The organism is Gordonia paraffinivorans (assembly GCF_900683595.1).
Lineage (GTDB): Bacteria > Actinomycetota > Actinomycetes > Mycobacteriales > Mycobacteriaceae > Gordonia > Gordonia paraffinivorans.
This window is the reverse complement of sequence record NZ_CAACYD010000005.1, coordinates 920721-978391: the sequence shown is the minus strand read 5'-3', so window position 1 is coordinate 978391 and position 57671 is coordinate 920721. Positions and strand designations below refer to the sequence as shown.

Sequence of the window (57671 nt, the reverse complement as noted above, 5' to 3'; positions counted from 1 at the left end):
CTGCCCGACGATCTTCAGGGCACGCTCGGCGGGCAGCGGCCCGGTGTCGGCGAGCAGGGTGCGCAGGTCCCGACCGTCGACCAGTCGCATGTCGATGAACAGCCGGCCGCCGATCTCGCCCCAGTCGTGGATCGGGATGACATGGGGGTCGTTCAGTTGCGCGGCGACCCTCGATTCGCGCAGGAACCGGTCACGGGCGGCGGGATCGCCGGCGATCGCCGGGCTGAGGAGCTTCAGGGCGACGACCCGGCCCTTGCACGTGTCGGTGGCGCGGTAGACCTCGCCCATCCCGCCGCGGCCGATGAGCTCGTCGATCGAGTAGGGGCCGAGGCGCGTGCCGCTGAGGTCGAAATCTGACACGCCCCTCAATCTAGGTCTTCCTCCGGTGATCGGCGGCGCAACCACGCGACGGCGGTCCCGGGTTCATCCGAACGTGTCACGACCCCGCGCCGATGTGTCGCGCGAGCGGTCCCGGCGGGTACGGGTCCCCGCGAGAATGGGTTATCTGACCAATGGTGGCCTGCGTCACACCCGACCTAGTGTCGGCCCATGACCGATTCATTCGCATACCTGACAGCAGTCGAACTCGCACAACGGATCTCGTCGAGGGAGGTGTCTCCGACCGAGGTCGCCGAAGCCGCGGTGGCCCGCGTCGACGCGGTGAACCCGTCGGTCAACGCGATCATCGACTTCGATCGCGAGCAGGTGCTCGCCGACGCGGCCGCGCTCACCGACCAGGTGGCCAAGGGCGAGCCGCTCGGTCCCTTGCACGGGGTGCCGTTCACCATCAAGGACCTCACCGCGGTCAAGGGCAGGCCCCTGACCTTCGGCATGGTGCCGCTCAAGGACAACATCGCCGAGGCCGACGCGGTCGTGGTGTCGCGGCTGAAGGCCGCCGGTGGCCTGTTCCTCGGCAAGACGAACACCCCGGAGAGCGGCTACTACGGCAACACCGACAACCACCTGTTCGGCCCGACGCACAACCCATGGAAGCCCGGGCACAGCGCAGGCGGCTCGAGCGGTGGTGCCGCGGCCGCAGTGGCCGCCGGTCTCGGTCCGCTCGCCGAGGGCAGCGACGGCGCGGGTTCGGTGCGCATTCCCGCCTCGCTCTGCGGTGTGGTCGGGCTGAAGCCGTCGACCGGCCGTATCCCGCAGACGATCCTCGGCGGCCGCTACTACCACTGGGCCTACCACGGGCCGATCACCCGCACCGTCGAGGACAACGCGCTGATGCTGTCGGTGATGGCCGGTCCGGACTCCGCCGATCCGCTGAGCCTGCCCGCCGCCGACACCGACTGGGTGGCCGAGACGCGCAAGGACGTGAAGGGCTGGAAGATCGCGTGGTCGCCGGACCTGGGGTTCGCCGTGGTCGATCCCGAGGTGCTCGCGATCTGCAAACAGGCCGTCGAGGTGTTCGAGGAGCTCGGCGCGACGGTGGAGGAGGCGACACCGGCCTGGGGGAACCCCGAGGAGGCGATGTGGAACGGGATCTGGGTCCCGGGCTTCGCCGCCGAGTACGACATGCTCGAGTGGGATCAGTGGAAGGGACAGGTCGACGACGAGCTCGTCGCGCTGTTGCGGGAGGCCGAGCGCCTGACCGGCGTCGACGTCGGACGTGCCGACGCGTTCCGCGGACAGATGTGGGACACCTTCAACCAGTTCATGGGGGAGTACGACCTGCTCATCACCCCGACCCTGGCGGAGGCGACCTTCCCGCTCGGCCAGTTCGCGCCGGAACGGCTGCAGGGTGAATCGCTGCGCTCGCAGTTGCTCGGCTGGCTGCTGACCTACCCCTTCAACATGATGACGACCCCGGCCATCTCCGTGCCGGCCGGCTTCACCTCGGACGGGCGTCCGGTCGGTCTGCAGATCGCAGGTCGCCTGCACGACGACGCGGCGGTGCTGCGCGCCGCGGCGAACCTCGAGCGCGTGCGTCCGTGGGCGCACGAGGTGCCCTCCCTCTGACGGCCACGGGCGGGGTCGGATGTCCCTGATCATCAGGAGGTTTTCCGAGACTTCCGGCCCCGCCCGCCACTAGGATCTGTCCATGGCGACGATGCTTCTGGAAGGGCTGCTCCCGGCCGTGACCGAGGGTGGTCCGGGCGACCGGATCGACGGCCTGACCCGTTTCGTGACCGGTCGTCTCGACGCCGCCGCCGCTGCCGTGACACGGGTCGATCCCGAGACGCAGCGCCACGTGGTGCTCTCGAGTTCCGGCTACGACGACCGGACGCTGGACTACCTGCTCACCGACTTCGTGCGTCGCGATCCCGGCATGGCGGTCGTGCAGTCTCATCCCGAGCGGGTGCTGACCTGGCGCGACGTCGAGTCGTACCGCTCGTCATACACGGTGAGATCCGTTCTGGCTCCTGCCGGTTTCGACGAGGGCTCCTCGGTCGCCCTGGTCGCGGGCACCGGCGAGGTGGTCGGGGCCATCCACGTGAGCGTGCGGCAGAGCGTCTTCCCGGACTGGCTGCGTGCGCTGCTCGCCGAGGTCCGCGGACTGACCGGCGGCCTCGTCGACCAGATCATGGAACAGCAGCGGATCGCGTTGACGCCGCGCGAACTCGACGTCCTCGCGCTGGTGGCCGACGGGATGTCCAACGCCGACATCGCCCAGCGCCTGTTCATCTCGCGGAGCACGGTCAACCGGCACGTCGAGCACATCCTCGACAAGCTCGGCACCTCCAGCCGGGTGAGCGCCGCCGTGCGGGCGACGCAACTCGGTCTCATCTGACCGGGCCGCAGCCGACCCGGCCGGATCCGCGACGTGCCGATCGACGGACGTTCGGAGCGCTAATGTTGTCCCGGTCCGGATCTCGCCGGGCGATGAGATCGCGAGGAGCACGCACATGCCGACAACGATCCTGCCGAAGGCCGAACTCACCGAGGCGCTCGTGGCCGAGTGGGCGACGATCGCCGAGGTCGCGGCCGGACTGGGCGACGAGCAGTGGTCGGCGCCCTCGGTGCTGCCGGGGTGGACCAACGCCGACGTCGTCGCGCACATCATCGGCACCGAGTCGATGCTCGACGGCCGCGACGTGGCGGCGTCGCCGACCATCAGCGCGCTCGAGCACGTGCGCAACCCGATCGGCGAGCTGAACGAGAAGTGGGTCGAGCACTTCCGCCCGAAGTCGAGGTCCGAGGTGCTGGCCGCACTCGACGAGATCGTCAGGGTGCGCACCGCGGCGCTGAACGCGATGTCGCAGAACGACTTCGAGGCCGAGGCGCTCACCCCCGCGGGCCCCGACACATACGGCCGCTTCATGCGCATTCGCGTCTTCGACTGCTGGATGCACGAGATCGACCTGCGCGATGCCACCGACGGCACGCTGCCGACCGATCCCGTCCCGGCCGCGTGGGCGCTCGACGAGATCACCGCGTCGCTGCCGTTCGTCGTCGGCAAGCGCGCCGGCGCGCCGAAGGGCAGCAAGGTCGTCTTCGACATCACCGGGCTGTCGCCGCGCGTGGTGCGGATCGCCGTCGCCGACCGCGCCGGTCTCGTCGAGGAGTTCGACGGCGGTGACGCGTCGGCCGACGTCCGGTTGCGCATCGACGCGGTCAACCTCGCGCGCTGCGCCGGCGGGCGCCGCGACGCCGATCCGTCGGCAGTGGAGGTCGACGGGGATTCGGCACTCGCACAGGCGATCCTGACGCGGATGAACTACGTCATCTAGTCGCTGATCCGGACCTTCTGGATCAGCAGGTTCTGGTTGGGCGGGCCCGATTGCGCGCCCGGGCGCGACGGGGTGAACCCGTCGGCGAGGATCGTGTCGAGCACCGCGAGTCCGGCGGTGTCCATGGTGCCGACGATCGAGTAGCTGAGCGGCAGGATGGTGTCTTTGGCGAGCATGAAGAACGTGGTCGAGCCGGTGGCGCCGCCGTCGTCGGGCAAATCGAGGATGGCGACGGTGCCGCGCGGGTAGACGACCGTGGGGACGCCCTTCTCGGTGCCGGTCGTGCGCAGGTTCGTCGGCAGCTCGTCGGGACTCGTCCAGCCGGGGTTGGTGCCTTCCTGGCCTGCCGACGAGCCGCAGATCAGGTATTTGTCCGACGCGCGGTGGCACTTGCTGCCGTCGTAGAAACCGGACTCGATGAGCGAGACCATCGCGCCGACGTTGCACGGGGCGTCGGCGCGGTCGAGGGTCATGCCGATCGTGCCCTGCGCGGCGATCGGGACCTCCACGTCGACGGTGCCGGTGTTCGGCTGCGCGGACGCGGGAGGCGGCACCTCCACCCCGCCGACCGCGGACCGGGACGGGTACGTGCACTCCACCGTGCCGGCGGGCATCGCCGTCGACGACGGCGCGGGCGGCCGCGGATCGTCGCCGGAGCCCGACAGCGCCACCACGACGCCCGTCACCGCGAGTGCGATCACCACCACGCCGGCGAGCACGGCGAACACGATGTTGCGATGCGTCTTCGTCCCCGCCGGGGTGGGGGCGGAGCCCCACTGTCCCCCCGGACCGGCGTGGGGTCCGGACAGGTGCGGGGGCACCGACGCATAGGGGTCCGCCTGTGCCGGCGCGGGGTACCGGGGTCCGCCGTGCGAGTGGGCGTGCGGTCCCGAGGTGTTCGGCACGGAGGGGTTGCCCTGCGCCGGATCGTGGCGGGGACCCGAGCCGTGGTGCGGCCCGGAGCCGTACGACGGCCCGGAGCCGTACGACGGCCCGGAGCCGTACGACGGCCCGGCCTGGGGACCGGACTGCGATCCGCGGGCGGGCGCGCCGGGCGGTGGCGTGACCGACGGCGGCGGGGTGTACGCCGGGGTGGTCGGGGGCAGGGGCCGGGGGCTGGCCACCCGGGTCTCCGGTGACGCAGGCCGCGGCGCCGGGCCCGCGGCCAGAGCGTCCTTGGCGGCCCGGATGAACTCGCGGGCGGAGTCGTACCGCTGTGCCGGGTCTTTCGCCAGTGCCCGTGCGAAGACCGGGTCGAGCGGGCCGCCGGTCTGTGGCGGCGCCTTGGTGAGGTGCGCCGTCATCAGCCCCTGATCGGTCCTGGCCGGGAACGGGGTCTGTCCGTGGATGCACTCGAACAGCACGCAGGCCAGCGCGTAGTCGTCCGACGACGGCCCGGCCGGCTGGTCGCCGAACCGTTCCGGCGCCATGTAGGCGAGCGTGCCGAGCGCGGTGCCGGTCTGGGTCAGGCGACTGTCGGTGGCGCCCTGCGCGATCCCGAAGTCGACGAGGTAGGCGAAGTCGTCGGCGTCGACCAGGACGTTGTCGGGTTTGATGTCGCGGTGCACCAGGCCGTCGCGGTGCGCGGCGTCGAGCGCGGAGGCCACCTGTCCGAGGATGTCGAGGGCACGCTCGGGGGCGAGCGTCCCGGACTCGAGAACCCTGCGCAGGTCGCGGCCGTCGACGAGTCTCATGTCGATGAACAGGACCCCGTCGATCTCGCCCCAGTCGTGGATCGGGATGACGTGGGGATCGGACAGTCGCGCCGCGGTCTTCGACTCGCGTTCGAAGCGCTCGCGGAAGTCCTTGTCGTGCACCAGGTGCGGAGGAAGCAGCTTCAGCGCGACGCGACGCTCCCGGACGGTGTCGTAGGCCTCGTACACCTCGCCCATGCCGCCGCGGCCCAGCAGTCTGTCGATGCGGTACGGGCCCAGCGTGGTGCCCGCTCTCGACGATGGCTCCGTCACGTGATCCTCGTTCCCTGGCAGCAGTCGACTCTGCAGCCCCCGGCGGCCGTCGTGACCACCCTAACGAGTGGAGTGCGGGGTTCGTGCACCGAGCACGCGGCACGCTCGTGCCCGGAGCGGGAGGACCCTAACGTGCGGCGGAGTCGGAGTCGGTGAGTTCGGGACCGCGCGCGAAGTCGCGGGCCTTGGCGCCGGCGAGGACCTGGGCGGGCAGCGGGTCGCTGAGTAGCGTCCGGACCAGGTGCGACGACGGTTCGAGCGGGGCGTCGCTGCCGACGATCACGATGTTGCCGGTGCGGCGCCCCTTGAACATCGCGGCGTCGGCGATGAGCATCAGGTTCTCGAAGACCGACGCCACGGTGGCCGCCTCGGCACGGGCTCCGGCGAGGTCGCGGCCGTCGCCGCAGTTGGCCAGGTACAGGCCTCCCGGCACCAGGACCTCCTTGACCGCGGCCGTGAACTCGCGGGTCGTGAGATGGGCCGGGGTGCGGTCGCCGCTGAACGCGTCGCGCACCACCACCTCCCGGGTGCCGGGTTGCAGCGAGGTGACCACCTCGCGGGCGTCGCCCACCCGGATGCGCAGCCTGGGGGCGCGGGGGAGGTCGAACCACTCCCGGACGAGCCGGGCGAGCTCGGCGTCGATCTCCACCGCGACCTGCCGCGCGTCGGGATACTCGTGGTCGAGGTAGCGGGCGAGCGCGCACGCCGCGCCGCCGAGATGAAGGACGCGGAGCCGGTCGGACCGGTCGTGGCGTTCGGCGATCACCGCGGCCATCTGTCGCAGGTACTCGAAGTCCAGGACCGTCGGGTCGTCGGGGTCGATGTGCGAGCTGTGCGCGCCGTTCACGGTCAGCAACCAGCCGCCGGCGAAGGGGTCGCGCGCGAGTTCGGCGACACCGGTGTCGATGTCGTACCGCCCGGGGGATGGTTCCGCGGATGACCTGGCCACGGGGGTCAAGTGTGGCACGGCCTCCGCACGGCCACGACGCGCGGTCGATACCATCGCGCGGTGCCCCGAGACAGGAAGCGACCACGAGACGCCGGGCGGCGCCGGACCGGGCGCGCGGTGGTTACCGCCATCGGCCTGGCGGCCGGGTATCTCCTCGACGAGGCGTTCGGCGACCCGTCCCGCGGGCATCCGGTGGCCGGCTTCGGCCGGTTCGCGGGTTTCCTCGAGGATCGGATGTACGCGGACTCCCGCGAGGCCGGTGCGCGTCTCGTCGCCGTCGCAGTGGGATCGGTCGTCGTCGGGTCGGCGACCCTGACCCCGCCTGGGTCGGTCGGCCGGGCCGCGGCCACCGCCGCGGCGACGTGGGTCGCGTTGGGCGGGACCTCGCTGTGCCGGGTCGGGGACGAGGTCGCCGACGCACTCGACGCAGGCGACGTCGACGCGGCCCGCGCTCTGGTCCCGAGCCTCTGCGGGCGGGACCCGAACTCACTCGACGAGGACGGGATCGCGCGCGCGGCCCTCGAATCCATCGCCGAGAACACCTCCGACGCCACCGTCGGCCCGCTCTTCTGGGGCGCCGTCGCAGGCGTTCCCGGGGTCCTCGCCTATCGCGCGGTCAACACGCTCGACGCCATGATCGGCTACCGCAACGAGCGCTATCGCGACTTCGGCTGGGCGGCGGCGCGACTCGACGATCTCGCCAACCACCTGCCCGCGCGACTCGCGGGCGCGGTGATCGTCGCGGCGTCGGGCCGGCCGCGCCGGACGCTCGACGCGTGGCGTCGGGACGCCTCGGCGCACCCGAGCCCCAACGCGGGCGTCGTCGAGGCCTCCTTCGCCGGGGCGCTCGGCGTGCAGCTCGGGGGGCGGACCGTCTACCCGCACGGCGTCGAGATGCGTCCGGCGCTGGGGCGGGGGCCCGCGCCGCGCCCGGCCGATCTGCGTGCCGCGGTCGAGTTGTCGCGGCGGGTGCAGCGGACAACGGCGGCGGTGTGCGTCGCCGGGTGCCTGGCACGGGCCGTTCTCAGCCGCCGTAGCGCCGGCTGAGCTTGTCGCTCGCCGACTCCTCGCTCGTCGGACCCTGCCCGATCTGGCCCACCTGACGGGTGACCGACGCTCCGGCGGCCGCGCGCAGTTCCTCACGCATGCGGCGCTTGCGTTCGGCCCGGGACTCCGGGGCGCCCTTCGTCGGCGTGGGGGTCCGAACGACGGCGGCGGCCGCGTGGGCCTCGTCGGGCGACTCGGCGCCCGCGGTCTGCTCGGCGGTACCGCCGCTGCGGGGTTCCGAGGACTCCGGTGCGGACGCCTCCGCGGCCCGGCGTCGCGCCTTGATCTCCGCCCAGAGGAAGTAGCCCACGCCCAGCGGCGCCATGATGCCGAATGCGAGCCACTGCAGCCCGTAGGAGAGGTAGGGGCCGCTGTCGAGGTGGGGCAGTTCGATCTCGCCGAGCGCGCCCGGCTGGTCCTTCGACAACTGCAGGTAGAACTCGTCGAGCTTCGTGCCGGTGGCACCGCCGACCAGGCCCGGGTTGATCGACGGGACGGTGAGCACGCCGTCCTGATCGCCTGCGCCGCGGTCATTGCTGACGCTCTCGGCCGCGCGGATGCGTCCGGCGATCGTCACCTCGCCGGCGGGCGGCGGAGGGATGTCGGGCACCGCGCCCTCGGTGGGACGCACGAAGCCCCGGTTCACCAGGACCACGCGATCGGAACCACTCACCGCGAACGGGGTGAGCACCTCGATGGCCGGGCGCTCCTTGACGTTGCGCAGCCGGACCAGGGCCTGCCGGTCCTCCAGGTAGCGACCGGTCACCGAGACCTCACGCCACTCGGTCTCCGGGTCGAAGGCAGACCCCGGGGCGACGTCGTCGATCGGCGCCGTCTCCAGCGAGGTGGCCGTGCGGATCAGGTCGTTGCGGCGCTCGGTGTCGGTGTTCTTGCCGAGCTGCCACGGCGCGAGGAGCGTGAAGCAGGCCACTGCGAACGCCACGACCACGATCCCGAGGGCGATCCACCCAGGTCGGAGGATTGTTCGCAGTACGTGCACGATGCCCAGGTTACCGATCGCGGGTACGGTGGCTGAAATGCGAGACTTCGTCTGCCTGAACTGTGGCCAGCGCCTCTCTTTCGAGAACAGCCTGTGTCTGAACTGCGACAGCGCGCTGGGATTCTGGCTGGAGTCACGCTCCATCCACGTCCTCGACGACCAGGGGCGCGCCGAGGTCGACGGCGTGCTGCTGGAGCGGTGCACCAACAACAAGGTGGCCCAGTGCAATTGGCTGGTGAAGTGGACCGGCCACCCGGAACTGTGCGAATCGTGCCGGCTCACCCGGACCCGTCCCGCCGACGACGACACCGAGGCACTGGCCGCGTTCGGGCAGGCCGAATCGGCCAAGCGGCGACTGGTGCTCGAACTCGACGAACTCGGCCTGCCCATCGAGAGCCGGGAGGACAACCCGCAGACCGGTCTCGCCTTCGACCTGCTCTCGAGCGCGGAGGAGAACGTCATCACCGGGCACGCCAACGGCGTGATCACCCTCGACCTCGCCGAGGGTGACGACGTGCATCGGGAGCAGCTGCGCGTCGACCTCGACGAGCCGTACCGCACGGTCCTAGGGCACTTCCGCCACGAGATCGGTCACTACTACCAGCTCGTCCTCATCACCGACGAGCGGCGGCCGGCCTTCGAGGAGCTCTTCGGCAACCCCGACGACGACTACCAGGCCGCGCTCGACCGGCACTACAACGAGGGCGCGCCCGCGGGCTGGCGTCAGAACTACGTCTCGTCCTACGCCACGATGCACCCGGCCGAGGACTTCGCCGAGACGTTCGCCCACTACCTGCACATCCGCGACACCCTCGACACCGCGGCGGCGTTCGCCATGGCCCCGTCCGGCACGACCTACGACAGCGTCCCGCCGGGGGACGTGGGCTTCGACCGCATCATCGGCGAGTGGCTGCCGCTGACGTGGGCGCTGAACCAGATCAACCGGTCGATGGGGCACCAGGACCTCTACCCGTTCGTGCTGCCGCAGCCGGTTCTCGACAAGATCCGGTTTGTGCACAACCTGGTCGCACCCATCGACTGACCAGGACCGGTCGAGCCCGCGGCACCCATCGTCCGGGCCGGCGGGTGCCGAGGTCGTGGGAGGCCGGGGCCGTCGGAGGCCGGGGCCGTCGGAGGCCGGGTTCAGTCGATGCCGAGCTGCTCGCGGACCCAGGCCAGCAGGCCGGGAACGGCGCTCTCGATCTGCTCGCGCGTGGCGACGAAGTCGTCCACTCCGCCGTAGTAGGGGTCGAGCAGATCCAGCTCGTCCTCGGAGACCGTCGGATCGAAGGACCGCAAGAGGCGCGTGCGGTCGCCGAGTCGCTTGCGGACGAGTTCGCGGACGTGCCCGGAGTCCGCCGCGACGAACAGGTCGGCGTCGAAATGCTCGGGTCCGAGCACCGCGGCCACGTGCGCGTCGGAGTATCCGCCCGCCACCAGTTCTGTTCGCGCCCGGTTGTCGGCGGGTTCGCCGACGTGATACGCGGCGACGCCGCAACTCGTCACGCGCACCTTTCCGCCGAGCCCGGCGTCGTCGAGTGCCGCCCGGAAGATGTTCTGCGCCATCGGCGACCGGCAGATGTTGCCGGTGCACACGAAACACACGTGTAGTTCTTCAGCCACTGCTACCTCAGATCGCCATGCCGACGCGTCGGGTGTGGTCCCGGTCGTGCCTCACACGCCCAGGATGTCGCGCAATTCGGCGGTGGACGCCACCGACCAGGCGGCGTCGCGTTCCTCCCCGTGCAGAGCGTAGCCCCATCCGACCAGGATCGCCGGGATGCCGAAGGCCCCCGCACCGTGCACGTCGTGGCTCCGGTCGCCGATCATCACGACCGGCGAGGTGACGTGACCGGTGTCCGGATCGACCGGGATGCCCAGTTCAGAAACTGCGTGGGCGATCACGTCGGACTTGTGCCGCCGGGTGTTGTCGTCGCTGGCCCCGGCGATGTACTCGAAGTGGCCGGCGAGTCCGAAATGGTCCAGGATGCGGCGCGCCGTGGTCTGGTTCTTCGACGTCGCGACCGCCATGGTCCGGCCGGCGGCCGAGAGATCGGCCAGGACGGCGTCCATCCCGTCGAACACCGAGTTCTCCAGCCAGCCCACCTCGGTGTAGCGCGCGCGGTAGGCGCGCATCGCCTCCTCGGCGACCTCCGGGGCGAGGCCCAGGGCGTCGAGCGTGTCGATCATCGGCGGTCCGACGACGCCCGCGACGACCTCCGGGTCCGGTTCGGGGGCGCCGACCGCGGCGAGCGCATGCCGGAAGCTGTTGGCGATACCGGCGAAGCTGTCGGTGATGGTGCCGTCGAGGTCGAGCAGCAGAACGGTGTCGGGATGGCGGGGATCCGGCGGCGTCAGCACCCGTCCATGGTGCACGTAAGGTCGATGGTCATGACAGTTGGGTGTGGCGCGGAGCCGGCGTTCGGGGCGTCCGACCTGCGGGCCCCGGACCGGCACGGCGATCGGGACGCGATACCCGGTCTGATCGACTTCGCGGTGAACGTCCGCGGCACGCCGCCCGCCTTCGTCCTCGACGCGGTGCGGGCCGGGATCGGGGATCTGTCGCGCTATCCGTCGGTCGCCGACGAACAGCGCGCGATCGAGGCGATCGCGGCCTCCCACGGCCGTCCCGCCGAACACGTGCTGCTGCTGTCCGGTGCCGCGGACGGATTCGAGATGCTGCCCCGCCTCGGGGTCCGGCATGCGGCCCTGATCCAGCCGTCGTTCACCGAACCGGAGATCTCGCTGCGTGCCGCGGGAGTGCCGATCACGCAGGTGACGCTGGCCGCGCCGTGGTCGCTCGGCGCCGGGACGGGCGACGGCGTGCCGGACGACGCCGACCTCGTCGTCCTGGGCAACCCCACCAACCCGACGTCGGTGCTGCATCCGCGCGCGGCGATCGAGGCGCTGCGCCGGCCCGGCCGCCTCATCGTCGTCGACGAGGCGTTCGCCGACCTGACACTCGGCGCCGACGGCCGTCCGGAGCCGGAGTCGCTCGCCTCGTGCGACTGGCCGGACCTGATCGTGATCCGAAGCGTGACAAAGACGTTCGGCCTGGCCGGATTGCGGGCCGGGTATCTGCTCGCCGCACCCGACGTGCTGGGGCGACTGTCGGCGGGACGACGACCCTGGGCGCTGTCGACGCCGGCGCTGGCCGCGCTGACCGCGTGCCTGGGGGAGCAGGGGCACGCATACTGCGCGGCGCAGGCGCAGACGGTGGCCGCCGAGCGGGCGCTGATGCTCGACGAGCTCGCCCGCGTCGGACTGCGCGTGGCGGCGACACCCGCCGCGCCGTTCGTCCTCGTCGAGGTCCCGCGGGCGACGGAGGTCAAGCGGAGGCTCGTCGAACACGGCTTCGCGGTGCGCGGTTGCGCGAACTTCGTGGGACTCGGCGACGGTCACCTACGGTTGGCTGTGCGTCCCGCAGAACAGGTTCGCGCGCTGACCGCAGCGATCGGACAGGTAACGGAGGAGATGGGGAATGGGTCACTCGCTTGAGCTCGTGACCGTCGGCCTGGTGGCCGACGTCGTCGAACGCGCGTATCCGCCGGCGCTCGCCGAGTCCTGGGACGCCGTCGGCCTCGTCTGCGGCGACCGCCAGGAGCGGGTGGAGCGCGTGCTCACCTGCGTCGACGTCACCGATGCGGTGGTCGACGCGGCGATCGCCGGCCGGGCCGACATGATCGTCGCCCATCACCCGCTGCTGATGCGCGGCGTCACCACGGTGGCCGCCGACACCGCCAAGGGACGCATCGTGCACCGATTGATCCGCAACGGCATCGCGCTGCTCTCCGCCCACACCAACGCCGACCGCGCCCGCCCCGGCGTCTCCGACGCGCTCGCCGACCTCCTCGGCGTGATCGACACCGTGCCCATCGAGCCGAAATCGCTTGCGCCGATCGACAAGTGGGTCGTCATGGTGCCGGAGGGCAATGTCGAGCAGGTCAGCGAGGCGATGTTCGCCGCCGGTGCGGGCGAGGTCGGGGACTACCGCGACTGCATGTGGTCGGTGGTGGGCACCGGGCAGTTCGAGCCGCAGGAGAACGCGTCGCCGGCGATCGGCGACATCGGGATGCGCACCCACGTCGACGAGGCGCGGATCGAGATGGTCGCCGACCGGTCCATCCGCGCGAAGGTCCTGCAGGCGCTGCGCCACGCGCACCCCTACGAGGAGCCGGCGTTCGACGTCCTCGAACTCGCCGATCTCGACAGCGACCTCGGGCTGGGCCGCGTCGGCACACTCGCCGAGCCGATGTCGCTGCGCGACTTCACCGCGAAGGCCGCGCGGGTGCTGCGCACCCCGTGGGGTGTGCGCGCCGCCGGCGATCCCGACGCGCTCGTCCGCACGGTCGCGGTGTGCGGCGGTGCCGGCGACTCGCTCCTCGGGCGTGTGCGGGGCCTCGGCGTCGACGTCTACCTGACCGGCGATCTGCGCCACCATCCCGTCGACGAGAGCCTGCGCGTGGGCGGTCCCGCCCTCGTCGACGCCGGACACTGGGCGACCGAGTTCCCGTGGTGCGCGCAGGTCGCGCAACTGCTCGCCGACGAGCTCGGCGTGGAGGTCCAGGTCTTCGGCGAACCGACCGATCCGTTCGTCGTCCACAGCCTCGGGTGATGCGGGAGCGCAGCCGAGAAGACAACAAACCCGCCCGCCGGGACGCGGTGACCACCCGCGTACGGTTAGGGGACTTCAGAGACAGGAGGCCGCAATGAAAGTCGACGCCGGTGTGCAGCGACTGCTGCTCGATCTCGCGGACTCCGATGCCGAGATCAACCGACTCGAGCATCGCCGCAAGAACCTTCCCGAGGACGCCGAGATCGCCGAGATCGGCAAGTCGATCGACGCCGCCCGCGACGACCTGGTGCGCGCGGAGATCTCCGCCGAGGACCTCGGGCGCGAGTACCGCCGCATCGAGTCGGAGGTCAAGGGCATGACCGATCGCGAGGCCAAGGACGCCAAGCTCCTCGCCTCGGGCGGTCTGGCCCCCAAGGCCCTGACGGAGCTGCAGCACGAGCTCAACAGCCTCGGACGCCGCAAGGCGCTCCTCGAGGACGAGATGCTGTCGCTCATGGAGCAGCAGGAGGCCGTGGAGGCCGAGCGCAACCGCGCGTCGGCGACCATCGCGCACCTCGAGGAGAAGCTCGCCGCGCTGAACGAGAGCCGCGAGAAGTCCCTCGCGACCATCGACGAGGATCTGGCGCACGTCCGGGAACGTCGCGAGGGCCAGGCCGCCGAGATCGCCCCGGACCTGCTGGCGATTTACGAGAAGCAGCGCGCCAACGGCCGAATCGGGGCCGGACTCCTGCGCGCCCGTCGCTGTGGCGCGTGCCGGATGGAGCTCGACCGCGGCACCATCGCGCAGATCAGCGCGGCGTTGTCCGACGAGGTCATCCGGTGCGAGGAGTGCGGCGCGATCCTGGTGCGCACCGCCGAATCCGGGATCTGAGCCTTGACCGCGAACAGCGCGGAGAAGGGCAACGCCGACGCGGCGACCCCGAGCGGTAAGGCACCCAGCTGGCAGGGGCAGCGCAGCGCGCCGACGAGGTTCATCCTGCTCCGTCACGGCCAGACCCCGCTCTCGGTGGAGCGGCGCTACTCCGGGCGCGGCAACCCGGAGCTGACCGAGGAAGGTCTGCGCCAGGCGCGTGCGGCGGCGCAGCGGGTGGCCCGCGAGGACGGCATCTCCGCGATCGTCACCTCGCCGCTGAGCCGGGCGCGCGCGACGGCCGAGGAGGTTGCGGCGCTGACCGGCGTCGACGTCGTCGAACACGCCGGGCTCATCGAGAACGACTTCGGCGAGTGGGAGGGCCTGACCTTCACCGAGGCCGCCGAGAGGCATCCCGACGTCCATCGCCGGTGGCTGTCCGACATCACGGTGCCGGCGCCCGGCGGGGAGAGCTTCGCGCAGGTCGCCGAGCGTGTGGCGGAGACGAAAGCGGATCTGCTGCAACGCTATCCGGGGCAGACGGTCGTGCTCGTCTCGCACGTGACCCCGATCAAGCTGATGCTGCGCGAGGCGCTGGGCGTCGGACCGGAACTGCTGTTCCGGCTCCACCTCGATCTCGCCTCGGTCTCCATCGCCGAGTTCTTCCCCGACGGCGGGTCCGTGGTGAGACTCGTCAACGACGCGCAGCACTGGCGCTGAGCCGCGCACGAGCCGCCGGCCGTCTGCCGTATCCTGAGGACGCGAACGAGTCGGCCGGGCGGCCGCGGTGGGCGGAACGGGCGGCACATGCCGTCACGCCGCGCATCGAGGAAAGTCCGGACTCCACAGAGCAGGGTGGTTGCTAACGGCAACCCGGGGTGACCCGCGGGACAGTGCCACAGAGAACAGACCGCCGGCCGCGAGGCCGGTAAGGGTGAAACGGTGCGGTAAGAGCGCACCAGCGGCGCGGGTGACCGCGTCGGCTAGGTAAACCCCACCCGGAGCAAGGCCGAAGCACGCACCTCGCGGTGCGTGTGCGCGGGCGTCACGAGGGCTGCTCGCCCCAGCCCGCGGGTGGGCCGCTCGAGGTACCCGGCGACGGTGTGCCCAGATGGATGGTCGCCGCCCGCGACGACCGAGTGGTCGCGCGGGTACAGGATCCGGCTTACGTGCCGGCTCGTTCGCCTCCGAGCAGTGTTCTGCGGTCGTCAGGCGCCACCCGCGCCGGACCGACCCCTGCCTGTGCGGGCGCGCTAGTGTCGGACCCGTGGCCCGTATCCTCTACGCACCCGACATCGACTTCGCCGGCATCCGCGACCAGCTCGGGGTGAACGAGGAGTACGGCGCCGACGCGCTGCACGAGGCCCGCACCGCCGTCGACCGCTTCGCCGACGCCCGCGAGGACCACACCGGCGTCCCCTTCGTCACCATCGACCCGCCGACGTCCCGCGACCTCGATCAGGCGGTGCACATCGCGCGCGACGGGGACGGGTTCGTCATCGACTACGCCATCGCCGACGTCGCCGCGCTCGTCATCCCCGACGGTGCGCTCGACCAGGAGAGCCGGCGCCGCGGATCCACGGTCTACTTCCCGGACGGTTCCGTGCCGCTGCACCCGCGCGAACTGTCCGAGGACGCGGGTTCGCTTCTGCCCGAGCAGGTCCGGCCGTGTGTGCTGTGGACGATCCGGGTGGGCGCCGACGGCGCGGTGAGCGATGTTCGGGTGCGACGGTCACGCATCCGGTCGGTCGCACGTCTCGACTACGCCGGGGTCAGCGCCGACGCCGAGGCAGGACGGCTGCACCCGTCGATCGAGGCGCTGCCCGCCTTCGGCGAACTGCGCCGGCAGGTCGCGCTCGACCGCGGGGCCGTCGAACTCGACCTGCCCGATCAGCAGGTGTCGCACGCCCACGGCGGGTGGCACCTGGAGCTGGAGCCGCACACCCCGGCGGAGGTGTGGAACTCGCAACTGTCGCTGCTGACCGGGATCTGCGCGGGCACGATCATGGCGGAGGCGGGAATCGGCCTGCTGCGTACGCTGCCCCCGGCCGAACCGGAGCGCGTCGAGGAGCTGCGCGCCGCGGCGGTCGCGCTCGGTGTCGACTGGCCGGACGGGCTTTCCGTCGGCCATTTCCTGGCGGGTCTGCCGAGCGATCGGCCGAGCACTCTCGCGCTCCAGTCGGCCGCCGGCGGCCTCATGCGCGGCGCCAACTACCTCGCGCTCGACGGCACCGACGAGGCTCGCGCCATCCCGCACGACAAGAAGCAGCACGCCGCCATCGCGGGCCTCTACGCGCACGTGACCGCGCCGCTACGCCGCCTCGGGGATCGCTTCGCCACCGAGGTGTGCCTGGCGGTCACGTCGGGACAGGAGGTCCCCGAGTGGGTCCGGCGGGCCCTGCCGACGCTGCCGAAGATCCTGCGGTCGGCCGACTCGCTGAGCGCGACCGCCGAACGCGCGAGTATCGACCTCGCCGAGGCCGTCATCCTCGGCGATCGGGTTGGGCAGCGGTTCGACGCCGTGGTCATGTCGGCCGCGACCGAACGCAAGCCGGCCCAGATCTTCATCGCCGACCCGCCGGTGATCGCGGGGTGTGAGGGCGAGCTGAGGGCCGGCGACCGGTTGCAGGTGGAACTGGCGACCGCCGACGAGGTCACGCGCACGGTGGCGTTCCGGCCGGTGTGACGGGCTTCGACTCGTCGGCCGGCACCGCATCGTTCCCAATGAGGGAGTCTCCTTCCGCTCTGGTCGATCTCATCGGCGGGAAGGACACACCATCGCGGGAATCGCGATGGCGCCTCAGAGCTTCTTCGCGGCTTTTCGGTATTCGGCGACGGCGCGCTGGGCGTCGGCCTCGAGCCGGGCGTCGAGGCGGCCGACGATGAACATGTCCTCGGCGCCGAGTTCGCCGGCGTCGACGATGGACCGGAGATGCGCGCGGTTGATGCGGATGTCGTTGAAATCGCCGAGCGCGGACTGGATCTTCTTGGCGATCTCGCCGATCTCGCGGTAGCGCCTCTTGTTCAGGGGAGCGGCCGCATCGATGCTGTACCGCAACCGCTTGGCGCGCTTGCGGATCGTGTGCAGCTGCTCGCTCCACTCGTCGGAACCCTCGGTCAGGGTGGCCAGCCGCGCCTGGGCCTTCCGGATGTGCCTGCGGCTCCGGGCGATCGCCTTGTCGACGACGTCGGTGGCCGCGAGGTCGGCGTCGGGACCGGGCGGGGGAGAGGCGATGAGGTTGTCCACGGCGTCGAGCAGTGCGAAGTAGCGATCCGATGCCATCGCCTTGTGCGCCTGGCGGATCGCACGGTCATGGGTGCGGGTCTCGGCGCCCGCCAGTGCGGCACGCAGTTCCGGCGATGCGTTCTCGCCGGCGAGCAGCGACTTGTCGAGTTCGAGCTGCACCTCGGAATCCCGTGCCTCGCCGAGGATCCGGGCCAGCAACTTCAGCTCACTGTTGATGTGCTCGGTGCGCTCGGCGTCGAGCACCGTGGGGAAGCCGGACAGCACCGATCGAAGCCGTCGGCACGCCACGCGCATCTGGTGGACGGCGTCCTCGGCGTCCTCGCGGACCAGGGGGTCGTAGGCGATCAGGCTGTTGCGGTGCAGGGCGATGTCGGTGACGACCAACTCGAGTGCGGTGGGACGCTTGGACAGTCGCGGCTCGTGGACCGTCGGCGTCGAACCGATCGCGCGGGCGAGCTTCGACGCGCTCGACGCCGGACGCGCGCCGGCGGCCCGCAAGGTCTTCTCCGCCGCCTTCAGCAGCTTGCCGTTGCCGCCGGAGAGGAGCTCGAACTCCCACTCGGCCCACTGGTGGGAGTGCCCGCCGGGCAGCAGCGACTGGGCGGTGACCAGGTCCTCGGCCAGTTCGGCGAGGGGCTCGTCGTCGACGCCGAGCAGCCGGGTCACGGTGCGCGTCGTCGAGATCACCGCCACCGGCCGGAGGCTGCGGGTGCGGATGTGCGCGAGGACCGGCGTCAGCAGCGGCTCGGGGACGTCGCCGTCGGCGGGCGCCTCGTCGAAGCCCACCGTGAGTTCACGGCGCGCACCGGGAGTGTCGCTGGGGCGCTTGAGATGCCAGCCGGCGTCGGTGCCGCCGGTGCGGCGCCGCAGGGTGATCCGGTTGCCGGCGAGGTCGAGGTTCTCGGTGTCGAAGTACGTGGCGTCGAGCTCGAACGTCTCCGGCTCGGTCGCCGACACCACCCCGGGCAGCGCACGGAGGTCGGGAGCCGTGTGACCGGGATCCACGTCGAACTTGAGCTCCACCTCGACCTGCTCGGATGCGGCCACTGAGTCCTCCTGACACCGACGTTGCTGCAGCTGATGTCGAGTCTAGTGACGCCGTGCCGTCGGCCCGCCCGTTCGGCGGACCGGTCTGTCGGTCAGCGGTCCGCGAAGCGGTCGGTCGCCTCGATGAGGTGGTGGCGGATGCCGGGCTCGAAGGACGCGTGGCCGGCGTCGTCGACGATGTGCAGCCCGGCGCTCGGCCAGGCGCGGTGCAGATCCCAGGCGCTGCGCATCGGGCACACGACGTCGTATCGGCCCTGGACGATCACACCCGGAATGTGGGCGATCCGGTCGATGTCGCGCAGCAGCTGGCCGTCGTCGAGGAAGCCGTGGTTGACGAAGTAGTGGTTCTCGATGCTCGCGAAGGCCAGATCGAAGCGCGCGGCCTCCTCCGGGTCGGACGGCGCCGACTCGTCGGGGCGGGGGAGCAGGTAGCTGGTGGCCTGTTCCCACCCGGTCCAGGCGCGGGCCGCGGCACGGGCCACGTCCTGATCGTCGGAGGTGAGCAGCCGGTGGTAGGCGGCGACGAGGTCGCCGTCGCGCTCGTCGGCCGGGATCGGTGCGAGATATGACTCCCACACGTCCGGGAAGATGTGGGCGGCGCCGCCGTTGTAGTACCAGTCGATCTCGCTGCGCCGCAGCAGGAAGATGCCGCGCAGCACGAGTTCGGTGACGCGATCGGGATGGGCCTGCGCGTACGCGAGGCCCAGCGTCGACCCCCAGGAGCCGCCGAACACCTGCCAGCGGTCGATCCCGAGGTGGGTTCGCAGGCGCTCCATGTCGGTGATGAGGTGTTGCGTGGTGTTGACCGACAGGTCGGCGCCGTCGGCGATGTGCGGACGCGACCTGCCGCAGCCGCGCTGGTCGAACAGCACGATCCGGTACCTCGCGGGATCGAAGAAGCGCCGCTGCAGTCCCGATGTGCCGCCGCCGGGGCCGCCGTGGACGAACACCACGGGCTTGCCCTCGGGATTGCCGGAGGTCTCCCAGTAGATCTGCTGGCCGTCACCCACGTCGAGGTGACCGGACTCGTAGGGCTCGATCTCCGGATAGAAGTCACGCATGGATCGAGCCTAGGCGCTATGCCGAATCCGTAGAAGTCGTGGGCGCATGGCGTCCACGACTTCTACCGATTGCGGATCAGTAGCTGTGCTCGGGTCCGGGGAAGACGCCGCGCCGGACCTCGTCGGCGTACTGCTCGGCCGCCGAACGCAGTTCGCCGCCCACGTCGGCGAAGCGCTTGACGAACTTCGCGGTCTTGCCGTGGGTGAAGCCGGCCATGTCCTGCCAGACGAGGACCTGGGCGTCGGTCTCGTTGCCGGCGCCGATGCCGACGGTCGGGATGGTGAGCTTGCGGGTGATCTGGCCGGCGAGCTCGGCGGGGACCATCTCCATCACGACGCTGAAGGCGCCGGCCTCCTGCACGGCGATGGCGTCGGCGATGAGCTGGTCGGCGCCGTCGCCGCGGCCCTGCACGCGGAAGCCGCCGAGGCCGTTGACGCTCTGCGGGGTGAAACCGATGTGCGCCATCACCGGGATGCCGGCGGCGGTCAGGGCCGCGATCTGCGGGGCGACCCGCTCGCCGCCCTCGAGCTTGACCGCGTGCGCGCCGGTCTCCTTGAAGATCTTCACGGCGTTCTCGAGCGCGTGCTGCGGGCCGGCCTCGTAGCTGCCGAAGGGCATGTCGGCGACGACGAGGGCGTTCGGGGCGCCGCGCACGACGGCGCGGATGAGCGGGATCATCTCCTCGACGGTCACCGGGATGGTGGTGTCGTAGCCGAGGACCACGTTGGCGGCGGAGTCGCCGACGAGGAGCACGGGGATGCCGGCCTCGTCGAAGATCCGTGCGGTGGAGTAGTCGTAGGCGGTGAGCATCGACCACTTCTCGCCCTCGGCCTTCATCTGGGCCAGGTGGTGGACGCGGGTCTTGCGACGCTTGGGGGCGTCGGCGGAAGTCGTGGTGGCGGCAGCGCCATAGACCGAGTTTTCGGACATCGTCGTCTCTTTTCTGCCTCGAGTCCCGCCTGGCGGGTACCCGGGTTGAACACGGACAAGCGCCATTGTGTCACCGGCGGTTTGCCCTGTAACCGGGTGAGTGATATGCGATTGGTCACACCGGTGGCGGTCGTCTTCGCACACCGGGCGCGGGAGCTTCGACGATCATGCGGCATCATCGCTGTTCGCGGGCTTCCCAGAAGCACTGTCGCACCGTCTCAGATTCTGGGACGGCGTCGGCAAACGTGCAGGACACGGAGTTGGACTCGTGTGTGTAACACAGATTTAACAGCCGACTTCTAATGTCGGCGTCCATGGATCGCCAAAAGGAATTCGTGCTCCGGACCCTCGAAGAGCGCGACATCCGCTTTGTCCGGCTGTGGTTCACCGACGTCCTCGGCTACTTGAAGTCCGTGGCGATCGCCCCCGCCGAGCTCGAAGGTGCCTTCAGCGAGGGCATCGGCTTCGACGGCTCCGCGATCGAGGGCTTCTCCCGCGTCTCCGAGGCCGACACGGTCGCCAAGCCCGATCCGTCGACCTTCCAGATCCTGCCCTGGACCACCTCTGCCGGCCGTCATCACTCGGCCCGCATGTTCTGCGACATCGCGATGCCCGACGGCACGCCGAGCTGGGCCGACTCCCGGCACGTGCTGCGCCGCCAGCTGAACAAGGCGGCCGACCTCGGCTTCAGCTGCTACGTCCACCCGGAGGTCGAGTTCTTCCTCCTCAAGAACGCGCCGCTCGACGGCTCGGTCCCGACCCCGGCCGACACCGGCGGATATTTCGACCAGGCCGTCCACGACGCCGCGCCGAACTTCCGCCGCCACGCGATCGACGCGCTGGAGTCGATGGGCATCTCGGTGGAGTTCTCCCACCACGAGGGTGCGCCGGGCCAGCAGGAGATCGACCTGCGCTACGCCGACGCCCTGTCGATGGCCGACAACGTGATGACCTTCCGCTACCTCATCAAAGAGGTGGCGATCAACGAGGGCGTCTGGGCCACGTTCATGCCCAAGCCCTTCAGCGATCACCCGGGCTCGGCGATGCACACGCACATGAGCCTGTTCGAGGGCGACATCAACGCCTTCCACAACCCCGACGACCCGATGCAGCTGTCGGCGACCGGCAAGAAGTTCATCGCCGGCATCCTGCACCACGCGTCGGAGATCAGCGCGGTCACCAACCAGTGGGTGAACAGCTACAAGCGCCTCATCCACGGCGGGGAGGCCCCGACGGCCGCGACCTGGGGGCGCGCCAACCGGTCGGCTCTCGTCCGGCTGCCGCTGTACACGCCGAACAAGGCGTCGTCGCGCCGCATCGAGGTGCGCAGCCCCGACTCGGCGTGCAACCCGTACCTGACCTTCGCCGTCCTGCTGGCCGCGGGCCTCAAGGGCATCCAGGAGGACTACGAGCTCCCCGACGAGGCCGAGGACGACGTCTGGGCGCTCACCCCGGCCGAGCGCCGGGCGATGGGTTACCAGGAGCTGCCCGACAGCCTCGCCGACGCGCTGACCGTGATGGAGAGCTCCGAGCTGGTCGCCGAGGCCCTCGGCGAGCACGTGTTCGACTACTTCCTGCGCAACAAGTGGGCGGAGTGGACCGACTACCGCGGCCGCGTCACGCCGTACGAGCTGCAGAACTACCTGCCGCTGTAGGGGACCGCCATGACGTCGCCGCTCGTTCAGTCGCTATTTTGAGTCTGTGACAACACGATCGGGACGCAGTGCGATCCCCAGCGCAGGCCGGCTGGGACTGCTCGACAAAGGCGCGCCGCAGAGTCTGGCCGAGCTCGGCTGGAACACCCCCGAGTCCGTCGACGTCCTGTGGGCGCTGTCGCGCTCTCCCGATGCCGATCTCGCCCTCCGCACCCTCGTCCGCCTGCGGGCCGAGGTGGGCGAGGAGTGGGCCGAGATCGACTCGGAACTGCGCTCGAACCGCTCGTTCCGCGGCCGTCTCTTCGGTCTGATCGGATCGTCGGTCGCACTCGCCAACCACCTCGTCGCCGAGTCCGCGACGTGGCGGCTGCTGCTCGAGGACGCCCTGCCCGATCGCGCCGAGGTGGACCGCCTCATGCTCGAGTCGGTCGGCGCCGAACCCGAGCCGGGCGAGGTCGAGAAGGGCAACCGGGTCTACCGGGCGAAGATCTCCGGGCCCAAGGCCGTCGTCGCGATGCGACTGGCGTACCGCAACCTGATCATGCGGCTCGCCGCCCACGACGTGGCCTCCACCGTCGAGGACGAGCCGGTCCTGTACCTGCCCGAGGTGGGCGGTTATCTTGCCGACCTCGCCGACGCAGCGCTCACCGCGGCGCTCGCGGTGGCGTTCCGGGAGGTGTGCGGCGATGACCCGATCCCGGTGCGGATCGCCGTGATCGCGATGGGCAAATGCGGTGCGCGGGAACTGAACTACGTCAGCGACGTCGACGTCATCTTCGTCAGCGACCCGGCCGACGGGACCTCCGCGCGGATCGCGGGGGAGATGATGCGGGTCGGTTCGCTGGCCTTCTTCGAGGTCGACGCGGCGCTGCGTCCCGAGGGCAAGTCCGGGGCGTTGACCCGGACGCTGGAATCGCACGTCGCCTACTACGAGCGGTGGGCCAAGACCTGGGAGTTCCAGGCGCTGCTCAAGGCCCGTGCGATGACCGGCGACATGGAGCTGGCCAACCAGTACATCGACGCGGTCAAGCCCATGGTGTGGAAGGCCGCCGAGCGCCCCGACTTCGTGCCCGAGGTCCAGAAGATGCGCCGGCGCGTCGAATCGCTGGTGCCCGCGTCCGAGCGGGACCGCAACCTCAAACTGGGGGCGGGAAGCCTGCGCGACGTCGAGTTCGCGGTCCAGCTGCTCCAGATGGTCCACGGCCGCGTCGACGAGAGCCTGCGCGTGATGGCCACCGTCGACGCGCTCGCGGCGCTCACCGCCGGCGGGTACGTCGGGCGTGACGACGGCGCCAACCTGTCCGCGTCGTACCAGTTCCTGCGGCTGCTCGAGCATCGCCTGCAGATGCAGAAGATGAAGCGCACGCACCTGCTGCCACCGCTCGACGACACCGAGGCGCTGCGCTGGCTCGCCCGCGCCGCCCACATCCGCCGCGAGGGCGACCTCGACGCGACCGGTGTGCTGCGCGAGCAGATCAAGCACAACACCCTCCGGGTGCGGCGCCTGCACCAGAAGCTCTTCTACCGTCCCCTGCTCGAGGCGGTCACCCGCTTCAAGGCCGACGAGCTGACGCTGAGCGACGAATCGGCCGAACGGCGGCTGGCCGCACTCGGCTATGCGATGCCCGACCGCGCCCTCAGCCACATCCGCGCGCTGTCCAACGCGCCCGGCCGTCGCGGGCAGATCCAGTTGCTCATCCTGCCGCAGCTGCTCGAACACATCGGCGACACACCGGATCCCGACGCGGGCCTGCTCAACTACCGCCGTCTCTGCGAGGCGCTCGAGGACAAGGACTGGTTCCTGCGCCTGCTGCGCGACGACGGCGTCGTGGCCGAACGGCTCATGAGGGTGCTCGGCACCTCGGAGTACATCGCGAACATGCTGATGCGGTCGCCCGAGGTCATCCACCAGTACTCCGACGGTCCGGACGGGCCGAAGCTGTGCGAGGTGCGGCCGGAGGATGTGGCGAAGGGGCTCATCGCTTCGACGGTTCGCCAGGAGGACATGAAACGCGCTGTCGCCGTTGCGCGTTCGCACCGACGGGCGGAACTGGTCCGGATCGCCTCGGCAGACGTGCTGGGCCTGATGGACGTCCGCGAGGTATGCAAGGCGCTGTCGAGCGTGTGGGCGGCGGTCCTCAACGCGGCACTGACCGTCGCGATCAACATCTCCGAACGCGAGCGTGGCAAGCCGGCCCCGGCCCGCATCGCGGTCATCGGCATGGGACGCCTCGGCGGCGGAGAACTCGGGTACGGGTCGGACGCCGACGTGCTGTTCGTCTGCCAGCCCGACCACGACGTCGACGAGTCCGCGGCGGTCCGATGGGCGCAGGGCATCGCCGAGACGGTCCGCAGTGCCCTGGGAAGCCCCAGCGCCGACCCGCCGCTGGAGGTCGACACCGGCCTGCGGCCCGAGGGGCGCAACGGCCCGGTGGTGCGGACCCTCGCGTCCTACGCCGCGTACTACGCGCAGTGGGCGCAGCCGTGGGAGGTGCAGGCGCTGCTGCGCGCCCACCAGGTTGCCGGCGACGAGGCGCTCGGCATCGACTTCCTGCACATGATCGACCACGTGCGCTATCCGGCCGGCGGCGTCAGCAACGACGCGGTCAGGGAGATCCGGCGCATCAAGGCGCGTGTCGACGCCGAGCGGCTCCCGCGCGGCGCCGATCCCGCGACCCATACCAAGCTGGGTCGCGGCGGCCTCGCCGACATCGAATGGACCGTGCAGCTGCTGCAGCTGCGCTACGCGCACCGGTACCGCAGCCTGCACAACACCTCGACGCTCGAATCACTCGACGCCATCGGCGCCGCGGAGCTGTTGAGCGAGAACGACGTCGCGCTGCTGAAGGACGCGTGGATCACCGTGACCAAGGCGCGCAACGCGCTCGTCCTGGTCCGGGGCAAGCCCGTCGACCAACTGCCCGGCCCGGGCAAGCTGCTGCGCCAGGTCGCCTACGCCGCGGGGTGGCCGCAGGATCAGGCCACGGAGTTCCTGGAGAACTACCTGCGCGTCACCCGGCGCGCAAAAGCCGTGGTGCAGAAGGTCTTCGGGGCCTGACGCGCCCGCAATCGCGAGCGCGTGAACCGTTGGGGGCGGATGAAGAAATTTCTGTGGGTGTCGACGTATATCGTCGGCCTGGCCATGACGGTCGGTGTGCTGCTGGCGATCTGGCTGCACTTCTATCCGTCCCGCGGCAACGTGGCGCTGTATCTCACCAGCGGGGTGCAGTTCGCGTTGATCCCGGCGTTGACCGCGATCGTCATCTTCGCCGGCCTGCGGCGGTGGGTCATGCTCGCAGTCGCGTTCCTGGCGTCTGCGGCGCTGGTCTACACCCAGGTCCCGCTCCTGGTCCCGGCGGATGCGCCCGACGGTGAGCGGTTCCGCGTGGTGTCGGCGAACCTTCTGTTCGGCGGCGCGGACATCGACGCGCTCGAGCAGATCGTCGCCTCCGCCGATGCCGATCTGGTCTCCCTGCAGGAGGTCACTCCACAAGCGCTGCAACGGATTCGGAACGGAACGATCCCTCGGCAACTGCCCCACGAGTTCGCCGAGCCGGCGGCCTATGCCACCGGGACCGCTTTGTTCAGCAGGAAGCCGCTGACCGACACGTCGGTGGTTCCGGACACGGCTCTGCGGAATCTGCAGGCGCGCACCGATCTTCCGGGTGCCCCGGGCACGCAGGTCTTCGCGATGCACCCGGCGGCCCCGTTGTGGAGCAACAAGGACCATTGGTTCCACGACATGGGGGTTCTCGCCGGTCATCTCGCGGCGCTGCCGCAGGGGAGGGTGCTGGCGATCGGCGACTTCAACTCGACGTGGAATCATGCGACGTACCGCAAACTGCTCACCAACGGCCTCGCCGACGGCACGGACCTCGCCGGAGCGGGTTATCTGCCCACCTATCCCACCGACAAGCAGATCGGCAACCATCCGCTGGTGGCGATCGACAGGATCATCGTGCGCGGATTTGTGACCACATCGATGGATACGCATCACCTCCCGGGTTCCGATCATCGGGCCCTGGTGGTATCACTTGTTGCATCATGAGCATTTCCGAGCGTCTCCGCGAAGCCACTGCCGAAGCACACCGACAGGCCGAACATTCCCCCTTCATCGAGGACCTGATGTCCGGCCGGCTCGATCGCGGCGAATACGAGCGGCTCGCCGCTCAGCTCTACTTGATCTACGAGGCGCTCGAGGAGGTCGGTGACGCGCTCGCCGACGACCCGGTGGCCGGTGCCGTCATCGACGACAAGTTGCGTCGTCTGCCGAGCCTCGGCGCCGATCTCGCCTCGTTCGGCGTCGACCCGTCGACCGTGACGCCGCTGCCCGCCGTCGCGCGGTACGTGGAGGCGATCCAGTCGACGCGTACCGACCCGGCTCGGTACGTGGCGCACCACTACACCCGGTACCTGGGAGACCTCAGCGGCGGCCAGGTCGTCGCCCACCGCATGCGCGAGCACTACGGGGTCGACGACTCGGGCCTGACCTTCTACAACTTCGAGGGCATCGACAAGCTCAAGCGGTACAAGGACGACTACCGCGCCCGGATCGACGCACTGCCGCTCGACGCCGACGCCGTGGACCGGCTCGTGGACGAGGCGCTCGCGGCGTTCGCCCACAACCAGGCGGTCTTCGGCGACCTCGACGGTGCTCGCGCGGCCTGAGCCGCGACGAGCCGTCGAGAGCCGTACTCCTAGTTGACCTGAAGCTTCGCGGTGCGGTCGAGGATGACCTCTTGCAGGTCGTCGTGACCCTTCACCAGCTCGATGCGCAGGCGATCGTCGTCGAGCCGGCTCGTGGTGCGGACCACGCGGGGAGTGCCGTCGAGGCGGATTCGATCACCCGGCACAAGGTCTTCCACATAAACGTCTCTGGTCATGTGCCCAAATTACGGGTGATCGGTGTGTACCGGCAGGGTAAGAAGTCCATTCTGTGGAACAGATCACAAGGTTTTTACAATCGATTTCCGCCGGTCCATAGGTGCGGGCCGACGAAGGTACGCCGAGGTCGGCGGCGTTTCTTCTCGAATGCCGGGCGCGGCCGGACGGAACCGGCCGAAATCACCGCCGCCGTGTCGCCGAATACCGACCGGGAGTACGAACGGCGCCCTGATTCGCTCCAGAAACGGATGGCGAACCCGGCCCCACCCCTCCTCGGTGACCCTTTCTCGGGTTCTGGGGCTCCACGCGGCGAATACCCACCGAGACCGCAGGATCGCCGCCGGGGCGGCCGCTGCGCGGCAAGTCGTGGCTGCAGACGCAGAACACCCCGCCCGCGATAACGCGGACGGGGTGTTCGGACGGTTGCCGTCGAAACCGATCAGCAGTCGTAGTACAGAGCGAACTCGTACGGGTGAGGACGGATCTGGACCGGCTCGATCTCGTTCTCGCGCTTGAGAGCGATCCAGGTCTCGATGAGGTCCTCGGTGAAGACGCCGCCGGCGGTGAGGTACTCGTGGTCCTCCTCGAGGCGGTCGATGACCGCGGCCAGCGAGGTCGGGGCCTGCGGGATGCCCTTGGCCTCCTCCGGCGGGAGCTCGTAGAGGTCCTTGTCGACCGGCTCGTGCGGCTCGATCTTGTTCTTGATGCCGTCCAGGCCGGCCATCATCATGGCGGCGAAGGCCAGGTACGGGTTGCCGGAGCTGTCCGGGCAACGGAACTCGATGCGCTTGGCCTTCGGGTTGTTGCCGGTGATCGGGATACGGACACAGGCCGAGCGGTTGCGCTGGCTGTAGACCAGGTTGATCGGGGCCTCGTAACCCGGGACCAGACGCTTGTAGGAGTTGATCGTCGGGTTGGTGAACGCCAGCAGCGACGGGGCGTGGTACAGGATGCCGCCGATGTAGTAGCGGGCGATGTCCGACAGGCCTGCGTAGCCGGCCTCGTCGTGGAACAGCGGCTTGCCGTCCTTCCACAGCGACTGGTGGGCGTGCATGCCCGAGCCGTTGTCACCGAAGAGCGGCTTCGGCATGAAGGTGACCGACTTGCCGTTCTGCCACGCGGTGTTCTTGATGATGTACTTGAACAGCTGGACGTCGTCCGCGGCGTGCAGCAGCGTGTTGAACTTGTAGTTGATCTCGGCCTGGCCGCCGGTGCCGACCTCGTGGTGGCCGCGCTCGAGTTCGAAGCCCGCCTGCTGCAGGTTGGTCGACATCTCGTCGCGCAGGTCGACGTAGTGGTCGTACGGCGCGACCGGGAAGTAGCCACCCTTCGGGCGGACCTTGTAGCCCAGGTTCGGGCTGCCGTCCGGATCGGTCGGCGAGGCGGTGTTCCACCAGCCCGACTCCGACTCGATCTCGTAGAAGGTGCCGTTCATCTCCGAGCCGAAGGACACCGAGTCGAAGATGTAGAACTCGGCCTCGGCGCCGAAGAAGCAGGTGTCGGCGATGCCGGTGGAGGCGAGGTAGTCCTCGGCCTTGCGGGCGACGTTGCGCGGGTCGCGGCTGTAGGCCTCGCGGGTGAACGGATCGTGGACGAAGAAGCTGATGTTCATCGTCTTCGCCTTGCGGAAGGGATCGATCCGCGCGGTGGCCGGGTCGGGCAGCAGCATCATGTCCGACTCGTTGATGGACTGGAAGCCCCGCACCGACGAGCCGTCGAACGCGAGGCCGTCCTCGAACACGCTCTCGTCGAAGGCCGAGGCCGGGATCGAGAAGTGCTGCATGACACCGGGCAGGTCGCAGAAACGGATGTCGACGTACTCGACACCTTCCTTCTTGATGCCCTCGAGTAGTTCTTCTTTACTGCTGTACACCGTGCGGTGACTCCTTCGTGATCGGGTGGTCGAGCTGACGCGCCACACACATCCGCCGCCGACAGCAGCGGATCTCAGCGGCAACCGTATGGAGGTGAAGTTGCCCATGCGTCAAGTCCGTGTTTCCCCCGTGTTACACACCGGATGTGCTTCACCACACAGTGGTCCGGACGCGGGAAAAGGTACTCGGCGAAACCCACCCTAGCCGTGCTGGAAGGCGTGCGCGGGAGGTCTGGAAAGGCCCGTGACTACGATGGACCCAAAGCACGACGCAGTCGTCGCGGGCCCGGGACCCGGGTCGGGTCGCGAGAGGAGTCATGAGCATGGGACGTGTCACCGGTTCCTGGTTGTCGGGGCCGCAGATCGGTCCCGGCGCCGGCGTCGACAACGAGTACCGGGGCCAGGACCTCGGTCTGCCCGCATCCGGCCCCGGATCGCTGGCCACCGGATGGCCGCGGGTCATGGGCCTGCTCGTCGACTGGCTGATCGCGGGCGGCCTCGCCCTGATCTTCGTCGGCGGGAACCTGCTGTCCTCGAGCCTCGCCGGTGCCCAGCTGATCATCTGGTTCGTGATGGGCGTCTTCGCGGTGACCCTCTTCGGGTTCACCCCGGGCCAGTACGTGATGGGCATGCGCGTCGCCCGCGTCGACTACGGGCCGGAGCGCAACACCGCCGAGGCCACCGGCAAGGAACCGCCGGCCGCGGTCGGCGTCGTGCGCGCGTTCTTCCGGCAGTTGCTGATGGTGTTCCTGGTGCCCGCCCTCATCAACGACTACAACGGCCGCGCGATGCACGACCGCGCCACCGGGACGGCGATCGTCCGAACCCGATAGAGGGCGTGTGACGCCCGTCGCCTGTGGATATGGGTGACAGTGCGGACGCCCGCATGTGATTCGATGGGCGCATGCGGGGGATCTCGGGGCTTTTGCGTGCTTTGCGGTCGGTGTTCTGGGGGTGGTCGCCGGTCTGGTCGTGACGCTCGCGGTTCCTCGAACCCTGGACGGCGCGGCGGTGGCGGCCGCTCCCGCCGAGGCGACCGAGGACCCGTATCCGGACGTCGTGCCGCTGGCGACGACGCCGACACCGCGGTGGACGGTGTCGATGTCCGACATCGACGTGCCGGCCGACACGCAGGATGCCAAGTCACGGCGTCCCGCGGTCCTCGCGGCGAACACCTCGATCGTCGTCGGCGGCCCGCGGGAGGTCACCGAGACCGCCCTGATGGCATTCGACGCCAAGACCGGGAAGAAGAAGTGGCCGAAGGTGTCGGACTTCCGTGCGGAGGAGTGCGTCTTCAGCCGTGACGGGCGACTGGCGTGCATACGTCGTGGCGCCGACCGGGCGACCTCGGAGATCGGTTTCATCGATGCCGGGTCCGGTCAGGTGACCGGAACCCGGACGATCGCCGGAGGGGAGAATCCCACCGGGCCGGCTCTGGTGTCCGCGGGCAAGGGCTTCCTCGTCACGACCAAGCAGTTCGTCCACAAGGACGCGCATTACGCGCTGACGCTGACGTGGTTCAGTTCCGACGGTTCGCGCACCTGGGAGCACAAGCCCCCGCCGGGGTTCGACGACCCGGCGCTGTCCGAGGCCGGGAACGTGGTCGCCGTACGCGACTTCGGACGTCGAGTGCAGGTGTACGCACTCGACAGCGGTGACCTCGTCTACGACTCCACCGAGGACCTGAAGAACACCCCGAGCAGGATCTCGTCGCCCCTCGTCGAGGTCGCGCCCGTGCGGACCGGTTTCGCCGTGAGCATCCGCGGAGACGCGAAGACCGTCACGGTCTACGACAGCAAGGGCACCAGGCGCGGGGTGATCGAGGGCGTGGTGCTCGCTTTCATGCCGCAGGGTTCGGAAGGAGACCTGATCCCGGTCGAGGGCACCGACGACGACCATCAGCGGACGCTCGGGGTGGCGTCCACCGTCACGTTCGAGGTCGTCGCCGCCACGCCGAGCCGAGACAGCGTGATCCGTGAGCAGATCCTCGGGGAACGGTTCCTCGTCGGTCTCCGGTCCGGTCGCGACGAGGACTGGCTGGACTTCGACACGCAGAGCCCCACCCGGACACGGTCCATCGCGGCGGGACCGACCGTGCTCCTGGCATTCGACGGGACACGCGGCTTCTTCGCCGACCGCGCCGGATCGAACTCCGGCGTCCCGTACCTGTTCGCCTGCGACCTGGCATCGGGCCGTCAGGTGTGGGAGATCGGGAACGCCGGCGGGGAGGAACGCGAGCACGAGTTCGTCGGGCCGTACCTGATGCACACGAGATCAGGCGACGCGGGACAGGCGACGATCAGCAGATTGGGTGCGTAGATGGCCGACAGGCGTAAAGGGATTCTGAGCGGGGTCGCAGCGGTCGCCATCGGGGTGATCGCGGTGACGTGTGCGCTCGTGGTGTCGCTGGTGGTGCCGCAGTCGGTGCATGGCTCGGCGACGCTGCCGGGTCAGTACGCGGCGCTCGCCGGTGAACCGGGCGACGACCCGTCCGTCGAACCGCTGCCCGGCCCGCCCGGCCGGAAATGGGAGGTCACCGCCGACTCGGTCTTCGGTTCGGGATCACAGGTCGGCGACTCTGCGCCGGTGCTGTACCTGATCCCGTTCGACGCGAACGACCGGATGATCGTCGCAGCCGGCCTGCCCGGGCTGGGTGATCCCGCGGCGGTCATCGCGCTCGATCCCGCGAGCGGAAAGCCGTTGTGGCCGGGGGCCTCGGAGTTTCGGGCGAACGGCTGCGCGCTGAGCCGGGACGACAAGCTGGCCTGCGTCCAGACGACGGATGACGACGAGAAGGCCACCGAGGTCGCTTTCCTCGACCCCGGGTCGGGCAAGGTGACCGGCACGGCGTCGGCCGAGTTCGGCAAAGGCCGGATCGACCGAGCCGGCGACGGCTTCCTGGTCACCACCGCCGTCTATCAGAAGGACGACGAGGGGCGGACGACCAAGACCGAGACCCTCACCCGGTTCGACTCCGCGGGCGGGAAGCGCTGGTCGCAGACCCTCCCCGTCGACTACTCTCAGGCCGCGGTCTCGGAGGCGGGCAACGTGGTCGTGGCCGGCGACGACCGGACCGGTGTCCGTGCCATGTCCCTGCCGACCGGTGAGATTCTCTACGATTCCGCCGACGATCCCGCGACGAAACCGAAGGACGAGACCACGTCGAGCGGCGTGCGGCTCGGCGTGGCCGCCACCGGAACCGGATTCGCGGTCAGCGTCACCGACTATCCGCGGCGCACCCTGAGGCTGTTCAACAGCTACGGGGTCCAGACCGCGGAGCTCAAGGACGTCGCGGTCGCCGACATCTGGCCCGTGGCGACCGAGACCGATCTCATCGCGGTCGAGGGCGAGGACAAGTCCGACAACGACATCGTCGGCGCGGTGTCCTCCGGCCAGAAGAAGCTGCTGTGGTCGGCCGACGCCTACCACGGCCACGACATCGAACTGCTCGGCGGCCGGTACGTCGCGATGCAACGGCTCGCCGACCCGCAGGGGTACGAGTGGACGTTCTTCGACGCCACCACGGGGGAGCCCGGCCCGCCGATCCTGATGAGCATCTACCAGCGGTTCGAGGCCTTCGACGGCAACCGCCTGATCTTCGAGGGCGACGCCCGTCGCGATGAACCCGGACCGCCCGCGTTCACCGCCTACGACCCGAAGACCGGCCGACCGGTGTGGCGACTCAAGGAGACCCGCAGCGCCGACGAGGTCAACGTGCGCATCGTCGGGCCGTATCTGTTCGTCCTCGACGCGCGTGAGGGACCGAACCCGGTCGCGAAGATGTCCCGGTTCGCCTGATCGCCCTGACCCCGCGTGCTTTACCGGCATGTGGCACGCGTCCCGGACGCGGCTCACGCCGGCAAGGCCACCAGGAATGCGTGAATCCACCGCCGGATCTGGCGGTGAATTCACGAGGCGGGGTGGACGTGCGTCAGCTGCGACGACGCGCGGTGCGCTGCATGCTGCGCATCTTGGCGTTCGCGGGCAGCGGGCCCTTCGGCATACCGGGGCCGGGGGCCTTGCTGCTGAGGGCGGACAGACGGCCCTCGAGGGTGTCCATGCGCTTGCGGTCGATGTTGTTGGGCAACTTGTTGAGATGCCGCTCGAGCTTCGACAGCGGGACCTGGCCCTCCTCGTTGCCGACGACGACCTCGTAGATCGGGGTGTCGCCGACAACGCGCGCGACCTTCTTCTTCTCCTGCGCGAGAAGCTGCTTCACGCGGTTCGGGTTGCCCTCGGCGACGAGGATCACACCCGGCTTGCCGATGACGCGGTGCACGGCGTCGAGGTGGGTGGTGCCGACGACCGCCTGCTTCACACGCCACTGGCCGCGCATGTTGCCCAGCGCCCAGCCGGCGGCGCCGGGCTGGCCCTCGGCCTTGGAGTAGACGTTCTTCTGCACGCGGCGTCCGAAGATGATGAACGCGCCGAGGGCGCCGAGCACCACGCCGAGCGGGATCAGCAGCCACGGCGAGCCGATCAGGAATCCGAGCACGACGAAGACGGCCACCATCAGCACGAACACACCCGCCATGTAGGGGATGAGCCGCTTGTCTTCCTTGCGCTGCATCTGGAAGGCCTGCCACAACTGTTGGCGGCGTTCCTTGGATGCCGCCTTGCGGGCCTGCTTCTTCGCGGCCTTCTCTTCTTTGCTGACCGACTGCGCCTTTGCCATAGGGGCCAGTTTACGTCCGACGCCGGAACGTCCCGACGTCGCGGTCGGCCGAGGAGAACGGCCGATCAGCGGCCGAGGCGCGTCATGAGGCTCGACGCCTCCTGGGCGGCAGATCCCTCGGACGCGAGATGCGCCAGGGCAGGGGAGATCTCGCGGCCGTGATGGGCCATCGCCTGCGCGTACAGGCGGCCGGCACGGTAGGACGACCGCACCAGCGGGCCGGCCATCACACCGGCGAACCCGACCTCCTGGGCGAACTCGGAGTGATCGACGAACTCCTCCGGCTTCACCCAGCGCTCGACCGGATGGTGGCGCGGCGACGGGCGCAGGTACTGGGTGATCGTCAGGATGTCGCAGCCGGCCTCGTGCAGGTCGACGATCGCCGACTGGACTTCTTCGGGGGTCTCGCCCATGCCGAGGATGAGGTTCGACTTGGTGACCAGCCCGAAATCGCGAGCCGCGCGGATCACGTCGAGCGACCGCTCGTAGCGGAAGGCAGGACGGATGCGCTTGAAGATGCGGGGCACGGTCTCGAGGTTGTGTGCGAGCACCTCGGGGCGGGCCTCGAACACCTCGGCCAGCAGGTCGGGCTTGGCGTGGAAGTCCGGGATGAGGTTCTCCACGCCGGTGCCCGGATTGAGCTCGTGGATAGCGCGGACGGTCTCGGCGTACAGCCAGGCGCCCTCGTCGGGCAGGTCGTCGCGCGCGACGCCGGTGATCGTCGAGTACCGCAGGCCCATCGCGCGGACGCTCTCGGCGACGCGGCGCGGCTCGTCACGGTCGAGTTCGGCGGGCTTGCCGGTGTCGATCTGGCAGAAGTCGCAGCGCCGGGTGCACTGCTCGCCGCCGATCAGGAACGTCGCCTCGCGGTCTTCCCAGCACTCGTAGATATTGGGGCAGCCGGCCTCTTCGCAGACGGTGTGCAGCCCCTCGCGCTTGACGAGTCCCTTGAGTTCGGTGAACTCGGGGCCCATCGTGGCGCGGGTCTTGATCCAGCTGGGCTTGCGCTCGATCGGCGTCTGCGCGTTGCGCACCTCGAGGCGGAGCAGCTTGCGTCCGTCGGGCGCGGTCGGGGTGGTCTTGTTCGGTGCGTGATCCGAGGCCGGGGGTGTGGCGTCGGCGGCACCGGGTCCGGGGGTGAGTGGGGACGCGGTCACCGCACCGATCCTACGCGCGTGGATGCGGGGTCATCCGAGCGCGGGGAGGGGGTCTCCCGCGGCGCGTCGAGCGCCTCTCGCACCGCCGCCTCCACCGGGTCGAGGAACTCCTCGACCGACAGCGGGCGACCGAGTTCGCGGGCCAGGGAGGTGACGCCGGCGTCGGCGATCCCGCACGGCACGATGGCGTCGAACGCCGACATGTCCGGGTCGATGTTGAGGGCGAAACCGTGCAGCGCGACGCCGCGCGCCACGCGGATGCCGATCTGACCGAGCTTGCGCTCGCCGGCGTCGTCGCTGATCCAGACCCCGGAACGTCCCTCGACGCGGCCGGTGGTGACGCCCGCGCCGGCGCAGACGCCGATCAGGGCCTCTTCGAGTCGACGCACGTACTCGACGACGTCGAGCGGCTCGGCGAGCTTGACGATCGGGTAGCCGACGAGCTGGCCTGGACCGTGCCAGGTGATCCGCCCGCCGCGGTCGACGTCGATGACGGGAGCGCCGTTGGTGGGCCGGTCGGAGTCCTCCGTGCGCTTGCCGGCCGTGTAGATCGACGGGTGCTCGAGGAGGAGCAGCAGATCGTGGTCGAGAGTGCCGTCGGCACGTTCGCCGGCGAGTCGGTGCTGCAGGTCGTAGGTGTCGCGGTAGTCCACGGTGCCGAGGCGCCGCACCTCGATCGGCGCGGCGTCGGCCCGGACGGAACGTCTGGTCATGACGAGGGCTTGGTGATGTAGTCGAGAGCCCGGCGGATGTCGGGGTGCTCGAAGGTGAATCCGTGCTCGGTGAGCACACGCGGCTCGACGCGCTGGGAGAACAGGATCATCTCCTCGGCCATCTCCCCGCCGAAGGTGCGCGCCAGGAACTCGGGCACCCGCATCACGGCCGGGCGGTGCACCGCCTTGCCGAGCGCCTTGCAGAACTCGGCGAACGGCAGGGCGCCGGGGGAGGCGAGGTTGACCGGCCCGGAGATGTCGGAGTCGAGCAGGAACTCGATGGCGCGCACCTCGTCGATCAGGCTGATCCACGAGAAGTACTGTGCGCCACTGCCGATCGGTCCGCCCAGGCCGAGCTTGAACAGCGGGAGCAGCTTGGCGAGCATGCCGCCGGAGGCGCTGAGCACCGGAGCGGTGCGCAGGAGGACGACCCGGGTGTCGTCACCGGCGTTGGCGGTGGCCGCCTTCTCCCAGTCGATGACCAGTTCGGCGAGGAAGCCCGCGCCGGGCGGGTCGGTCTCGACCGCTGCGCGGGTGCCGGTGTCGCCGTAGTAGCCGGTGGCACTGGCGCTGACGAAGGTCGGGATGCCGTGCTCGCGGACCGCCTCGGCCAGCACCTCGGTCGGGGTGATGCGCGAGTCGCGCAACTCCTGCTTGAAGCGCCCCGTCCAGCGGCCGTTGCCGACGCCGACGCCGCCGAGGGAGACGACCGCGTCGACGCCGTCGAGGGTCTCGGGCGGCAGCCCGATCGTCTCGGGATCCCAGCTGAACTCGTCGTCGTCGAGGGCTTCGCGGCGGACCAGACGGATGACCGTGTGGCCCGCCGCGCGCAGCGAGTTGACGAGGGCGTTACCGATGAGGCCCTGTGAGCCGGCGACGGCGATGCGCATCAGCGTGTCCCGAGTCCCTCGCTTCTCCTCGTGTGCTTACAGTCCCAGATCCGCGGCGAACGACGCCTCTTCGAGACGCTTGCGCACCGTGGTCAGGAAGCGGCCCGCGTCGGCGCCGTCGATGAGGCGGTGATCGTAGGTCAGCGGCAGGTATGCCATCGACCGGATGGCGATCGACTCCGAGCCGTCCTCGTCGGTGACGACGACCGGACGCTTGACGACCGCGCCGGTGCCGAGCATCGCCGCCTGCGGCGGGACGAGGATCGGGGTGTCGAACAGCGCTCCCTGGCTGCCGATGTTGGTGATCGTGAACGTGCCGCCGGCCAGCTCGTCGGGCTTGAGGCCGTTGTTGCGGGCGCGATCGGCGATGTCGGCGATCGCACGTGCCAGGCCGGCCACCGACAGGTCGTCGGCGTTGTGGATCACCGGCGACAGGAGCCCCTGCGGGGTGTCGACGGCGATGCCCAGGTGCACCTTCTCGTAGTAGGTGATCTCCTTGGCGTCTTCGTCGATCGACGCGTTGACGTTCGGATGGACCTTCAGCGCCTCGACGACGGCCTTGGCGATGAACGGCAGGAAGGTCAGGTTGACGCCCTCGGTCGCCTTGAAGTGCTCCTTCGCCGCCTTGCGCAGGGCGACGATCTTGGTCAGGTCGACCTCGTGGACCTGCGTGAGCTGAGCGGACTGCTGCAGCGACTCGCGGGTCTTCTTGGCGGTGATGAGGCGGATGCGGTTGGCCTTCTGCGTGGTGCCGCGCAGCTCGGCGAGCTCCGGACGGATCTCCGGCGACGCAGAGGCGGCGGCCGGCGCGGAAGACGCTGCCGCAGCGGGCTTCTCGGCCGGGGCGGCGGCGGGTGCCTTGGCGGCCTCGGCGGCGGCCAGCACGTCCTGCTTGCGGATGCGGCCGCCGACGCCGGTGCCCTTGATGGTGTTCAGGTCGATGTTGTGCTCGGCGGCGAGCTTGCGCACCAGCGGGGTGACGTACGGCGTCGACTCGACGGTCGGCGGGTCGGTCTTCGCCGGGGCCTCGGCCTTCGGCTCCGGCTTGGGCTCGGGCTTGGGTTCCGGCTTGGGCTCGGGCTTGGGTTCCGGCTTCGGCTCTTCCTTGGCCGCGGGCTCCGGTTCGGGCTCGGGGGCCTTCTCGGCCGGCGCGGCGGAGGCGTCGCCGATGACGGCCAGCTTGCCGCCCACCTCGACGACGTCGTCCTCCTGGGCCAGGATCTCCAGCAGGGTGCCGGCGACCGGCGACGGGATCTCGGTGTCGACCTTGTCGGTGGAGACCTCGAGGAGCGGCTCGTCGGCGGCGACCTCGTCGCCGACCTGCTTGAGCCAGTTGGTCACGGTGCCCTCGGTGACGGACTCGCCGAGTTCGGGCATGAGCACCTCGGTGCCCTCGGCCGAACCCGAACCGGTGGCCGCGGTGGGCTTCTCGGCGGGGGCCTCTTCCTCGGTGGAGGGCTCGGCGGCGGCCTCTTCGGGCTCGGGCTCGGGGGCGGCCTCGGTGGGGGCGTCGCCGCCGGCGGAGTCGTCGGAGCCGGACGCGGCCTCGTCGGCGGCGCCGATCAGGGCGAGCTCACCACCGACCTCGACGACGTCGTCCTCCTGGGCGATGATCTTCACCAGCACACCGGAGGTGGGGGCCGGGATCTCCGTGTCGACCTTGTCGGTCGACACCTCCAGCAAGGGCTCGTCGGCCTCGACGGTGTCGCCCTCCTCCTTCAGCCACCGGGTGACTGTCCCCTCGGTGACACTTTCACCAAGGGCGGGCATCTGGACGGAGAAGGCCATCGTTGTGAACTCCTGAACTCGACGTGGTGGTCTGTAGGTCTACGGCCCGTCGGTGTGTGCGCCGGGGGCACAGGGTCTTGGGGAGCGGTCGGGGTAACCGCCGAGATGGGTGGCGGGTCAGCCACTCATCCCCGCGGATCACCCTACCCGCACGGCGGTCGTACGACTCGATTCGGCTCGTACTCGGCGGTAACCATTTCTGGGCGATGCGCTGCCGCGCCCATGCGCCGGCGCGGATCGCGCGCGGCGCATCGGCGGGCGGGGTCAGCCGTTGGCGGCGATGTCCTCGAGGACGGCCGCGATCGTCCGGACCGGAACGCCCGTGCCGCCCTTGGGCGTGTACCCCCACGGGCCGCCGGTGTTGAACGCCGGTCCGGCGATGTCGATGTGGGCCCATTCCACGCCGTCGGCGACGAACTCCTTCAGGAAGATGCCCGCGGCGAGCATCCCGCCCCACCGGTGCGGCGTGACGTTCGCCAGGTCGGCGACGCGCGACTTGAGATCGGCGCGCAGCTCGGCCGGCAGCGGCATCGCCCAGGCGTTCTCGCCGACATCCGCCGACCGGGCGGCGACTCGGTCGCGGAACTCCTCGGTGCCCATCACGCCCGGGGTCCGGGTGCCCAACGCCACCATCTGCGCGCCGGTGAGCGTCGCGGTGTCGATCAGGTAGTCGGGCTCGTCCTCGCAGGCGCGGACGATCGCGTCGGCGAGGATCAGGCGGCCCTCGGCGTCGGTGTTGAGGACCTCGACGGTCGTGCCGCCGTACTGGATGAGGACGTCGCCCGGGCGCTGCGCGGTACCCGACGGCATGTTCTCGGCCATCGGCACGGTCGCGGTGACCGACACGTCCAGGTCGAGGCGCGCGGCCAGGATCGTCGCGGCGATGACCGCGGCGGCACCGCCCATGTCCGAGGTCATCTGGTCCATGTTGGCCGCCGGCTTGATGGAGATGCCGCCGGTGTCGAAGGTGATGCCCTTGCCGACGAGGGCGACCTTCTTCGAGCCCTTCTTGGCGTCGTGGGTGAGCCGCACCAAGCGGGGCAGGCGCGACGAGCCCTTGCCGACGCCGACGATGCCGCCGAAGCCCTTCGCCTCGAGCTCCTTGTCGTCGAGGATCTCCACCGACAGCCCGGCCTTCGACGCCAGCGCGCGGGCACGGGCGGCGAACTCCTCCGGGTAGAGGTGGCTCGGCGGGGTGTTGACGAAGTCGCGGGCGATGGCGACCGAGTCGGCGACGGCGACCGCCCGGTCGAGCTCGGCCTTGGCCTCCTTGGACTTCGACTCGACGATCAGCGTGAAGTGTTGCGGCGGGGTCTTCTTCGGCTTCGACGACTCGGAGCGGAACTCGTCGAAGCGGTAGGCGCCGAGGAACAGGCCCTCGACGGTGGCGCCGAGGTCCACCGACGACAGCGTGGTGGCCGCGGACTCGATGCCGTCGAGTTCGCGGGCGACGATGCCGGCGGCCTGGCGAACCTTCTCGGCGTCGTCGAGGTCGTCGGGCGAGCCGAGGCCGACGGCGACGACGAGGTCCACGGGCAGGGACTCGGGTGCGGGGACCTTCACGACCTCGCCGTGCGACCCGCTCGCGCCCAGGGCGGTCACGGCCGCGGAGATCGCGGCCGCCTGTGCGTCGTCGAGAAGGCCCTCGCCGATGGCCAGGGTGGGTTCGGCGGAGGCGTCGTCCTTCTTCTCGGTCTTCTCGTCGTCGGCCTCCGGCGGCGAGACCAGGCCGATGACGAGCGCGGTGTCGCCCTTGGCGATCGAGGTGGACAGGTCGAATTCTGGGCCGCGTACGCGGTCGACGGTGTCGTTCTTGCTCACCCGGTCAACTCTGCCACAGCAGACGGTGCCCGTACGGGGACTGCGGGAGGCGGTCCGCAGGTCGCGGGCGCGCCCGTTAGCGTAGAGCCCATGAGCGAACTCCTTGCCGGCCCGATCGCAGACCGTCACGCCGCACTCGGTGCGACCTTCGCCGAATTCGGCGGATGGAACATGCCGGTGTCCTACGCGGGCACCGTCGCCGAACACACCGCCGTCCGCGAGGCGGTGGCGATCTTCGACGTCAGCCACCTCGGCAAGGCGCTGGTCTCCGGTCCCGGTGCCGCGGAGTTCGTGAACTCGACCCTCACCAACGACCTGCGCAAGATCGCCCCCGGCAAGGCGCAGTACACCCTGTGCTGCAACGAGAGCGGCGGGGTCGTCGACGACCTGATCGCCTACCTCGTCGGTGACGACGAGGTCTTCCTGGTGCCCAACGCGGCCAACACGGCGACGGTCGTGGCGAAGTTGAAAGAGGTTGCGCCCGAAGGTATCTCGGTGGTCGACCAGCATCGCGAGTTCGCGGTGTTCGCGGTGCAGGGGCCGCGCTCGCCCGAGGTCCTCGCCGGACTCGGCCTGCCCGCCGACATCGAGTACATGGCCTTCGCCGACGCCGAGCTGTCCACCGCCGACGGGCCCAAGCCGGTCCGCGTGTGTCGCACCGGCTACACCGGCGAACGCGGCTACGAGGTCCTGCCCCGGTGGGACGACGCCGGCGCCGTCTTCGACACGCTGTACGAGGCGGTCGCCGCCGCGGGCGGCCAGGCGGCCGGTCTCGGTGCCCGCGACACCCTGCGCACCGAGATGGGATACGCGCTGCACGGGCACGAGCTGAGCCCGGAGATCTCGCCGGTGCAGGCGCGGTCGAGCTGGGCCGTCGGCTGGGACAAGCCGTCGTTCTTCGGGCGCGACGCGCTGCTGGCGGAGAAGGAGAACGGGCCGGCCCGTCGCCTGTACGGACTGAAGGCCGTCGGACGCGGCGTGCCGCGTGCCGGCTGCGCGGTCCGGCTGGGCGACACCGTGATCGGGGAGTGCACGTCGGGGACCTTCTCGCCGACGCTGAAGCAGGGCATCGCGCTCGCGCTCCTCGACACCGCGTCGGGTGTGAAGAAGGGCGACGAGGTCGTGATCGACGTGCGCGGGCGGGATCTGCCGTGCGAGGTGGTCATCCCCCCGTTCGTGCCCTCGCACGTGTAGCGAAAGTCCTTGGGCCGTCCGGAATAGGGCCGGAATGCCCCATGGGCGCGTAAACGCGGTTGTACCCGGCGGTACGATGGACCCCATGACCTTGGAGTTCAAGCGTACCGAGCATCCCCATCCGGTTTCGGAGAACCAGCGTGCGGAAATCCTGGCCGCACCCGGCTTCGGCCGTCACTTCACCGACAACATGGTGATGATCGACTACGCCCACGACAAGGGTTGGTACAACGCGCAGGTACGCCCCTACGGGCCGATCGCGCTGGACCCGTCGGCGATGGTGCTCCACTACGGTCAGGAGATCTTCGAGGGCCTCAAGGCCTACCGTCAGCCCGACGGCTCGATCGCCGCGTTCCGCCCCGAGGCCAACGCCGAGCGTCTGCAGCGCAGCGCCGAGCGTCTCGCGATGCCGCCGCTGCCGACCGAGGACTTCATCGCCTCGCTCAAGGCGCTCCTCGAGGCCGACCACGAGTGGGTCCCGCCGTCAGGCGGCGAGGAGTCGCTCTACCTGCGGCCGTTCATGTTCGCCTCGCAGGCCGGCCTCGGCGTCAACGCTCCGTCGACGGAGTACATCTACGCCGTGATCGCCTCGCCGGCCGGTGCGTACTTCTCCGGCGGCATCAAGCCGGTCAGCGTGTGGCTGTCCACCGAGTACGTGCGGGCGGCCCCGGGCGGCACCGGCTTCGCCAAGTGCGGCGGCAACTACGCCGCGGCCTTCCTCGCGCAGCGCCAGGCCACCGAGCAGGGCTGCGACCAGGTGGTCTGGCTCGACGCGATCGAGCGCCGCTACATCGAGGAGATGGGCGGCATGAACCTGTTCTTCGTGTTCGGCTCCGGCGCCGACGCCCGCCTGGTGACCCCCGAGCTGTCGGGGTCGCTGCTGCCGGGCATCACCCGCGACTCGCTGCTGACGCTGGCCACCGACGCCGGCTTCGCGGTCGAGGAGCGCAAGATCAGCACCGACGAGCTGCGCAAGGGCGTCGCGTCCGGTGACATCACCGAGGTCTTCGCGTGTGGCACCGCCGCCGTGATCACCCCGGTCGGCCGCGTCAAGGGCGTCGACGAGGACTACACGATCAACGACGGAAAGACCGGCGAGGTCACGCAGGCGCTGCGCGACACGCTCACCGGCATCCAGCGCGGCACCTTCGCCGACACCCACGGGTGGATGACGGAGCTCTACCGCCCGTAAGGGAACACTCTCGCGTTCTGGCGTCACGGTCTCACGATCGTGACGCCAGAGCCGTTTTCGGGGAAGGTCGCCCGGCCGGAGGTCAGAGCAGCAGGCCGACGACGGCGATCGCGACGCAGAGCTCGATGGTCGCGCCGAGGACGTCACCGGTGACGCCGCCCATGCGCCGGGCGCAGTGGCGGGTGAAGAGCAGGCCGAATCCGGCGACGGCCGCCAGGACGAGCCAGCCCTGCACCAGCGCGGTCACGTCGGCACCGTCGCCGTCCCAGCCCATCGGCAGCGTCGCGACGGCGAACACCGCGAGCCACACCGGGATCGAGGTCTGCTGCGTGCCCGCGGCGAGGGCGCCGAAGCCGTCGGGGTGAGCCGGACCCAGCGCGCGGCGGGCACCGATGACGGCGCCCAGGCGCCCCAGGGCGACAGCGAAAGCGAGCTCGTACCAACGTGATCCGGCGGCGAGACCGGCGATCCCCGTGGCCTGCACCCCGAGCGTGAGGACCAGCGTGGCGACACCGAACGGTCCGACGGTCCCGCTGCGCATCACCTCGGCGACCCGGTCGGGCGGTCCGTAACAACCCAGTCCGTCGGCGGTGTCGGCGAGACCGTCGAGATGCATGCCGCGGGTGAGCAATGCCAGGGCGGCGACGACCAGCACGCCGATCAGCGCGATCGGCAGACCGGTGTGCCCCAGCCCGTAGGCGATCCCGGCCGCAGCCGCCCCGAGGAGCGCGCCGACGACGGGCAGCGCGGCGAGCACCGCCCCGCCCAGTTCGCGGTCGGGGGTCTCCTCACCGCCGGCGCCCACGGGAACGACGGTCATCCAACCGAGCGCCGTCCGGACGGCCCGCACCGGTGAGATCATCGCCGTGCCGTCCGGTGACTCAGGGGATCTCGACGTCGGCGGGGGAGTCGTCGCGACCGGCGACACCGGCCTCGTCGAAGGTCGTCATCGAGGTCATGATGTCCACCGCTGACTGCACGATCGGCAGCGCCAGGACCGCGCCGCTGCCCTCGCCGAGACGCATGGACATCTCCAGGACGGGTTTCAGGTCGAGATGGTCGAGGGCGATCTGATGGGCCGGCTCCACCGACCGGTGGCCGGCGATCCACCAGCGCGTCGCGCCCGGGGCGAGCGCGTCGGCGACCATCGCCGCGGCCGTGATCACCAGACCGTCGAGGATCACCGGCGTCCGGCGCACCGCCGCCTGCGCGAGGAAGCCCGCGACGGCGGTGAGGTCGGCACCGCCGACCGCCGCGAGCAGGGCCAGCGGATCGTGCACCACCTTGCGGGCGCGCCGCATGCCGTCGCGGATCGCCGCCGTCTTGCGCATCCACCCGTGGTCGTCGACACCCGTTCCGCGGCCGACGATCTCGACGGGCTCCCGCCGGGTCAGGGCGCCGACGAGGACCGTCGCCGGGGTGGTGTTGCCGATGCCCATCTCGCCGGCGATCAGCAGGTCGCTGCCCGAGTCGACGAGACGGTCGGCGATGGCGCGCCCGGCGGCCAGCGCCGCACGGGCCTCGGCGATCGTGATCGCGTCGGTCGTGCGCAGGTCCTCGCTGGAGCGGCGGACCTTGTAGGTCGACAGGTGTGGGGCGGTGTCGGCGTCGACCGACATGTCGACGACCGTCACCGAGGCGCCGGCCCGTGCCGCGAGCACGTTGACCGCGGCGCCGCCGTGCTCGATGTTGGCGACCATCTGCGCGGTGACCTCGGGCGGGAAGGCCGAGACGCCGCCGCGGGCGACGCCGTGGTCACCGGCGAAGACCACGACGGCCGGCTTGACGATCGGCGCCGGCGGGCACTGTCCCTGGCACGCGGCGATCCACACGCCGATCTCCTCGAGACGCCCCAGTGAGCCCGGCGGCTTGGTCAGCGAGTTCTGCCGTTCCCGCGCGGTGAACGCGACCGCCTCGTCGGGCGGCGTGACGGCGGGGAAGATCTCCGCGTCCGTGGGGTCGGGGAGGTCGGAGGCGTCGGCGGCGACCGGGGTGGCCGCGACCCGGGTCCTGGCGGCCGGGGGGCCGGCCGTGCCGGGAGCGGGCGTGGCCGCTATCGCGGTCTCGGGGGCGTTCGCCGGGGCTTCCTCGGCCTGGTTGTTCGATGTCTGGTCGTTCGATGTCCGGTCGTTCGGGGCCTGCTCGGCGGCTGTCGGCGGAACCGGCGACGCGTCGAACTCGCCGCGCGGAAGGTCGAGGACACGCCCGGCGATCACCAGCGACACCCGGTCGCAGGCCTGCGCGACGGCGGCGTTCAGCGTGCCCAGCAGATCCTGGAAGAGTCGTCCGGCCGGGGTCGACGACACCAGCGACAGGCCGACCTCGGAACTGATGACCACGGTGTCGGCGTTCATGCCGCGCAACGCATCACACAGGTCGGCGATCTCGGGGTCGAGGTCGACGTCACCGGACTCCCACCCGCCGAGCGCATCGACCCGCGCGGTGAGCCAGCTGCCGAGGTCGTCGACGATCACCGGGATGTCGGGGGCGGCGCGGAGCTCGCCGGCGAGGTCGGTGGTCTCGATCGTGATGTGACGATCGTCGCGGCGATCCCGGTGGGCGGCGATCCGGGCCAGCCACTCGGCGTCGGTCGACGTCCGCGACCCGGTCGCCAGATAGCGGACCTGCCGGTGCGAGCCCAACAGCGACTCGCCGTACGCCGATTTACCCGACCGCACACCACCGAGAACGAGCGTGCGCACAGCGCGACCGGTCATGGATCAGACTTCGTCGCCGTGCGAGACCATCGGCCGCGGGGCCCGCATCTTCCGCAGCTGCATGGCGCGGGTGAACGAGTACCAGCCGAGCTTGAAACCACCGTCTGCGGTGTCCGGGAAGCGTTCGGCCACACGACGATTCACGATCCGGCCGAGGATGATGCCGTCGATCGCCATCAGGACGACGAAGGCCAGGAGCAGCAGGTTGGTGATCGCCGCGAGCTGGGGCACCAGGAACATCAGCACGATCAGCACGATGGCGAACGGCATGAACAGGCCCGCGAAGTTGCGCCGGGAATCGACGATGTCGCGGGCGTAGCGGCGCACGGGACCCTTGTCGCGGGGCATGAGGAAGGCCTCGTCGCCCTCCATCATCCGCTCGCGCTGCTCGAGGCGCTTGGCACGACGCTCGGCGGCCAGCGCCTTCTTCTCCTCCTTGGAGAGGGTCGACTTGAGTTCCTTGCGGCGCGCGCGGGCCTCGGCGCGGGTCGTCGGCGGCGGCGGCACCGGACCGCGGCGACGGTTCTCCGCCTCGCGGCGCTTGGGCGTCGGGCGTCCCTTGCCGGGGGTGTACTTGCTGCCCTTCTTGGTCGTGGAGGTCTCCTCGGCCGACGTGTCGGTCGATTCGTTCTCCTTCGCAAGGGACACCGAGCCGTCGCCGGATTCCGCCGGCGACTCGTCCTTCTTCCATGGCAGCTTCACGACTACGAGACTAGGGGATGCCGATCGCGGTCGAATCGCGTGGTCGTCGCTTTCCGGGGGACGGTCGGCGGACCGATCGCTCACCCTGCCGGGTGCCGGTGGCGCTCCTATACTTCGAGGTCTGAACCGGGGTCGGCGGCGCTTGCCCACCGCGCCCCTCGATCGGCGAGGAGGCCGGGGTGCATGTCCTGATCGCGCCGGATTCCTTCGGCGACACCATGTCCGCGGTGGCGGCCGCGCAGGCGATCGCCCGTGGCTGGGGATCGGCACGACCGTCGGACGTCCTGGTGACCGCGCCGCAGTCCGACGGCGGGCCGGGCTTCGTCGACGTGCTGGCATCGAGGTTCGGCACCGTCGTCACCGAGGACGTGCACGGTCCGCTCGGCGCCGGGGTCACCGCTCGCTGGCTCCACGACGCGGATTCGGCGACCGCCTACGTCGAGTGCGCCCAGGCCTGCGGACTCCACCAGCTCGGCGGCCGGCCCACCCCGCGCACCGCGGTCTCGGCGACCACCCACGGGGTGGGGGAGCTCGTGCGGGCCGCGGTGGCGGCGGGCGCCCGACGCCTCGTGGTGGGCCTCGGCGGCAGCGCGACCACCGACGGCGGTGCCGGCCTCGTGGACGCACTCGGGGGGCCGGAGGCGGCGGCGCGGCTCGTGCGCGACGTCGAGATCGTCGTCGCGTCGGATGTGGAGAACCCGCTGCTGGGCCCGCTCGGCGCCGCGGCGGTGTTCGGTCCGCAGAAGGGTGCCGACCCGGACACCGTCGAACTCCTGGAGAGGCGATTGGCCGAGTGGGCGTCGGTGCTGAGCGGGATCGCGGGCCGCGACATCACCGGCGATGCCGGTGCCGGTGCCGCGGGAGGCCTCGGCGCCGCACTCATCGCCCTCGGCGGGACGCGGGTGTCGGGCGCGACCGTCGTCGCCGAGGCGACCGGGCTGGAGGCCGAGGTCGCGGCGTCGGACCTGGTCGTCACCGGAGAGGGGAAATTCGACTCCCAGACCCTGCGGGGCAAGGTGGTCTCGGCGCTGCACTCGCTGGCGAAGACCGTCGGGGCGGGCGGCGCGGGGGCGACGACCCTGGTGCTGGCCGGGCAGGTGACCCTCACGCCGGAGGAGATCGCCGCGGCAGGCATCGCCGGGGCCCACGCGATCGTCGACGTCGCCGGCTCTGTGGAGGTCGCGATGAAGGATGCGGAGAACCAGCTCGGAAGGCTCGCGGCCGGGGTGGCGGCGTCGATGGGGGACTGACCGGCGCCACGGCGGTCCCGGTTCCTGAGCCGGGAGCGCCGGGACCAGCGGCCCGACGTCGGCAAACCCTGGAGCGAATGGGCGGGAATACCGCGTCGAGGGGTACGGTTGTAGTCACGGGCACAACCGGTCGACCTCCCGGCGAACGGTGCGTGTCTCCTCGCTTCGGGCACCACGCCGAGGCGCTGGGACGAGCCCATCCCGGGACCACACCACAACAGGAGCATCTATGACCGTGCAGAACGAAACGGGTACTGCCACCGGCGTCATCCTCACCGACGCAGCCGCCGCCAAGGCGAAGGCACTGCTCGATCAGGAGGGTCGCGACGACCTGGCACTGCGTATCGCCGTGCAGCCCGGTGGATGTGCCGGCCTGCGCTACCAGCTGTTCTTCGACGACCGCACCCTCGACGGTGACCTCACCGCCGACTTCGGCGGCGTCACGCTGGCCGTCGACCGCATGAGCGCCCCGTACGTGCAGGGCGCGACGATCGACTTCGTCGACACCATCGAGAAGCAGGGTTTCACCATCGACAACCCGAACGCGACGGGCAGCTGCGCCTGCGGCGACTCGTTCAACTGAGTTTCTCCCTCACGACGGCCTCGCGCCGTCGACCGTCAACCGGCCGCGTCCCACCTCGGGACGCGGCCGGTGTCGTCTGGCGGGACCGGTTGGGTAGCGTGGACAGCTGTCCGTCCCACCACCTGAAGGGCTGAGAGCGCCAGTGGCAATCGTTGTATGCGGGTCCATCGCAACCGACCATCTGATGAAGTTCCCCGGGAAGTTCTCCGAGCAGTTCCTCGGGGACCAGCTCGAACACATCTCCCTGAGCTTCCTGGTGGAGGATCTCGTCGTCCGCCGCGGCGGCGTCGGCGGCAACATCTGCTACGCCCTCGGCCAGCTCGGCGGCAAGCCGGTCCTCGTCGGCGCCGTCGGCGCGGACTTCGCCGAATACCGTCAGTGGCTCGAGTCCAACGGCGTCGACTGCCGCGGCGTCCGGGTGTCGGAGACCCAGCACACCGCCCGCTTCATGTGCACCACCGACACGACGATGGCCCAGCTCGCCTCGTTCTACCCGGGTGCGATGAGCGAGAGCCGCGACATCCGGCTCGCCGACGTCATCGCCGAGACCGGCGACCCCGACCTCGTGCTCATCGGCGCCGACGACCCCGACGCGATGATCGGGCACACGCAGGCCTGCCGTGCCGCGGGCATCCCGTTCGCGGCCGACCCCAGCCAGCAGCTCGCCCGTCTCGACGGCGAGCAGGCCCGTGCGCTCATCGAGGGCGCGACCTACCTGTTCACCAACGAATACGAGTGGGGCCTGCTCCGCCAGAAGACCGGGTTGTCCGAGGTCCAGGTCGCCGAACTGGTCGGCACCCGCATCACCACCCTGGGCAAGGACGGCGTCGAGATCGTCGACCGCGAGGGCACCCGGATTCACGTCGGCGTCGTGCCGGAGAAGGAGAAGGTCGACCCGACCGGCGTCGGCGACGGCTTCCGCGCCGGCTTCCTGTCGGCTTTGACGAAGGGACTGTCCTACGAGCGCGCCGCGCAGGTCGGTTCGATGGTCGCGGTGCTGGTTCTCGAGACCGTGTCGACGCAGGACTGGTCGTGGGACCTCGACGAGGCGCTGTCCCGCATCGAGGGCGCCTACGGCGTCGAGGCCGCGGCGGAGATCAAGGCCGCGTTCTGATCCGAACCCACCGAACGGGTGGCATGTGCCCCGGCGTCCGACCGGGGCCCGTGCCACCCGTTTTCCGTCGTCCGCCGGGTGCGACGCCGGTGACCGGCCTGACATTGCCGGGTGGAGCGGCGATGTGCCAACGTGGAGCCAGAGTCCGCCCACCTGGACTCCCGGACGAGGGGTGCCGTACCCGGAACGCGACAAGACGGCCCGAGGAGGTTGTCGTGTCCTGGCTGGTCCTGGTGATCTCCGGTGTTCTCGAAGCGGTGTGGGCCACCGCGCTCGGCAGGTCCGAGGGCTTCACCAAGCTCGTGCCGACGGCGATCTTCTTCGTGGCGCTGGCCGCGAGCATGGGTGGCCTGGCCTACGCGATGCGGGAACTGCCGGTCGGCACCGCATACGCCGTCTGGGTCGGGATCGGTGCGACCCTCACCGTCGTCTACGCCGCGATGACGGGCGAACAGACCCTGTCCGTCGTCAAGGTCCTGTGTCTGGTGATGATCGTCGGCGGGGTGATCGGGCTGAAGCTCGCCCACTGAGTCGCACGAGACGAAACCGCCCCCGGATTCGGTCCTCGGGAGGCCCGCGAACGACGCATCGGCGTCGGCAGGCCTGTGGAGGGCGTCTTCCGGGGGGCTTCTCGGCGTGAGGCCGGGCGCTACAGCCGAACCGGGTAGGTGTGGTCGACGATCTGCGGCACGATCGTCCCCTCGACGAAGATGCCGTGCCACAGCATGAAGATCAGGACGGTCCACAGGCGGCGGCTGTTGTCGACCTCGCCCTCGCGGTGCTCCTCGAGCATCTTGATGACCGCGGCCTTGTCGAAGATGTGGTCGGTCTGGCTCTTGGTGATGACGTCGTGCGCCCAGTCGTACATCTCGGTGCCGGCCAGCCAATGCCTGATCGGCACCGGGAAGCCGAGCTTCTTGCGATGCAGCACGTGCGCCGGGACGATCTGCTCGAGCGCCTTGCGCAGCGCGTACTTGGTGGTGCCGTGCGCGATCTTCTCGTCGTGGGGGAGGCGCTCGGCGACCGCGAACACCTCCGGGTCCAGGAACGGCACACGCAGCTCGAGGGAGTTGGCCATCGTGATCTTGTCGGCCTTGACCAGGATGTCGCCGCGCAGCCAGGTGAACAGGTCGAGGTGCTGCATGCGCGCCACCGGATCCCAGCCCTCGCTCATCCGGTAGATCGGGGCGGTGACGTCGGTGTGGGTCCACTCCGGCCGGTAGTCGCGCAAGACGGCGCGCAGCCGTGCGTCGTCGAAGCTGCGGGCGTTGCCGTAGTAGCGCTCCTCCAGGGTCAGCGATCCGCGATGCAGCAGGCTCTTTCCGCGGGTGCCCTCCGGGATTCGATCGGAGACCTTGCCGGCCAGCCGGCGCAGGGAGCGGGGGAGACGGTCGAAGGCCGCGAGCGACAGCGGCTCCTTGTAGATGGTGTAGCCGCCGAACAACTCGTCGGCGCCCTCGCCGGACAGCACCACCTTGACGTGCTTGCGGGCCTCGGCCGCGACGAAGTAGAGGGGGACCAAGGCCGGGTCGGCGACGGGGTCGTCGAGGTACCAGACGATCGCCGGCAGGGCCTCGATGAACTCCGACGGGCTGACGACCTTGACGACGTGGCGCGCGCCGATCGCCTCGGCCGACTCCGCCGCGACGTCGATCTCCGAGTACCCCTCGCGCTCGAAGCCGGTGGTGAACGTGATCAGGTCCGGGTTGTGCCGGATCGCCAGGGCGGCGATGGCCGTCGAGTCGATGCCGCCCGACAGGAACGAACCGACGGTCACGTCGGCGCGCATGTGCTTGGCCACCGAGTCGGCCAGCACGTCGGCGATCTCGTCGTACCGCTTCTGCCGCGTCGCGTCGGTGAACGGCTTCACGCCGAACTGCGGGGTGAAGTAGCGCCGCACCGACAGCGGGCTGCCGGGGGTCGCCGTCGCGTGGCACCCGGACTCGAGCCGGCGGATCGACGTGTGGACGGTCTCCGGCTCGGGGACGTACTGCAGCACCGTGTAGTGCTCGATGGCGCGCGGATCGAGCTCCTTGCCGAGCCCGACGCGCTCGATCAGCTCGAGCAGGCTCTTCTTCTCACTGCCGAAGACGAGCCCGCCCGGGCCGGTGGCGACGAACAGCGGCTTGATGCCGAACGGATCGCGCGCCAGGAACAGCGATCGGTTCTCGGTGTCCCAGATGGCGAAGGCGAACATGCCGCGCAACCGCCGGACCGCGTCCGGGCCCCAGTGGTGGAAGGCCGCGACGATGGCCTCGCCGTCGCCCTCGGTGCGGAAGGTCGCGCCCTCGTCGCGGGCGAGTTCCTCGCGGATCTCCAGGTAGTTGTAGATCTCGCCGTTGAAGACCAGGGCGTATCGCTCGGGATTCTCCGGCGGGCCCCACCGCAGGGGCTGGTGGGAGTGCTCGATGTCGATGATCGACAGCCGGTTGAACCCGAAGACGATGTCCTCGTCGTGCCAGGTGCCCGGTTCGTCCGGGCCGCGATGCCGCATGCAGTGCGAGGCCGTCGCCACCGCGTCGACGACCTCGGCGGCCGTCCGGTCGGATGTCAGAAGGCCGAGCAGACCACACACGTTGGCTAGTCCCCAATCTTTTCGCAGGCGAATCGAGTGCCCGGCTCGTCGCCGGGTCGCGTCCGAGTATGCCTGAGCGACCAGCGGGATTCCGATCTGGCGTGCCCTGACACGACCGGATCAAGACCCAATCACGAAAGCTTCCGCCGGTTGGTCTACGCTGCGTAGTACTAGGTGCAAGACTTGGTCGTATGTGTGCGGCCGGTACTTGCCCTGTGCAGGTCATGTGGCATGCACTCACCACGGCGCGAGGGCGCCGGTGAGCGAGCAGGAAGGCGTGAAATTGGCACACGGTGGACGGCCCCGAGCGCGGCGTGTCTCATCTGCGTCGCGGGCGATGAAGCGACTGGGAGTGGTCGCCGCTCTCGGACTCGGCGCTCTGCTGATGTCGGGATGCGACGCCAGTGAGGCGATGCGTTTCGGTTGGCCGGAGGGCATCACGCCCCAGGGCAAGGAGATGGTCGACCTCTGGACCTGGTCGGTCATCGCCGCACTGTTGATGGGCATTCTGGTCTGGGCCCTGATCTTCTGGACCATCACTTTCCATCGGGCGAATGACGCCAAGAAGGGCGTGTTCCCGCGTCAGACCGCGTACAACGTCCCGCTGGAGCTCACCTACACGGCGATCCCGTTCGTGATCATCGCGGTGCTGTTCTACTTCACCGTGATCGTCCAGAACGACGTCGAGGCGAAGAACGACGACTCCAAGGTCGTCGTCGACGTCACCGCATTCCAGTGGAACTGGAAGTTCGGCTACAACAAGGTCATCTTCGACGACGGCACCACCTACAACGGCTTCGAGGCCGACGGCAACCCGTTCCAGCTGCAGGCGCAGCGCGACGACGAGGTCGAGGCCGAGCCCGAGGTCGAGGGTGAGCACGGCGGCGAGCTGCCCGGTCCCGCCGGCGGTCGCGACGATGACATCCGCGACTACCTGAAGTTCAACAAGATCGAGACCGTCGGCACCTCGACCGAGATCCCGGTTCTGGTCCTGCCGACCGGCAAGCGCATCGAGTTCGACCTCGCGTCGGGCGACGTGATCCACTCGTTCTGGGTCCCGGAGTTCCTGTACAAGCGCGACGTCCTGCCGTTCCCCAAGGAGAACGCCAGCGACCCGATCTTCCAGATCAGCTCGATCGATCGCACCGGCGCCTTCGTGGGCCGCTGCGCCGAGATGTGCGGCACCTACCACTCGATGATGAACTTCGAGATCCGCGCGGTGTCGCCCGAGGACTTCGAGTCCTACATCCGCTTCCGCCAGGCCAACCCGAAGGCCACCAACGCCGAGGCGCTGCAGGCCATCTGCCAGGTCCCGGGTTCGGTCGTGACGGCTCCGTTCGACACCCGCCGCAAGAGCGACGGCTCGGCGACCGCCACCGGCAACCCGAATGACACGACCCTCCCCAACTGCACCAAGAAGGAGAGCTGACGATGAAGATCGAGGCCCGCATCTTTGAGATGCTCACCGCCTTCTTCGCGCTGGCCGGCGTCGCCTACACCATCTTCACGGTGTTCACCTCCAAGGGCATCGAGTGGGTCGGCGTCGTGGGTCTGTTCTTCGCGGGCGGCCTGACCCTCATCGCCGGCACGTTCTTCCGCTTTGTGTCGCGTCGCGTGGAGATCCGCCCCGAGGACTACGAGGATGCCGAGATCGAGGACGGCGCAGGCGAGCTGGGCTTCTTCAGCCCGCACTCCTGGTGGCCGATCCTGATCGCGCTCGGCGCGGCGATGTTCGCCGTCGGCTTCGCGAGCGCCAACTTCTGGCTCGCGATCTTCGCGGTGGTCGTGATCATGGGCACCGCGGCCGGACTCGTCTTCGAGTACCACGTCGGTCCCGAGAAGCACTGACACACTCTCAGAGCATCAGCGAAAGACGCCCCCACCGTCTCGGTGGGGGCGTCTTTCGTATGCGGGGCCATGGGGGTGGTGTCCGAAACCTCGGGGAGCTGCCCTCCCGGGGCCGAAGAGAGCCTCAGAGGACCTGCGCGGGCCGACAGACGACCAGCTTGCGATAGTCCACGCGTAATCGGGCCTCGGTGAGCGTCTGCTCGACCTCGCCGTCGTGCGACAGCGCGATCGGGCCGTCCACGCTCCGGAAGGCGAACTCGGGGACCTGCATCTCGTGATAGAGCCGCGAGCGCTGCAGCTGCCCGGCGGCCAGCGCGGCGAACAGCCGGACCGTCGACCGATTCCCGCCGGCTTCGAGGTAGCGGACGTCGAGTAGACCGTCGTCGAGTCGGAGACGCCGCGTCGGCACGAATCCGGTCGGCTGGTAGACCGAGTTCCCGAGAAGGAACAGCGAGACCTCGCTCACCCGCCCGTCCACCTCTATCCGGACGCTCGGGTCCTTTCGGAGCACGCGGAAGACCGCGGTGGCGGTCGCCAGGGGACGGCTGATCCGATGACGCAACCGTTCGCGGACCCGGACGAAGTGCGGGTGAGCGCCCACGCTGGCCGTGTTGAGGATGAGTCGAGAATCGTTGAGCCACACGACGTCGACGCGTGAGCCCGAACCCGAGGCCACCGCCGCGACGGTGTCGGACACCGTCGCACATCCGATGTCGCGCGCGAAGTGGTTGAACGTGCCGGCGGGGAACACCGCGAGCGGAATCCCGGCGCCGATCGCCTCGGCCGCAGCGGAGGCCACGGTGCCGTCGCCGCCGGCGACCCCGAGCACCTCGGCCCTCGACGCCGCGTCGGCCATGACCGCGGGCACGTCGTCGGCGTCCCCGAGCTCGACGATCTCGGCGGCGGGGAGCGCCGCGCGGATCTCGGCCAGGACGCGGCGTCCCTCGCCGTCCGCGGACGCCGGATTCACCACGACGACGAGACCCCGTCCGTCCGGGCGCGCGCCGGTGTCGACGATCCACGGATCGGCAAGCGACAGCGAGGGTTCGGTGATGGGCGGGACGATCCGAGCGCCGATCGTGGCGATCGTGGCACCGATGCCCAGGCCGATGACGACGTCGCCTGGGTAGTGTGCGCCCGTCGCGATGCGGGACAGGCCGACGAGCCCCGCCAGAGCAGACAGGAGTAGCCCGGCGGGCGGGCTCTCGATGGCGACGCCGACCGCGAAAGCCGCTGCGCTGGCGGAGTGTCCGGACGGCAGGGAGTTGGACGTCGGTTGCCGGCGCCCTCGGCGGGGGAGCGGGATCAGCCCCGGAGAAGGCCGCGCACGGCGTCGGATCCGCTTGGCGCCCTGATTGGTCACCAGGCTCGTCACCGCCAGCGACGCCATCCCTCGAGCCGCACCGCGTTGCAGGGACGGTCGACCGGACATCGCGAGGCCGGCGGCGATCGCCATCCAGAGCTTCGAGTGATCGGCGGCCCGGGACAGCACCGGCATGGTCGTGTCGAGCAGCGGGCTGGGCGAGCGGGCGATGCTCTCGTAGATCTCGGCGTCGAGGGCACCGAGGCCCCTGACCATCTGGGAGAGCCCGCGTGCCGGGAGCCGAAACGACGCCGTGTTGCCTGGACCGCGCATGGCGTCCACGGTGCCACAAACGGACGAGGGCGGCGGGCAGACGGTGGGGTAGGGGAGGGGGTGCTCCTCACCGCTGACAACGAACGGGACAGAAAAGAGAACGGGCCGCCGGCACCAGAGGTGCGCGACGGCCCGTTCTCGTGGGTCTCGCTGTCAGTCGAGCGGGTTGCCACCCTTCGCCTGCAGCTCGCGGAGCGCCTTCCGCTCTTCGGCCTCGAGCTCGTGCTCGAATTCGACGTTACGGATCTGTTCGTCCGCAGGGTCGGCGACCATGAGCGAACCCGTGCCCGGGGCGCCGGCGGAGCCGAGCTTGTTCATGCGCTTCGGCAGGGCAGCACCCTCGTAGGGGAGCGGGATCGGGTGTCCGTGGTCGTCGACCGGGCCGAGCGGCTGGTGGACCTCGATGTAGGCACCCTGCGGCAGGCGCTTGATGATGCCGGTCTCGATGCCGTGGGCCAGGACCTCGCGGTCGCTGCGCTGGAGTGCGATCGCCCAGCGGTAGGCGATGAAGTACACCAGCGGCGGCAGCACGATCAGGCCGATGCGGCCGATCCACGTGGTCGCGTTCAGCGAGATGTCGAACTTCAGCGCGATGACGTCGTTCATACAGCTCAGCGTGAGCAGGATGTAGAACGCGAAGGCCATCGCGCCGATCGCCGTACGGACCGGGGTGTCACGCGGACGCTGCAGCAGGTTGTGGTGAGCGTCGTCGCCGGTCAGCTTCTTCTCGATCCACGGGTAGGCGAACATCAGGACGAACATGATCGTGATGATCAGGACGACCCAGTTCGACATCGGGACCGTGTAGTTGCCCAGGTAGAGCTCCCACGCCGGGAACATACGGATCAGACCGTCGGTCCACATCATGTAGATGTCGGGCTGCGAACCCGCCGAGACCTGTGCCGGGTTGTACGGGCCGATGTTCCAGACCGGGTTGATCTGGAAGACGCCGGCCATGATGGCGAGCACACCGGTGACGAACGCGAACATCGCGCCGCCCTTGGCCGCGAAGACCGGCATGATCCGAACGCCGACGACGTTCTTCTCGGTGCGGCCGGGGCCGGGGAACTGGGTGTGCTTCTGGTACCAGACCAGCGCCAGGTGGGCGCCGATCAGGGCCAGGATGATGCCCGGGAACAGCAGGATGTGCAGGACGTACAGGCGCGGGATGATGATGTCGCCGGGGAAGTCGCCGCCGAACAGCGCCCAGTGGATCCAGGTACCGACGACCGGGATGCCGAGGACGATGCCGGACATCGCGGCGCGGACGCCGGTACCCGACAGCAGGTCGTCGGGGAGCGAGTACCCGAAGAAGCCCTCGAACATCGCCAGGATCAGCAGCAGGCAGCCGATGATCCAGTTCGCCTCACGCGGGCGGCGGAACGCACCGGTGAAGAAGATGCGCGCCATGTGGATGATGATCGACGCCGCGAACAGCAGGGCCGCCCAGTGGTGGATCTGGCGGACGAACAGACCGCCGCGCACCTCGAAGGACAGGTCCAGCGTGGTCTCGTAGGCGCGGGTCATCATGACGCCGTTGAGCGGCTGGTAGGCGCCGTCGTAGACCACATGGGTCATCGACGGGTCGAAAAACAGGGTGAGGTAGACACCCGAGATCAGCAGGATGATGAAGCTGTAGAGCGCGACCTCACCGAGCATGAACGACCAGTGGGTGGGGAACACCTTGTTGATCTGGCGTCGCATGCCCGCGGCGAGGTGATACCGCGAGTCAACTTCCTCGGCCTGTGTGCCGAGACGGTCGGCGATGGTCATGACTTACGCTCCCAGAATGCCGGTCCGACGGGCTCGATGAAGTCGCCTGCAGCAACGAGGTAGCCCTCGTTGTTCACCGTGATCGGCAGCTGTGCCAGGGCGCGGGCGGCGGGGCCGAAGATCGGCTTGCCGTACTCGATCGCACTGAACTGCGACTGGTGGCAGGGACACAGGATGATGTTGGTCCGCTGTTCGTACAGCGAGGCCGGGCACCCGAGGTGGCTGCAGACCTTCGTGTAGGCGAAGTAGTCGCCGTAGTTGAAGCTCTCCTGGCCCTTGCGCTTGACGGCGCGGGCCGCATCCTCCGGGCGGAGGCGGATGAGCATGACGGGGTTGCGGACCTCGTGCAGACTCTCCATCAGCTTGTGGCGGGAGTGCTCGGTCTCTCCGAAGCCGTCCGAGCGACGCCACGGGAAGACGGTCTCCATGCCGCCGGCGTCGAGGTCCTCCGGGCGGACCAAGGCGACCTGGTACGGGTTGCCGGTGTCACGACGCAGGTAGACGGTCTCGTTCGGGTCTTCCGGCGAGTTGTAGATCGGCGACCAGCCGGAGTGCCACAGCGGGGCGTCGCCGCGCTTGGCCCACGGGTTCTTGATGAAGCCGCCGATGCCGGCGATGAGGCCGGTGAGGGCGAGAGCGCCCAGACCGAAGCCGGCGGTGCCGAGGATCATCTTGCGACGGCCGAGGGTCGAGGTGGTCCCCGTGTCCTGCAGCAGCGCGACGATGGTCTTCTTGTCGACCTCGGCCGAGCCGCCGTCGTGGCGGTCCTGCACCGAGATCTCGGCGGGGATCAGCTTCTTGGTGATCAGGATCAGCGCGATGCCGATCGAGAGCACCGAGAGACCGAAGGTCACGCCCAGAAGGGGAGTGTTGACCGTGTACCACCAGTAGTCCGGGTCGTCCGGAAGGGCGAATTCCCAGTGGTTGAAGAGGAAGATGCCCAGGCACGCGAGAGCCGAGACGCCGGCGAGGGCGAACCAGAAGGCGATCTGGCGCTCGGCGCGCTTCTCTGCCTTGGTTCCCTCGACGGGGTACCGCTTGGCCCGGTGAATGATCTCGACACCGTCGAGATTGGTACCGAGCTTGACGAGCTCCTCGGTGCTCATCTGCTCCAGCTCGTCCCTCGACGGGACGTCCTTGCCACTGCCGCTCATGCTCGAGATCCAATCCACATGGCGCCTGCGACGATGGCGACGACGCCGACGAACCACATCACCATGCCCTCGCTGACGGGACCGAAGCCACCGAGGCCGAAACCGCCGCTGGGGTTTGCCTCGGT

Annotated in this window: 50 protein-coding genes, 1 other RNA gene and 1 riboswitch (2 of these 52 cut by a window edge); of the genes, 26 read left to right on the top strand and 25 right to left on the bottom strand. The window is 69.8% G+C overall.

The annotated features are described in order from the left end of the window. Nucleotides 1-360, bottom strand: the beginning of a protein-coding gene (locus tag E1P53_RS06600; protein WP_131733770.1) for a serine/threonine-protein kinase. It extends 1248 nt beyond the left edge of the window; 360 of the gene's 1608 nt are visible here — the first part of the coding sequence; it begins with the start codon at nt 358-360; its stop codon lies off the left edge, out of view. A 189-nt stretch (nt 361-549) separates the two neighbouring features. Here E1P53_RS06600 and E1P53_RS06595 point away from each other — a divergent pair, with 189 nt between their 5' ends. From E1P53_RS06595 to E1P53_RS06585, 3 genes are all read left to right on the top strand, one after another. Continuing rightward, nucleotides 550-1965, top strand: a complete 1416-nt coding sequence (locus tag E1P53_RS06595; RefSeq protein ID WP_131733769.1) for an amidase — start codon at nt 550-552, stop codon at nt 1963-1965. Nucleotides 1966-2047: 82 nt separating this feature from the next. Beyond that, nucleotides 2048-2737: a helix-turn-helix transcriptional regulator gene (locus tag E1P53_RS06590; protein WP_006900709.1), complete on the top strand. Its 690-nt coding sequence runs from the start codon at nt 2048-2050 to the stop codon at nt 2735-2737. A 115-nt stretch (nt 2738-2852) separates the two neighbouring features. Beyond that, the gene (locus E1P53_RS06585) at nt 2853-3677 is read left to right on the top strand and encodes a maleylpyruvate isomerase family mycothiol-dependent enzyme (protein WP_131733768.1); all 825 of its coding nucleotides are present in this window, start codon (nt 2853-2855) and stop codon (nt 3675-3677) included. Here E1P53_RS06585 and E1P53_RS06580 read toward each other — a convergent pair. Further along, nucleotides 3674-5644: a protein kinase domain-containing protein gene (locus E1P53_RS06580; RefSeq protein ID WP_131733767.1), complete on the bottom strand. Its 1971-nt coding sequence runs from the start codon at nt 5642-5644 to the stop codon at nt 3674-3676. The two genes, E1P53_RS06585 and E1P53_RS06580, sit on opposite strands and share 4 nt — an antisense overlap. 127 nt (nt 5645-5771) lie before the next feature. After that, nucleotides 5772-6593 (bottom strand): spermidine synthase, encoded by an 822-nt coding sequence (locus E1P53_RS06575; protein ID WP_040526840.1) that lies wholly within the window; start codon nt 6591-6593, stop codon nt 5772-5774. A gap of 117 nt (nt 6594-6710) precedes the next feature. On the opposite strand from E1P53_RS06575, the gene E1P53_RS06570 reads away from it, so the two are divergent. Continuing rightward, nucleotides 6711-7640 (top strand): cobalamin biosynthesis protein, encoded by a 930-nt coding sequence (locus tag E1P53_RS06570; RefSeq protein WP_006900705.1) that lies wholly within the window; start codon nt 6711-6713, stop codon nt 7638-7640. Here E1P53_RS06570 and E1P53_RS06565 read toward each other — a convergent pair. Further along, nucleotides 7618-8640: an SURF1 family cytochrome oxidase biogenesis protein gene (locus E1P53_RS06565; protein WP_181954808.1), complete on the bottom strand. Its 1023-nt coding sequence runs from the start codon at nt 8638-8640 to the stop codon at nt 7618-7620. The genes E1P53_RS06570 and E1P53_RS06565 overlap by 23 nt on opposite strands. Nucleotides 8641-8677: 37 nt before the next feature. Here E1P53_RS06565 and E1P53_RS06560 point away from each other — a divergent pair, with 37 nt between their 5' ends. Next, the gene (locus E1P53_RS06560) at nt 8678-9682 is read left to right on the top strand and encodes a zinc-binding metallopeptidase family protein (protein WP_131733765.1); all 1005 of its coding nucleotides are present in this window, start codon (nt 8678-8680) and stop codon (nt 9680-9682) included. A 101-nt stretch (nt 9683-9783) separates the two neighbouring features. Here the strand turns inward: E1P53_RS06560 and E1P53_RS06555 are convergent, their stop codons facing one another. Continuing rightward, the gene (locus E1P53_RS06555) at nt 9784-10263 is read right to left on the bottom strand and encodes a low molecular weight protein-tyrosine-phosphatase (protein ID WP_109239118.1); all 480 of its coding nucleotides are present in this window, start codon (nt 10261-10263) and stop codon (nt 9784-9786) included. Between the two features lie 51 nt (nt 10264-10314). Beyond that, a complete protein-coding gene (locus tag E1P53_RS06550) occupies nt 10315-11001 on the bottom strand; it encodes an HAD hydrolase-like protein (RefSeq protein WP_006900701.1) in 687 nt (228 codons plus the stop codon). Between the two features lie 30 nt (nt 11002-11031). Between E1P53_RS06550 and cobC the strand changes: the two genes are divergently transcribed. From cobC to E1P53_RS06520, 6 genes are all read left to right on the top strand, one after another. Beyond that, a complete protein-coding gene (gene cobC / locus E1P53_RS06545) occupies nt 11032-12138 on the top strand; it encodes an Rv2231c family histidinol phosphate aminotransferase CobC (RefSeq protein ID WP_131733763.1) in 1107 nt (368 codons plus the stop codon). After that, nucleotides 12122-13255, top strand: coding sequence for a Nif3-like dinuclear metal center hexameric protein (locus E1P53_RS06540; protein WP_131733762.1), 1134 nt, complete (start codon nt 12122-12124; stop codon nt 13253-13255). The genes cobC and E1P53_RS06540 overlap by 17 nt, the downstream gene beginning before the upstream one ends. A 94-nt stretch (nt 13256-13349) precedes the next feature. Then, the gene (locus E1P53_RS06535) at nt 13350-14087 is read left to right on the top strand and encodes a zinc ribbon domain-containing protein (protein WP_131733761.1); all 738 of its coding nucleotides are present in this window, start codon (nt 13350-13352) and stop codon (nt 14085-14087) included. Between the two features lie 3 nt (nt 14088-14090). Beyond that, nucleotides 14091-14786 carry a histidine phosphatase family protein gene (locus tag E1P53_RS06530; RefSeq protein WP_006900697.1) on the top strand — a complete coding sequence of 232 codons (696 nt, stop codon included), beginning with the start codon at nt 14091-14093 and terminating at the stop codon, nt 14784-14786. A 46-nt stretch (nt 14787-14832) separates the two neighbouring features. Then, an RNA gene (rnpB, locus tag E1P53_RS06525) (RNase P RNA component class A) lies at nt 14833-15250 on the top strand. 83 nt (nt 15251-15333) lie between these two features. After that, a complete protein-coding gene (locus tag E1P53_RS06520; protein ID WP_131733760.1) occupies nt 15334-16752 on the top strand; it encodes an RNB domain-containing ribonuclease in 1419 nt (472 codons plus the stop codon). A gap of 114 nt (nt 16753-16866) precedes the next feature. On the opposite strand, the gene E1P53_RS06515 is transcribed toward E1P53_RS06520, so the two are convergent. The 3 genes from E1P53_RS06515 to panB form a co-directional block, all read right to left on the bottom strand. After that, a complete protein-coding gene (locus E1P53_RS06515; protein ID WP_006900695.1) occupies nt 16867-18360 on the bottom strand; it encodes a CYTH and CHAD domain-containing protein in 1494 nt (497 codons plus the stop codon). Nucleotides 18361-18452: 92 nt separating this feature from the next. Beyond that, complete coding sequence (gene pip, locus E1P53_RS06510; protein WP_006900694.1) at nt 18453-19421, bottom strand: prolyl aminopeptidase; 969 nt, start codon at nt 19419-19421, stop codon at nt 18453-18455. Nucleotides 19422-19497: 76 nt separating this feature from the next. Continuing rightward, nucleotides 19498-20352, bottom strand: coding sequence for a 3-methyl-2-oxobutanoate hydroxymethyltransferase (gene panB, locus E1P53_RS06505; protein ID WP_006900693.1), 855 nt, complete (start codon nt 20350-20352; stop codon nt 19498-19500). Between the two features lie 314 nt (nt 20353-20666). Between panB and glnA (E1P53_RS06500) the strand changes: the two genes are divergently transcribed. The 4 genes from glnA (E1P53_RS06500) to E1P53_RS06485 are packed head-to-tail and all read left to right on the top strand — an operon-like array spanning nt 20667 to nt 26675. After that, nucleotides 20667-22007, top strand: coding sequence for a type I glutamate--ammonia ligase (gene glnA, locus E1P53_RS06500; protein WP_131733759.1), 1341 nt, complete (start codon nt 20667-20669; stop codon nt 22005-22007). A gap of 46 nt (nt 22008-22053) precedes the next feature. Further along, on the top strand, nt 22054-25065 hold the full coding sequence (locus tag E1P53_RS06495) for a bifunctional [glutamine synthetase] adenylyltransferase/[glutamine synthetase]-adenylyl-L-tyrosine phosphorylase (protein WP_131733758.1): 3012 nt from the start codon (nt 22054-22056) through the stop codon (nt 25063-25065). A gap of 39 nt (nt 25066-25104) precedes the next feature. After that, entirely contained in the window at nt 25105-26055 is a 951-nt protein-coding gene (locus E1P53_RS06490) for an endonuclease/exonuclease/phosphatase family protein (protein ID WP_131733757.1), read from the top strand. Further along, complete coding sequence (locus tag E1P53_RS06485) at nt 26052-26675, top strand: biliverdin-producing heme oxygenase (RefSeq protein ID WP_131733756.1); 624 nt, start codon at nt 26052-26054, stop codon at nt 26673-26675. The genes E1P53_RS06490 and E1P53_RS06485 overlap by 4 nt, the downstream gene beginning before the upstream one ends. 29 nt (nt 26676-26704) lie before the next feature. On the opposite strand, the gene E1P53_RS06480 is transcribed toward E1P53_RS06485, so the two are convergent. Both E1P53_RS06480 and glnA (E1P53_RS06475) read right to left on the bottom strand, forming a co-directional pair. Then, complete coding sequence (locus E1P53_RS06480) at nt 26705-26890, bottom strand: hypothetical protein (protein WP_006900688.1); 186 nt, start codon at nt 26888-26890, stop codon at nt 26705-26707. Between the two features lie 440 nt (nt 26891-27330). Beyond that, on the bottom strand, nt 27331-28764 hold the full coding sequence (gene glnA, locus E1P53_RS06475; protein ID WP_131733755.1) for a type I glutamate--ammonia ligase: 1434 nt from the start codon (nt 28762-28764) through the stop codon (nt 27331-27333). A gap of 323 nt (nt 28765-29087) precedes the next feature. On the opposite strand from glnA (E1P53_RS06475), the gene E1P53_RS06470 reads away from it, so the two are divergent. The 3 genes from E1P53_RS06470 to E1P53_RS06460 all read left to right on the top strand — a co-directional run bounded on the left by E1P53_RS06470 (nt 29088) and on the right by E1P53_RS06460 (nt 32562). Beyond that, a complete protein-coding gene (locus tag E1P53_RS06470; protein ID WP_006900681.1) occupies nt 29088-29597 on the top strand; it encodes an RDD family protein in 510 nt (169 codons plus the stop codon). Nucleotides 29598-29718: 121 nt separating this feature from the next. Then, on the top strand, nt 29719-31083 hold the full coding sequence (locus E1P53_RS06465; protein ID WP_131733754.1) for a 9-bladed beta-propeller domain-containing protein: 1365 nt from the start codon (nt 29719-29721) through the stop codon (nt 31081-31083). Further along, nucleotides 31084-32562 carry a 9-bladed beta-propeller domain-containing protein gene (locus tag E1P53_RS06460; protein WP_131733753.1) on the top strand — a complete coding sequence of 493 codons (1479 nt, stop codon included), beginning with the start codon at nt 31084-31086 and terminating at the stop codon, nt 32560-32562. It begins immediately after the preceding gene. 133 nt (nt 32563-32695) lie between these two features. Here E1P53_RS06460 and E1P53_RS06455 read toward each other — a convergent pair whose 3' ends face one another. From E1P53_RS06455 to E1P53_RS06430, 6 genes are all read right to left on the bottom strand, one after another. Then, nucleotides 32696-33439: a DUF4191 domain-containing protein gene (locus E1P53_RS06455; protein WP_131733752.1), complete on the bottom strand. Its 744-nt coding sequence runs from the start codon at nt 33437-33439 to the stop codon at nt 32696-32698. Between the two features lie 65 nt (nt 33440-33504). Then, nucleotides 33505-34596, bottom strand: a complete 1092-nt coding sequence (lipA, locus tag E1P53_RS06450; protein WP_006900677.1) for a lipoyl synthase — start codon at nt 34594-34596, stop codon at nt 33505-33507. Next, a complete protein-coding gene (lipB, locus tag E1P53_RS06445; RefSeq protein ID WP_006900676.1) occupies nt 34593-35309 on the bottom strand; it encodes a lipoyl(octanoyl) transferase LipB in 717 nt (238 codons plus the stop codon). Before lipB ends, lipA begins: the two co-directional genes overlap by 4 nt. Continuing rightward, nucleotides 35306-36199: a TIGR01777 family oxidoreductase gene (locus E1P53_RS06440; RefSeq protein ID WP_131733751.1), complete on the bottom strand. Its 894-nt coding sequence runs from the start codon at nt 36197-36199 to the stop codon at nt 35306-35308. The genes lipB and E1P53_RS06440 overlap by 4 nt, the downstream gene beginning before the upstream one ends. Before the next feature lie 36 nt (nt 36200-36235). After that, nucleotides 36236-37987: a 2-oxoglutarate dehydrogenase, E2 component, dihydrolipoamide succinyltransferase gene (sucB, locus tag E1P53_RS06435; protein ID WP_131733750.1), complete on the bottom strand. Its 1752-nt coding sequence runs from the start codon at nt 37985-37987 to the stop codon at nt 36236-36238. 264 nt (nt 37988-38251) lie between these two features. Continuing rightward, on the bottom strand, nt 38252-39808 hold the full coding sequence (locus E1P53_RS06430) for a leucyl aminopeptidase (RefSeq protein ID WP_131733749.1): 1557 nt from the start codon (nt 39806-39808) through the stop codon (nt 38252-38254). A 90-nt stretch (nt 39809-39898) separates the two neighbouring features. Between E1P53_RS06430 and gcvT the strand changes: the two genes are divergently transcribed. Further along, nucleotides 39899-41002, top strand: a complete 1104-nt coding sequence (gene gcvT, locus E1P53_RS06425) for a glycine cleavage system aminomethyltransferase GcvT (RefSeq protein ID WP_131733748.1) — start codon at nt 39899-39901, stop codon at nt 41000-41002. 85 nt (nt 41003-41087) lie between these two features. Continuing rightward, on the top strand, nt 41088-42194 hold the full coding sequence (locus E1P53_RS06420; RefSeq protein WP_040526832.1) for a branched-chain amino acid aminotransferase: 1107 nt from the start codon (nt 41088-41090) through the stop codon (nt 42192-42194). 82 nt (nt 42195-42276) lie between these two features. Here E1P53_RS06420 and E1P53_RS06415 read toward each other — a convergent pair whose 3' ends face one another. From E1P53_RS06415 to E1P53_RS06405, 3 genes are read right to left on the bottom strand one after another with little or no spacing between them, the layout of a single operon-like run. Then, nucleotides 42277-43056, bottom strand: coding sequence for an adenosylcobinamide-GDP ribazoletransferase (locus E1P53_RS06415; protein ID WP_006900670.1), 780 nt, complete (start codon nt 43054-43056; stop codon nt 42277-42279). A gap of 19 nt (nt 43057-43075) precedes the next feature. Further along, nucleotides 43076-44911: a nicotinate-nucleotide--dimethylbenzimidazole phosphoribosyltransferase gene (cobT, locus tag E1P53_RS06410; protein WP_131733747.1), complete on the bottom strand. Its 1836-nt coding sequence runs from the start codon at nt 44909-44911 to the stop codon at nt 43076-43078. Between the two features lie 3 nt (nt 44912-44914). Beyond that, the gene (locus E1P53_RS06405) at nt 44915-45613 is read right to left on the bottom strand and encodes a DUF3043 domain-containing protein (protein WP_040526831.1); all 699 of its coding nucleotides are present in this window, start codon (nt 45611-45613) and stop codon (nt 44915-44917) included. A gap of 179 nt (nt 45614-45792) precedes the next feature. Here E1P53_RS06405 and E1P53_RS06400 point away from each other — a divergent pair, with 179 nt between their 5' ends. The 4 genes from E1P53_RS06400 to E1P53_RS06385 all read left to right on the top strand — a co-directional run bounded on the left by E1P53_RS06400 (nt 45793) and on the right by E1P53_RS06385 (nt 49090). Continuing rightward, nucleotides 45793-46863: a glycerate kinase family protein gene (locus tag E1P53_RS06400; RefSeq protein ID WP_006900667.1), complete on the top strand. Its 1071-nt coding sequence runs from the start codon at nt 45793-45795 to the stop codon at nt 46861-46863. A gap of 229 nt (nt 46864-47092) precedes the next feature. Beyond that, complete coding sequence (locus tag E1P53_RS06395) at nt 47093-47446, top strand: HesB/IscA family protein (protein WP_006900666.1); 354 nt, start codon at nt 47093-47095, stop codon at nt 47444-47446. Nucleotides 47447-47588: 142 nt separating this feature from the next. Further along, nucleotides 47589-48560, top strand: a complete 972-nt coding sequence (locus E1P53_RS06390; RefSeq protein WP_181954807.1) for a carbohydrate kinase family protein — start codon at nt 47589-47591, stop codon at nt 48558-48560. Nucleotides 48561-48698: 138 nt separating this feature from the next. Continuing rightward, nucleotides 48699-48766: riboswitch (guanidine-III (ykkC-III) riboswitch) on the top strand. Nucleotides 48767-48775: 9 nt separating this feature from the next. Next, on the top strand, nt 48776-49090 hold the full coding sequence (locus E1P53_RS06385; protein WP_006900664.1) for a DMT family transporter: 315 nt from the start codon (nt 48776-48778) through the stop codon (nt 49088-49090). 119 nt (nt 49091-49209) lie between these two features. Here E1P53_RS06385 and asnB read toward each other — a convergent pair whose 3' ends face one another. After that, nucleotides 49210-51135 (bottom strand): asparagine synthase (glutamine-hydrolyzing), encoded by a 1926-nt coding sequence (asnB, locus tag E1P53_RS06380; protein WP_006900663.1) that lies wholly within the window; start codon nt 51133-51135, stop codon nt 49210-49212. Between the two features lie 337 nt (nt 51136-51472). Here asnB and ctaC point away from each other — a divergent pair, with 337 nt between their 5' ends. After that, on the top strand, nt 51473-52564 hold the full coding sequence (ctaC, locus tag E1P53_RS06375) for an aa3-type cytochrome oxidase subunit II (RefSeq protein ID WP_131733745.1): 1092 nt from the start codon (nt 51473-51475) through the stop codon (nt 52562-52564). A gap of 2 nt (nt 52565-52566) precedes the next feature. Continuing rightward, entirely contained in the window at nt 52567-52983 is a 417-nt protein-coding gene (locus E1P53_RS06370) for a cytochrome c oxidase subunit 4 (protein ID WP_006900661.1), read from the top strand. 124 nt (nt 52984-53107) lie between these two features. Here E1P53_RS06370 and E1P53_RS06365 read toward each other — a convergent pair whose 3' ends face one another. The 4 genes from E1P53_RS06365 to qcrC form a co-directional block, all read right to left on the bottom strand. Next, complete coding sequence (locus E1P53_RS06365) at nt 53108-54619, bottom strand: bifunctional phosphatase PAP2/diacylglycerol kinase family protein (RefSeq protein ID WP_244941122.1); 1512 nt, start codon at nt 54617-54619, stop codon at nt 53108-53110. 153 nt (nt 54620-54772) lie between these two features. Beyond that, a complete protein-coding gene (qcrB, locus tag E1P53_RS06360; protein ID WP_006900659.1) occupies nt 54773-56392 on the bottom strand; it encodes a cytochrome bc1 complex cytochrome b subunit in 1620 nt (539 codons plus the stop codon). Continuing rightward, nucleotides 56389-57546: a cytochrome bc1 complex Rieske iron-sulfur subunit gene (gene qcrA, locus E1P53_RS06355; protein ID WP_131733744.1), complete on the bottom strand. Its 1158-nt coding sequence runs from the start codon at nt 57544-57546 to the stop codon at nt 56389-56391. Before qcrA ends, qcrB begins: the two co-directional genes overlap by 4 nt. Beyond that, a protein-coding gene (qcrC, locus tag E1P53_RS06350) for a cytochrome bc1 complex diheme cytochrome c subunit (protein WP_006900657.1) crosses the window boundary here: on the bottom strand, nt 57543-57671 show its 3' end. 723 nt of this gene lie beyond the right edge of the window; the window shows 129 of its 852 coding nt (coding positions 724-852); the start codon falls outside the window, past its right edge; its stop codon occupies nt 57543-57545. The genes qcrA and qcrC overlap by 4 nt, the downstream gene beginning before the upstream one ends.

Coding starts and splice junctions, on each gene's coding strand:
- E1P53_RS06595 (WP_131733769.1), top strand. CDS start 550: ATGACCGATTCATTCGCATACCTGACAGCAGTCGAACTCGCACAACGG.
- E1P53_RS06590 (WP_006900709.1), top strand. CDS start 2,048: ATGGCGACGATGCTTCTGGAAGGGCTGCTCCCGGCCGTGACCGAGGGT.
- E1P53_RS06585 (WP_131733768.1), top strand. CDS start 2,853: ATGCCGACAACGATCCTGCCGAAGGCCGAACTCACCGAGGCGCTCGTG.
- E1P53_RS06560 (WP_131733765.1), top strand. CDS start 8,678: ATGCGAGACTTCGTCTGCCTGAACTGTGGCCAGCGCCTCTCTTTCGAG.
- cobC (WP_131733763.1), top strand. CDS start 11,032: ATGACAGTTGGGTGTGGCGCGGAGCCGGCGTTCGGGGCGTCCGACCTG.
- E1P53_RS06540 (WP_131733762.1), top strand. CDS start 12,122: ATGGGTCACTCGCTTGAGCTCGTGACCGTCGGCCTGGTGGCCGACGTC.
- E1P53_RS06535 (WP_131733761.1), top strand. CDS start 13,350: ATGAAAGTCGACGCCGGTGTGCAGCGACTGCTGCTCGATCTCGCGGAC.
- pip (WP_006900694.1), bottom strand. CDS start 19,421: ATGCGTGACTTCTATCCGGAGATCGAGCCCTACGAGTCCGGTCACCTC.
- panB (WP_006900693.1), bottom strand. CDS start 20,352: ATGTCCGAAAACTCGGTCTATGGCGCTGCCGCCACCACGACTTCCGCC.
- glnA (WP_131733759.1), top strand. CDS start 20,667: ATGGATCGCCAAAAGGAATTCGTGCTCCGGACCCTCGAAGAGCGCGAC.
- E1P53_RS06490 (WP_131733757.1), top strand. CDS start 25,105: ATGAAGAAATTTCTGTGGGTGTCGACGTATATCGTCGGCCTGGCCATG.
- E1P53_RS06485 (WP_131733756.1), top strand. CDS start 26,052: ATGAGCATTTCCGAGCGTCTCCGCGAAGCCACTGCCGAAGCACACCGA.
- E1P53_RS06480 (WP_006900688.1), bottom strand. CDS start 26,890: ATGACCAGAGACGTTTATGTGGAAGACCTTGTGCCGGGTGATCGAATC.
- E1P53_RS06470 (WP_006900681.1), top strand. CDS start 29,088: ATGGGACGTGTCACCGGTTCCTGGTTGTCGGGGCCGCAGATCGGTCCC.
- E1P53_RS06460 (WP_131733753.1), top strand. CDS start 31,084: ATGGCCGACAGGCGTAAAGGGATTCTGAGCGGGGTCGCAGCGGTCGCC.
- E1P53_RS06455 (WP_131733752.1), bottom strand. CDS start 33,439: ATGGCAAAGGCGCAGTCGGTCAGCAAAGAAGAGAAGGCCGCGAAGAAG.
- lipB (WP_006900676.1), bottom strand. CDS start 35,309: ATGACCAGACGTTCCGTCCGGGCCGACGCCGCGCCGATCGAGGTGCGG.
- E1P53_RS06440 (WP_131733751.1), bottom strand. CDS start 36,199: ATGCGCATCGCCGTCGCCGGCTCACAGGGCCTCATCGGTAACGCCCTC.
- sucB (WP_131733750.1), bottom strand. CDS start 37,987: ATGGCCTTCTCCGTCCAGATGCCCGCCCTTGGTGAAAGTGTCACCGAG.
- gcvT (WP_131733748.1), top strand. CDS start 39,899: ATGAGCGAACTCCTTGCCGGCCCGATCGCAGACCGTCACGCCGCACTC.
- E1P53_RS06420 (WP_040526832.1), top strand. CDS start 41,088: ATGACCTTGGAGTTCAAGCGTACCGAGCATCCCCATCCGGTTTCGGAG.
- E1P53_RS06415 (WP_006900670.1), bottom strand. CDS start 43,056: ATGATCTCACCGGTGCGGGCCGTCCGGACGGCGCTCGGTTGGATGACC.
- cobT (WP_131733747.1), bottom strand. CDS start 44,911: ATGACCGGTCGCGCTGTGCGCACGCTCGTTCTCGGTGGTGTGCGGTCG.
- E1P53_RS06395 (WP_006900666.1), top strand. CDS start 47,093: ATGACCGTGCAGAACGAAACGGGTACTGCCACCGGCGTCATCCTCACC.
- ctaC (WP_131733745.1), top strand. CDS start 51,473: ATGAAGCGACTGGGAGTGGTCGCCGCTCTCGGACTCGGCGCTCTGCTG.
- E1P53_RS06370 (WP_006900661.1), top strand. CDS start 52,567: ATGAAGATCGAGGCCCGCATCTTTGAGATGCTCACCGCCTTCTTCGCG.
- E1P53_RS06365 (WP_244941122.1), bottom strand. CDS start 54,619: ATGCGCGGTCCAGGCAACACGGCGTCGTTTCGGCTCCCGGCACGCGGG.
- qcrB (WP_006900659.1), bottom strand. CDS start 56,392: ATGACCATCGCCGACCGTCTCGGCACACAGGCCGAGGAAGTTGACTCG.
- qcrA (WP_131733744.1), bottom strand. CDS start 57,546: ATGAGCGGCAGTGGCAAGGACGTCCCGTCGAGGGACGAGCTGGAGCAG.